Source organism: Microbacterium sp. SD291, assembly GCF_017355365.1.
GTDB lineage: Bacteria > Actinomycetota > Actinomycetes > Actinomycetales > Microbacteriaceae > Microbacterium.
The window spans coordinates 1-55,833 of sequence record NZ_JADIJR010000002.1; the positions used below are offsets into that span (position 1 = coordinate 1).

The 55,833-nt window shown below is 70.4% G+C and carries 53 protein-coding genes, 1 tRNA gene and 1 riboswitch; of the genes, 30 read left to right on the top strand and 24 right to left on the bottom strand.

Translation table 11 applies throughout. The annotated features are described in order from the left end of the window. The 3 genes from ribD to IPV10_RS01425 form a co-directional block, all read right to left on the bottom strand. On the bottom strand, window positions 1-634 hold a 634-nt coding region (gene ribD / locus IPV10_RS01415; protein ID WP_207479656.1), incomplete at its 3' end, for a bifunctional diaminohydroxyphosphoribosylaminopyrimidine deaminase/5-amino-6-(5-phosphoribosylamino)uracil reductase RibD. Between the two features lie 50 nt (window positions 635-684). Beyond that, a riboswitch (FMN riboswitch) is annotated at window positions 685-832 on the bottom strand. 54 nt (window positions 833-886) lie between these two features. Continuing rightward, window positions 887-1,750, bottom strand: a complete 864-nt coding sequence (locus tag IPV10_RS01420; RefSeq protein ID WP_207479658.1) for an Fpg/Nei family DNA glycosylase — start codon at window positions 1,748-1,750, stop codon at window positions 887-889. A 33-nt stretch (window positions 1,751-1,783) separates the two neighbouring features. Next, window positions 1,784-2,347 carry a GNAT family N-acetyltransferase gene (locus IPV10_RS01425; protein WP_207479660.1) on the bottom strand — a complete coding sequence of 188 codons (564 nt, stop codon included), beginning with the start codon at window positions 2,345-2,347 and terminating at the stop codon, window positions 1,784-1,786. Window positions 2,348-2,552: 205 nt separating this feature from the next. Between IPV10_RS01425 and mfd the strand changes: the two genes are divergently transcribed. The 4 genes from mfd (at window position 2,553) to IPV10_RS01445 (ending at window position 8,761) form a co-directional block, all read left to right on the top strand. Then, window positions 2,553-6,128, top strand: a complete 3,576-nt coding sequence (gene mfd, locus IPV10_RS01430; RefSeq protein ID WP_207479662.1) for a transcription-repair coupling factor — start codon at window positions 2,553-2,555, stop codon at window positions 6,126-6,128. Between the two features lie 63 nt (window positions 6,129-6,191). Continuing rightward, a complete protein-coding gene (locus IPV10_RS01435; RefSeq protein WP_207479664.1) occupies window positions 6,192-6,353 on the top strand; it encodes a hypothetical protein in 162 nt (53 codons plus the stop codon). A 61-nt stretch (window positions 6,354-6,414) separates the two neighbouring features. Beyond that, window positions 6,415-8,109, top strand: coding sequence for an MFS transporter (locus IPV10_RS01440; RefSeq protein ID WP_207479666.1), 1,695 nt, complete (start codon window positions 6,415-6,417; stop codon window positions 8,107-8,109). Between the two features lie 49 nt (window positions 8,110-8,158). Further along, window positions 8,159-8,761 (top strand): gamma carbonic anhydrase family protein, encoded by a 603-nt coding sequence (locus IPV10_RS01445; protein ID WP_207479668.1) that lies wholly within the window; start codon window positions 8,159-8,161, stop codon window positions 8,759-8,761. 330 nt (window positions 8,762-9,091) lie between these two features. On the opposite strand, the gene gdhA is transcribed toward IPV10_RS01445, so the two are convergent. Together gdhA and IPV10_RS01455 are read right to left on the bottom strand one after the other, a co-directional pair. Continuing rightward, window positions 9,092-10,462 (bottom strand): NADP-specific glutamate dehydrogenase, encoded by a 1,371-nt coding sequence (gdhA, locus tag IPV10_RS01450; RefSeq protein ID WP_207479670.1) that lies wholly within the window; start codon window positions 10,460-10,462, stop codon window positions 9,092-9,094. 231 nt (window positions 10,463-10,693) lie between these two features. Then, window positions 10,694-13,378: a phosphoenolpyruvate carboxylase gene (locus tag IPV10_RS01455; protein ID WP_207479672.1), complete on the bottom strand. Its 2,685-nt coding sequence runs from the start codon at window positions 13,376-13,378 to the stop codon at window positions 10,694-10,696. Between the two features lie 89 nt (window positions 13,379-13,467). Here IPV10_RS01455 and nhaA point away from each other — a divergent pair, with 89 nt between their 5' ends. From nhaA to IPV10_RS01475, 4 genes are all read left to right on the top strand, one after another. After that, the gene (nhaA, locus tag IPV10_RS01460) at window positions 13,468-14,634 is read left to right on the top strand and encodes a Na+/H+ antiporter NhaA (protein WP_207479674.1); all 1,167 of its coding nucleotides are present in this window, start codon (window positions 13,468-13,470) and stop codon (window positions 14,632-14,634) included. A gap of 85 nt (window positions 14,635-14,719) precedes the next feature. Then, complete coding sequence (locus IPV10_RS01465) at window positions 14,720-15,325, top strand: MazG nucleotide pyrophosphohydrolase domain-containing protein (RefSeq protein ID WP_207480005.1); 606 nt, start codon at window positions 14,720-14,722, stop codon at window positions 15,323-15,325. A gap of 66 nt (window positions 15,326-15,391) precedes the next feature. Continuing rightward, entirely contained in the window at window positions 15,392-16,663 is a 1,272-nt protein-coding gene (gene hisS, locus IPV10_RS01470) for a histidine--tRNA ligase (RefSeq protein ID WP_242684535.1), read from the top strand. Between the two features lie 171 nt (window positions 16,664-16,834). After that, complete coding sequence (locus IPV10_RS01475; RefSeq protein ID WP_207479677.1) at window positions 16,835-17,629, top strand: SGNH/GDSL hydrolase family protein; 795 nt, start codon at window positions 16,835-16,837, stop codon at window positions 17,627-17,629. Here the strand turns inward: IPV10_RS01475 and IPV10_RS01480 are convergent. Beyond that, on the bottom strand, window positions 17,604-18,122 hold the full coding sequence (locus IPV10_RS01480) for a glyoxalase/bleomycin resistance/extradiol dioxygenase family protein (RefSeq protein WP_207479679.1): 519 nt from the start codon (window positions 18,120-18,122) through the stop codon (window positions 17,604-17,606). The genes IPV10_RS01475 and IPV10_RS01480 overlap by 26 nt on opposite strands. Before the next feature lie 93 nt (window positions 18,123-18,215). Between IPV10_RS01480 and IPV10_RS01485 the strand changes: the two genes are divergently transcribed. Next, window positions 18,216-18,995, top strand: coding sequence for a helix-turn-helix domain-containing protein (locus IPV10_RS01485; RefSeq protein WP_207479681.1), 780 nt, complete (start codon window positions 18,216-18,218; stop codon window positions 18,993-18,995). Here IPV10_RS01485 and IPV10_RS01490 read toward each other — a convergent pair whose 3' ends face one another. Continuing rightward, window positions 18,996-20,225: an APC family permease gene (locus IPV10_RS01490; RefSeq protein WP_207479683.1), complete on the bottom strand. Its 1,230-nt coding sequence runs from the start codon at window positions 20,223-20,225 to the stop codon at window positions 18,996-18,998. 39 nt (window positions 20,226-20,264) lie between these two features. Continuing rightward, entirely contained in the window at window positions 20,265-20,738 is a 474-nt protein-coding gene (locus tag IPV10_RS01495) for a PaaI family thioesterase (RefSeq protein WP_207479685.1), read from the bottom strand. A gap of 105 nt (window positions 20,739-20,843) precedes the next feature. On the opposite strand from IPV10_RS01495, the gene IPV10_RS01500 reads away from it, so the two are divergent. From IPV10_RS01500 to IPV10_RS01530, 7 genes are all read left to right on the top strand, one after another. Then, the gene (locus IPV10_RS01500) at window positions 20,844-21,797 is read left to right on the top strand and encodes a CPBP family intramembrane glutamic endopeptidase (RefSeq protein ID WP_207479688.1); all 954 of its coding nucleotides are present in this window, start codon (window positions 20,844-20,846) and stop codon (window positions 21,795-21,797) included. Between the two features lie 42 nt (window positions 21,798-21,839). Then, window positions 21,840-22,499 (top strand): O-methyltransferase, encoded by a 660-nt coding sequence (locus IPV10_RS01505; protein ID WP_207479690.1) that lies wholly within the window; start codon window positions 21,840-21,842, stop codon window positions 22,497-22,499. 90 nt (window positions 22,500-22,589) lie between these two features. Next, complete coding sequence (gene eno / locus IPV10_RS01510) at window positions 22,590-23,870, top strand: phosphopyruvate hydratase (RefSeq protein ID WP_207479692.1); 1,281 nt, start codon at window positions 22,590-22,592, stop codon at window positions 23,868-23,870. 55 nt (window positions 23,871-23,925) lie between these two features. Beyond that, entirely contained in the window at window positions 23,926-24,555 is a 630-nt protein-coding gene (locus tag IPV10_RS17270) for a septum formation initiator family protein (protein ID WP_207479694.1), read from the top strand. A 58-nt stretch (window positions 24,556-24,613) separates the two neighbouring features. Then, window positions 24,614-25,156 (top strand): DUF501 domain-containing protein, encoded by a 543-nt coding sequence (locus IPV10_RS01520; protein ID WP_207479695.1) that lies wholly within the window; start codon window positions 24,614-24,616, stop codon window positions 25,154-25,156. Then, window positions 25,153-26,445 (top strand): S8 family serine peptidase, encoded by a 1,293-nt coding sequence (locus tag IPV10_RS01525; RefSeq protein WP_207479697.1) that lies wholly within the window; start codon window positions 25,153-25,155, stop codon window positions 26,443-26,445. The genes IPV10_RS01520 and IPV10_RS01525 overlap by 4 nt, the downstream gene beginning before the upstream one ends. A gap of 39 nt (window positions 26,446-26,484) precedes the next feature. Beyond that, window positions 26,485-28,083: an FAD-dependent oxidoreductase gene (locus IPV10_RS01530; RefSeq protein ID WP_307861036.1), complete on the top strand. Its 1,599-nt coding sequence runs from the start codon at window positions 26,485-26,487 to the stop codon at window positions 28,081-28,083. Window positions 28,084-28,151: 68 nt separating this feature from the next. On the opposite strand, the gene glmS is transcribed toward IPV10_RS01530, so the two are convergent. The 3 genes from glmS to IPV10_RS01545 all read right to left on the bottom strand — a co-directional run bounded on the left by glmS (window position 28,152) and on the right by IPV10_RS01545 (window position 30,465). Then, window positions 28,152-29,972, bottom strand: coding sequence for a glutamine--fructose-6-phosphate transaminase (isomerizing) (gene glmS / locus IPV10_RS01535; protein WP_207479698.1), 1,821 nt, complete (start codon window positions 29,970-29,972; stop codon window positions 28,152-28,154). A 49-nt stretch (window positions 29,973-30,021) separates the two neighbouring features. Next, a complete protein-coding gene (locus IPV10_RS01540; RefSeq protein ID WP_207479700.1) occupies window positions 30,022-30,282 on the bottom strand; it encodes a hypothetical protein in 261 nt (86 codons plus the stop codon). Between the two features lie 110 nt (window positions 30,283-30,392). After that, a tRNA-Leu gene (locus IPV10_RS01545) sits at window positions 30,393-30,465 on the bottom strand. 87 nt (window positions 30,466-30,552) lie between these two features. Between IPV10_RS01545 and IPV10_RS01550 the strand changes: the two genes are divergently transcribed. The 3 genes from IPV10_RS01550 (at window position 30,553) to IPV10_RS01560 (ending at window position 33,780) form a co-directional block, all read left to right on the top strand. After that, window positions 30,553-31,800 (top strand): alanine racemase, encoded by a 1,248-nt coding sequence (locus IPV10_RS01550; RefSeq protein ID WP_207479702.1) that lies wholly within the window; start codon window positions 30,553-30,555, stop codon window positions 31,798-31,800. Next, window positions 31,797-33,110 (top strand): D-arabinono-1,4-lactone oxidase, encoded by a 1,314-nt coding sequence (locus tag IPV10_RS01555; protein ID WP_207479704.1) that lies wholly within the window; start codon window positions 31,797-31,799, stop codon window positions 33,108-33,110. The genes IPV10_RS01550 and IPV10_RS01555 overlap by 4 nt, the downstream gene beginning before the upstream one ends. Window positions 33,111-33,213: 103 nt before the next feature. Next, window positions 33,214-33,780: a LemA family protein gene (locus tag IPV10_RS01560; protein WP_207479706.1), complete on the top strand. Its 567-nt coding sequence runs from the start codon at window positions 33,214-33,216 to the stop codon at window positions 33,778-33,780. 73 nt (window positions 33,781-33,853) lie between these two features. Here IPV10_RS01560 and IPV10_RS01565 read toward each other — a convergent pair whose 3' ends face one another. After that, window positions 33,854-35,113: a winged helix-turn-helix domain-containing protein gene (locus tag IPV10_RS01565; protein WP_207479708.1), complete on the bottom strand. Its 1,260-nt coding sequence runs from the start codon at window positions 35,111-35,113 to the stop codon at window positions 33,854-33,856. Between the two features lie 91 nt (window positions 35,114-35,204). Between IPV10_RS01565 and IPV10_RS01570 the strand changes: the two genes are divergently transcribed. Next, complete coding sequence (locus IPV10_RS01570) at window positions 35,205-36,401, top strand: AI-2E family transporter (RefSeq protein ID WP_207479710.1); 1,197 nt, start codon at window positions 35,205-35,207, stop codon at window positions 36,399-36,401. Continuing rightward, window positions 36,398-37,627: a threonine ammonia-lyase gene (gene ilvA / locus IPV10_RS01575; RefSeq protein WP_207479712.1), complete on the top strand. Its 1,230-nt coding sequence runs from the start codon at window positions 36,398-36,400 to the stop codon at window positions 37,625-37,627. Before IPV10_RS01570 ends, ilvA begins: the two co-directional genes overlap by 4 nt. A 121-nt stretch (window positions 37,628-37,748) precedes the next feature. On the opposite strand, the gene greA is transcribed toward ilvA, so the two are convergent. Both greA and IPV10_RS01585 read right to left on the bottom strand, forming a co-directional pair. After that, window positions 37,749-38,237, bottom strand: coding sequence for a transcription elongation factor GreA (greA, locus tag IPV10_RS01580; protein ID WP_207479714.1), 489 nt, complete (start codon window positions 38,235-38,237; stop codon window positions 37,749-37,751). 96 nt (window positions 38,238-38,333) lie between these two features. Next, a complete protein-coding gene (locus tag IPV10_RS01585; protein ID WP_207479716.1) occupies window positions 38,334-38,720 on the bottom strand; it encodes a DUF4307 domain-containing protein in 387 nt (128 codons plus the stop codon). 68 nt (window positions 38,721-38,788) lie between these two features. On the opposite strand from IPV10_RS01585, the gene IPV10_RS01590 reads away from it, so the two are divergent. Next, window positions 38,789-39,043, top strand: a complete 255-nt coding sequence (locus IPV10_RS01590; protein WP_207479718.1) for a hypothetical protein — start codon at window positions 38,789-38,791, stop codon at window positions 39,041-39,043. A 4-nt stretch (window positions 39,044-39,047) separates the two neighbouring features. On the opposite strand, the gene IPV10_RS01595 is transcribed toward IPV10_RS01590, so the two are convergent. Beyond that, on the bottom strand, window positions 39,048-39,728 hold the full coding sequence (locus IPV10_RS01595) for a hemolysin III family protein (protein WP_207480007.1): 681 nt from the start codon (window positions 39,726-39,728) through the stop codon (window positions 39,048-39,050). A gap of 145 nt (window positions 39,729-39,873) precedes the next feature. On the opposite strand from IPV10_RS01595, the gene IPV10_RS01600 reads away from it, so the two are divergent. From IPV10_RS01600 to IPV10_RS01610, 3 genes are all read left to right on the top strand, one after another. Continuing rightward, window positions 39,874-40,653, top strand: a complete 780-nt coding sequence (locus IPV10_RS01600; protein ID WP_207480009.1) for an isoprenyl transferase — start codon at window positions 39,874-39,876, stop codon at window positions 40,651-40,653. 66 nt (window positions 40,654-40,719) lie between these two features. Continuing rightward, on the top strand, window positions 40,720-41,850 hold the full coding sequence (locus tag IPV10_RS01605; RefSeq protein ID WP_207479720.1) for an aminotransferase class V-fold PLP-dependent enzyme: 1,131 nt from the start codon (window positions 40,720-40,722) through the stop codon (window positions 41,848-41,850). Between the two features lie 158 nt (window positions 41,851-42,008). Further along, on the top strand, window positions 42,009-43,391 hold the full coding sequence (locus IPV10_RS01610) for a PhoH family protein (RefSeq protein ID WP_207479722.1): 1,383 nt from the start codon (window positions 42,009-42,011) through the stop codon (window positions 43,389-43,391). A gap of 173 nt (window positions 43,392-43,564) precedes the next feature. On the opposite strand, the gene IPV10_RS01615 is transcribed toward IPV10_RS01610, so the two are convergent. From IPV10_RS01615 to xseA, 5 genes are all read right to left on the bottom strand, one after another. Next, window positions 43,565-44,959: an aspartate ammonia-lyase gene (locus tag IPV10_RS01615; protein ID WP_207479724.1), complete on the bottom strand. Its 1,395-nt coding sequence runs from the start codon at window positions 44,957-44,959 to the stop codon at window positions 43,565-43,567. A 64-nt stretch (window positions 44,960-45,023) separates the two neighbouring features. Beyond that, window positions 45,024-45,668, bottom strand: coding sequence for a carbonic anhydrase (locus IPV10_RS01620; RefSeq protein WP_207479726.1), 645 nt, complete (start codon window positions 45,666-45,668; stop codon window positions 45,024-45,026). Beyond that, the gene (locus IPV10_RS01625) at window positions 45,665-46,309 is read right to left on the bottom strand and encodes a DUF4245 family protein (protein ID WP_207479728.1); all 645 of its coding nucleotides are present in this window, start codon (window positions 46,307-46,309) and stop codon (window positions 45,665-45,667) included. The genes IPV10_RS01620 and IPV10_RS01625 overlap by 4 nt, the downstream gene beginning before the upstream one ends. Next, entirely contained in the window at window positions 46,309-46,551 is a 243-nt protein-coding gene (locus tag IPV10_RS01630) for an exodeoxyribonuclease VII small subunit (protein WP_207479730.1), read from the bottom strand. Before IPV10_RS01630 ends, IPV10_RS01625 begins: the two co-directional genes overlap by 1 nt. Before the next feature lie 77 nt (window positions 46,552-46,628). Then, a complete protein-coding gene (xseA, locus tag IPV10_RS01635; protein ID WP_207479732.1) occupies window positions 46,629-47,906 on the bottom strand; it encodes an exodeoxyribonuclease VII large subunit in 1,278 nt (425 codons plus the stop codon). Between the two features lie 86 nt (window positions 47,907-47,992). On the opposite strand from xseA, the gene IPV10_RS01640 reads away from it, so the two are divergent. The 3 genes from IPV10_RS01640 (at window position 47,993) to IPV10_RS01650 (ending at window position 50,407) form a co-directional block, all read left to right on the top strand. Further along, the gene (locus tag IPV10_RS01640) at window positions 47,993-49,030 is read left to right on the top strand and encodes a 4-hydroxy-3-methylbut-2-enyl diphosphate reductase (protein WP_207480011.1); all 1,038 of its coding nucleotides are present in this window, start codon (window positions 47,993-47,995) and stop codon (window positions 49,028-49,030) included. Between the two features lie 289 nt (window positions 49,031-49,319). Further along, a complete protein-coding gene (locus IPV10_RS01645) occupies window positions 49,320-49,862 on the top strand; it encodes a DUF6264 family protein (protein ID WP_207479734.1) in 543 nt (180 codons plus the stop codon). Next, the gene (locus tag IPV10_RS01650) at window positions 49,859-50,407 is read left to right on the top strand and encodes an MOSC domain-containing protein (RefSeq protein ID WP_207479736.1); all 549 of its coding nucleotides are present in this window, start codon (window positions 49,859-49,861) and stop codon (window positions 50,405-50,407) included. Before IPV10_RS01645 ends, IPV10_RS01650 begins: the two co-directional genes overlap by 4 nt. A gap of 88 nt (window positions 50,408-50,495) precedes the next feature. On the opposite strand, the gene fbaA is transcribed toward IPV10_RS01650, so the two are convergent. Beyond that, complete coding sequence (gene fbaA, locus IPV10_RS01655) at window positions 50,496-51,524, bottom strand: class II fructose-bisphosphate aldolase (protein WP_207479738.1); 1,029 nt, start codon at window positions 51,522-51,524, stop codon at window positions 50,496-50,498. Between the two features lie 182 nt (window positions 51,525-51,706). Here fbaA and glpX point away from each other — a divergent pair, with 182 nt between their 5' ends. Both glpX and IPV10_RS01665 read left to right on the top strand, forming a co-directional pair. Next, on the top strand, window positions 51,707-52,693 hold the full coding sequence (gene glpX / locus IPV10_RS01660) for a class II fructose-bisphosphatase (RefSeq protein WP_207479740.1): 987 nt from the start codon (window positions 51,707-51,709) through the stop codon (window positions 52,691-52,693). A 161-nt stretch (window positions 52,694-52,854) separates the two neighbouring features. Continuing rightward, a complete protein-coding gene (locus IPV10_RS01665) occupies window positions 52,855-53,145 on the top strand; it encodes a hypothetical protein (protein ID WP_207479743.1) in 291 nt (96 codons plus the stop codon). Between the two features lie 32 nt (window positions 53,146-53,177). On the opposite strand, the gene IPV10_RS01670 is transcribed toward IPV10_RS01665, so the two are convergent. From IPV10_RS01670 to IPV10_RS01680, 3 genes are all read right to left on the bottom strand, one after another. After that, window positions 53,178-54,410: a DNA recombination protein RmuC gene (locus IPV10_RS01670; RefSeq protein WP_207479744.1), complete on the bottom strand. Its 1,233-nt coding sequence runs from the start codon at window positions 54,408-54,410 to the stop codon at window positions 53,178-53,180. Between the two features lie 72 nt (window positions 54,411-54,482). Continuing rightward, on the bottom strand, window positions 54,483-55,076 hold the full coding sequence (locus IPV10_RS01675; RefSeq protein WP_207479746.1) for a 3'-5' exonuclease: 594 nt from the start codon (window positions 55,074-55,076) through the stop codon (window positions 54,483-54,485). A gap of 81 nt (window positions 55,077-55,157) precedes the next feature. Further along, on the bottom strand, window positions 55,158-55,814 hold the full coding sequence (locus tag IPV10_RS01680; protein ID WP_207479748.1) for a bifunctional 2-polyprenyl-6-hydroxyphenol methylase/3-demethylubiquinol 3-O-methyltransferase UbiG: 657 nt from the start codon (window positions 55,812-55,814) through the stop codon (window positions 55,158-55,160). Window positions 55,815-55,833: the final 19 nt, after the last annotated feature.

Below are 55,833 nucleotides of genomic sequence, written 5' to 3' on the forward strand. Positions count from 1 at the left end.
CGTAGCGCGCGGTGAGGGAGGGGTCGTCGGAGAGCACGGTGCCGGTGCCGACCACGATCGCGTCGGCCTCTGCACGGCGCTCGTGCACGTCGGCGCGCGCAGTGGGGCCGGTGATCCACTGGCTGGAGCCGTCGGAGGCCGCGGCGCGCCCGTCCAGGCTCTGCGCCCACTTCACGGTGATGTGCGGCCGGCCGAGACGCTTGGCGGTGAGCCAGCCGTCGATCAGGGCGTGCGCGGCATCGGCCTGCTCACCGGCGTCCACGCTCACGCCCGCGCCGCGCAGCCGGTCGGCGCCGCCGCCGGAGACGACCCCTGGGTCGTCGAGCGCATACACGACGCGGGCGACGCCCGCCTCGATCAGGGCCACGGCGCACGGCCCTGTGCGGCCGGTGTGATTGCACGGCTCGAGGGTGACGACGGCGGTGGCTCCGCGGGCCTCGCCGGGTGCCAGCTTCGACAGCGCATCGACCTCCGCGTGCGGGGTGCCTGCGCCGTGATGCCAGCCCTCCGCGAGGACGACACCGGCGGGGGAGAGGATGATCGCACCCACTTGCGGATTGACTCCGCGCGGGCCGAGGGCGGCGAGTTCGAGCGCGCGGCCCATCGCGCGGCGCTCCGCCTCGTTCACTGCCATCCGTCGTCCTTCTCTGAGGCTCCGGGGGTTGCAGAACGCGCGCGCAGACGCGTCGTGCTGCCTCCCTTCCGGACTAGCGGGATCTCTCCCACATCACCGTCGGTTCCGGAATTCCACCGGATCGGCATCCCGGAATGACCGAGATGCTCGCGGACTGTCACCGCCGGTTCGGATTCACACCGACCCCGGAGCACGTTTGATGCTCTGAGTGTACTCAACGCATATGAATGCATTTCATTCCGCGTCTCGCTGCTACTTGAGCAGCCGGGACAGCCGGCGGTCGGCGAGCGGCTTCCCGCCGGTCTGGCAGGTGGGGCAGTACTCCATCGAGCGATCGGCGAAGAACACGCTGCGCACGGTGTCGCCGCACACCGGGCAGGCCTCGCCGCGCCGGGCGTGCACCTGCATCCCACGGCGCTTCGCGTCCTTGAGATCCGCAGGCGGCTTCCCCGAGGCCTCGGCCACGGCATCGGTCAGGGTCGCGTGCATGGCCGCGTACAGCCGGCCGATCTCGTCATCGTCGAGCTTCGCCGCGATCGCATACGGTGACATCCGCGCCGCGTGCAGGATCTCATCGGAGTACGCGTTGCCGATGCCGGCGATCACCCCCTGATCGCGCAGCAGCCCCTTGATCTGCGTGCGTCTGCCCTCGAGCAGCCCGGCGAAGGCCTCGCGGGTGAAGGCGGCGTCGAGGGGATCGGGTCCGAGCCGCGCGATGCCAGGGACGTCGTTCGGGTCGCGGGCCACATACACCGCGAGGGACTTCTTGGTGCCGGCCTCGGTGAGGTCGAAGCCGCTTCCGTCGTCGAGGGCCACTCGGAGCGCGATCGGCGACTTCCCCGGCCGGATCAGGGTGGCGGGCAGCGTCTCGTGCCAGCGCAGCCACCCCGCCTTCGCGAGGTGGAACACCAGATGAAGGTCGTCGCCGCAGGAGAGCACGACGAACTTCCCGAGGCGGGCGGATGCCGTGATCTCGGCGTTCTGCAGCGCGTGGATGGGCGGATCGTAGGTCTTCAGCGCCGAGATCGCCGAGACGGCGGCGCGCGTGATCGTGCGACCGACGGCCCGTCCGGCGAGGAAGCTCGTCAGTCCCTGTACTTCCGGCATCTCCGGCATGCACTCATCCTGTCACCGGCATCCGACGTGCGGCTAGAGCACCGGCCAGTCCTGCGGCGTCCGGTCGTCGGTGGCGAGGATCCCGGCGAACCAGCCGTCGTCTCGGCCGCGCGGGCCGGTCAGCGCGAGTCGCTGAAGTCCCTCGTAGCGGAACCCGAGAGAGCGGGCGGTGCGGGCGGAGGGGATGTTCCCGGCGACCGCGCGCCAGCCGAGCCGCACCAGCCCGCGGTCTGCGAACGCCCAGTCGACGACAGCGCGCGCGGCCTCGCCGAGATAGCCCCGGCCGCGGGCTTCGGGCACCATCCAGTAGCCGATCTCCGCGTGTGCTCCGTCGACGTTGGGCGTCACGTCGTGCAGGCCGATCATGCCCACCAGCGTCCCGTCCGCGCGGATCGCCCAGACGTACTCGTGATCCTCGGCCCACCCCTTCGCCACCATCTCGATGAACGACACAGCATGCTCACGCGTGTAGGGGCTCGGCACTGTCGTCCAGCGGGGGATCTCCGGATCCTGGCAGGCCCTCTCGATCGCCTCGACATCCGGATCCGCCGGCGCCCGGAGGACGAGTCGTTCGGTGGTGAGGGTGACCGGTTCCATCACGGCATCCTATTGCGTGCCAGGACGACGGCTGATCGAGGGCGTCGGACCTCTGGCCGGCGAGGAAACAGGGATCAGATGCGTCGAGGTGAGTGTGTCGGCCTGGGGCGCGCCGCGCTGTGAGCGGATGGTCTCCGTTTTCTCAGGCGCTCGGCGACGCGACGCCCCCGGTCCGGTGTCGGAGGCCCAGGACTAAGCTTGTCCGGTGACTGTTCCGGGGATTCTGCGCGCCTTGGAAGAGGCGTCTCTGTATCGTGACGCTCTCCGCTGGGCGCACACCGACGCCGACCTCGGACTGGTCGACGGACTCGACGCGCCCGCACTCGCGGGGCTGCTCACCCAGCGCGCGGCGGCGGGTCACCCTGCGGCCGTCCTCGCGGTCGTCCCCACAGGGCGCCGCGCCGAGAGCCTCGGGCAGGCGCTCGCCGCCTACCTCCCGGATGCCGAGGTGCTGACCTTCCCCGCGTGGGAGACGCTGCCTCACGAGCGGCTGAGCCCGAGCCCCGACACGGTGGGACTGCGTCTGCAGACGCTGCGACGCATCGCCGACTGGACGGGCGCGCACCCGCTGGTCGTCGTCGCCTCCGTACGGGCGGCGCTGCAGCCGATCGCCGGGAACCTCGGCGAGATCACCCCGCTCGAAATGCGCATCGGCAGCCGCGGGCACGACCTCGACACCGTCGCGGAGCAGCTCGTCGAGCGGGCGTACTCCCGCGTCGACATGGTCTCCCGACGCGGCGAGTTCGCGGTGCGCGGCGGCATCCTCGACGTCTTCCCGCCGATCTCCGAGCACCCGTACCGCATCGAGTTCTTCGGCGACGAGATCGACCAGATCCGCGCGTTCTCGGTCGCCGACCAGCGCTCGCTTCCGGGCGACGTCGACGGCGTCGATCTCCCGCCGAGCCGGGAGCTCCTGCTCACGCCCGACGTGCGGGACCGGGCCAGGGCGCTGATCGGCGGCTTCCCCGCGATCGCCGGGATGCTCGAGAAGATGTCGGAGGGGATCCCGGTCGAGGGCATGGAATCCCTGCTCCCCGCGGTGGCCGGCCCGCTGAAGTCGCTCGCCGAGTACCTCCCCGAGGGCAGCGCAACGGCGGTCATCGACCCCGAGCGCTCGAGCGCCCGTGCCATCACGCTCGGGGACACGAACCGTGAGTTCCTCGATGCCGCCTGGAGCGCGGCGACGTCCGGAGCATCCGCGCCCATCGATCTCGGCGCCGGCGACTTCCTCACCATCGCGCAGCTGCGCGAGGTCGTGCGCGATCGCGGCGGGGTGTGGTGGCGGCTCAGCCCGTTCGGGGTCGGACTCGGCGAAGGGGACACCGAGGCCGGCAACCTCGACGCGGCCGTCATCCCGTCGTTCCACGGCAACGTCGACGGCGCGATCTCGTTCGTCGAGGCGAAGCTCGCCGACGGCTGGCGCGTCGTCGTCATCGCGGCAGGGCACGGACTCGTCGATCGCGCGCGCGACGTCCTCGCCGACCGCGGGATCGCCGCGCGCATCGTCGAGCAGCTGCCGGACGCCCCGGAAGCGGGCGTCGCGACGCTCATCACGGGCTCGGTCGAAGCGGGCTTCCAGGTGCCGGAGGCGAAGCTCGCCGTCCTCACCGACAACGAGTTCTACGGCCGGACCATCGGCGGCGATCAGCGCGTCGTGAAGAAGCTCGCATCGCGCCGCAAGAACGTCGTCGATCCGCTGCAGCTGAAGCAGGGTGACCACGTCGTTCATGCGACCCACGGCATCGGCCGCTTCGTCGAGATGACGCAGCGCGAGGTGTCCACAGGCGGACGCAATGCCACCAAGTCGGTGCGCGACTATCTCGTGCTCGAGTACGCGCCGTCCAAGCGCGGATACCCGGGCGACAAGCTGTTCGTTCCCACCGATCAGCTCGACCTGCTCTCCAAGTACGTCGGCGGCGAAGCCCCGACCCTGTCGAAGATGGGCGGCAGCGACTGGTCGCAGGCCAAGGGCAAGGCGCGCAAGGCCGTCCGCGACATCGCCGTCGAGCTCGTGAAGCTGTATTCGGCGCGGATGAGCGCGAAGGGGCACGCCTTCGGCCCTGACACGCCGTGGCAGCGCGAGCTGGAGGAGGCGTTCCCGTTCGCCGAGACGCACGACCAGCTGCAGACGATCGACGAGATCAAGGCCGACATGGAGCGGCCGATCCCGATGGACCGGCTGCTCTCGGGCGACGTGGGCTTCGGCAAGACGGAGGTCGCCGTGCGGGCCGCGTTCAAGGCGATCCAGGACGGCAAGCAGGTCGCCATGCTGGTCCCGACGACCCTGCTCGTCAAGCAGCACCTCGAGACGTTCACCGAGCGGTTCGCCGGATTCCCGGTGAAGGTGCGGCCGCTGTCGCGGTTCCAGTCCGACAAGGAGGCGCGCCTCACGCTGCAGGGTCTCCTGGAGGGATCCGTCGACATGGTCATCGGCACCCACCGCATCCTCACCGACCAGGTGATGTTCAAGGATCTCGGGCTGATGATCATCGACGAGGAGCAGCGTTTCGGCGTCGAGCACAAGGACTCGCTGAAGAAGATGAAGACGAACGTCGACATCCTCGCGATGAGCGCCACCCCGATCCCGCGGACCCTGGAGATGGCGGTCACCGGCATCAGGGAGATGTCGACGCTGCAGACCCCGCCCGAGGACCGGCATCCGATCCTCTCCTTCGTCGGCCCCCGTAGCGACAAGCAGATCGCGGCCGCGATACGGCGCGAGATCCTCCGCGAGGGGCAGATCTTCTTCGTGCACAACCGGGTGCAGTCGATCCAGCGCGTCGCGGCGGAGATCGCCGAGCTGGTGCCCGAGGCGCGCATCGCGGTCGCGCACGGGCAGCTCGGAGAGCATCAGCTGGAGCAGGTCGTCGACGATTTCTGGGAGCGCAAGTTCGACGTGCTCGTGTGCACGACGATCGTCGAGACAGGGCTCGACATCTCCAACGCGAACACCATCATCATCGACCGCGCCGACAAGTACGGCCTCAGCCAGCTGCACCAGCTGCGCGGCCGTGTCGGACGAGGGCGCGAGCGGGCCTACGCGTACTTCCTCTACGACGAGATGAAGCCGCTGTCCGAGACCGCGGCCGACCGGCTGCAGACGATCGCGGTGAACAACGACCTCGGATCGGGCATGCAGGTCGCCCTGAAGGACCTCGAGCTGCGCGGCGCAGGCAACCTGCTCGGCGGCGAGCAGGCCGGTCACATCGCCGGCGTCGGCTTCGACCTGTACCTTCGCATGATCGGGGAGGCCGTGTCGACGTTCCGCGGAGAAGAGGTCGAGACGGGGCAGGAGCTGCGGCTCGAGCTGCCGCTGGACGCCCGGATCCCCGAGGACTACATCGACAGCGAGCGCCTGCGGCTGGAGGCCTACCAGAAGCTGTCGGCGGCATCGGCGGCCACCGCCAAGGACGACTCGATCGATCTCGTGATCGAGGAGCTCACCGACCGCTACGGCAATCCGCCGGCCGAGGTCGAGGGTCTCGTCGCGATCGCGCGGCTTCGCCGCCGCGCCGCGCGCGCCGGACTCACCGACGTGGTGGCGATGGGGTCGAACCTGCGCATCGCGCCGGCACGCTTCGAGGATTCGATCAAGGTGCGGATGCAGCGGCTCTACCCGAAGGCGAAGCTGGTCGCCGGCGGAGAGGCGCTGGTGGTGCCGATGCCGACGATCGCCTCCGCCGTGGGCGTCGGAGTCGAGCCGCTGCCGGGTGCGGAGCTGCTCGCCTGGGTCGGGCAGCTGTTCACGGCGCTGTTCCCCGAGCCGGTCAAGGCCGAGTAGCCCACGTGCGCGGGCTCGTCAACCGGGTGTGAGATCCGTCGCGGCCCGGCGGATGCTGTCGGCATGTGGACACTGCTGATCGTCCTTCTGGTCCTCTGGGCCGCCGTGAGCGTGCTCGGCTTCGTCGTGAAGGGCTTCTTCTGGCTCGCGATCCTCGGGATCCTCCTGTTCGTCGGGACGATCGTGTTCGGGATGCTGCGACGGGGGAGCACGCCGCGGGAGTAGCGGCGGCCGGCTGTGGCATCCGCCCCTGGTGACGGGAGGGGCAGGGGCATAGAGTCGCGGCATGGTCGCTCAGCGTAGCGGGAGCAGGCTCAGCGAGGCAGCGGCGGCGTTCGCGAGCAATTGGCGCAATCCGAACCTGCGCCGTGCGCAGCTGAGCTTCTTCTTCTCATGGACGGCCGAATGCGCCTTCATGGTGGCGCTCAGCATCGTCGCCTACAACGAGGGCGGGGCGCTCGCCGTCGGCATCGTGGGTCTCGTCACGATGCTGCCCTCCGCCGTGCTCACGCCTCTGCTCGCGCCGCTCGCGGACCGCGGGCGGCGCGAGCGCGTGCTCGTCGCCGTGTCGCTGCTGCGCGGCATGGCGATGGCGATCGCCGCGCTGATCGTGGCGGTCTCCGGACCGCTCGTCCTCGTGTTCGCCGTGGCCGCAGCCTCCGCCGTCGCTGCGACGCTCTTCCGCCCCGCGCATTCCGCGCTGCTTCCGACCCTGTGCCGCACCGGCCACGAGCTGGCCAGCGCCAATGTCGTCCGAGGGCTGCTGGACTCGATCGCGAGCCTGATCGGCCCGCTCGTCGCGGCCGTGCTGCTGGCGGTCACCCAGGCATCGGTCGTCCTCGCGGTCAGTGCCGCCTGCGCGTGCTGCGCCGCGCTGCTGGTGACGCGCCTGCGCTACGAGGCCCCGGTCGCCGCCGCTCCGGCACGCAGGCCCGGCCTTCTCGCCGAGGCGGTCGAGGGCGTCAGGGCCGTGGCGGGCAACCGGGATCTGCCGGTCATTCTCGCGCTGATCTCGGCCCAGACCCTCACGCGCGGTGCGCTCACCGTGTTCGCGGTGGTCGTCGCGATCGAACTGCTCGGCATGGGCGATTCGGGCGCCGGCGCGCTGATGGCGGCGCTCGGGGCCGGCGCCGTGTTCGGGTCTCTCGCCGCGTCGATGCTCGTCCGCGTCTGGCGGCTCGGGGCCTGGTTCGCGATCGGCGTCGGACTCTGGGGCGCGCCGATCGCGCTGATCGGGGTGTTCCCGCAGCAGACGGTCGCGCTGCTCCTGCTCGCGATGGTCGGCATCGCCAATGCTCTGATCGACGCCGCGGGTTTCACGCTGATCGGCAGGCTGGCGCCGGATGCCGTGATGGCACGCGTCTTCGGAGTGCTGGAGACGCTGGTCGCGCTCTCGATCGGGCTCGGCTCGATCCTGGCCTCCGCGCTGGTCGAGCTCTTCGGCGTCGACGTCGCGCTGATCTCGATCGGCCTGCTGTGCCCCGTTCTGGCGGTGACGGCGTGGTGGCGGCTGCGCCACATCGACCGCACCGTGGAGGATCTCGATGACGAGATCGCGCTGCTGCAGCGAGTGCCGATGTTCGAGCCGCTTCCGCTGCCCGCGATCGAGCAGCTTGCGAGGGGACTGGAGCGGGTCGAGGTCGGGGCCGGCGTCACGGTGTTCGCACAGGGTGACATCGGCGACCTGTACTACCTGATCGAAACGGGCGAGGCCGAGGTCATCGGCGACGGGCGGGTCGTCGCCACGCTCGGACCGGGGGAGGGATTCGGCGAGATCGCGCTGCTGCGCAGAACGCACCGCACCGCGGGGGTGCGCGCCCGCACGGACCTGCGGCTGTGCGCGCTGACGGGTGAGCGCTTCACCTCTGTCGTGCTCGGCTTCACTCCGAGCGTCGCCGCCGCCGCCGGCGACGTGGACGGGCGTCTCCGCCGGTTCGCCCCGGGTGCGGCGCCGGAGAGCGGAAGCCCGACGACGGGGTGACTTCAGGCGGTGCAGGACGTCACGGCATCCGCGGGTCTAGTCTGGCGTCATGTTGTACGAGCACCTCGGGGCTCGGCCCCGGATCCATGACACCGCCGTCATCGCCCCCACCGCCGTGATCTCCGGCGACGTGGAGATCGGGCCGGGCTGCCAGGTGCTGCACGGCGCCGTGATCACCGCCGAGGGCGGACCGATCACGCTCGGCGAGCACGTCATCGTCATGGAGAACGCGCTGATCCGCGCCACGGCGGCGAACGCCGTGCACATCGGCGCGCACACGCTCGTCGGCACGCTCGCGAGCATCGCCGGCGCGACCGTCGGCGAGGAGGTGTTCTTCGCCTCGGGCGCGCGCATCTTCAACGGCGCGATCGTCGGCGACCGTTGCGAGGTGCGCGTGAACGCGATCGTGCATCGCCGCGCCGTGCTGCCGGAGGGCACCGTCGTGCCGATCGGCTGGGTGGCTGTCGGCGACCCGGTGCAGCTTCTCTCACCTGACCGTGACGACGAGATCGCGGCGGCGCAGCCGGAGCTGGACTTCCCCGGTCACGTATTCGGCGTCGACCGCGACACGCCCGACCTCATGGTCCAGCTGACCGAGCGCTACGGCACCTCGCTCGCGCGGCACGCCGGCGATCACGAGGTGCCGCGCTGACGGCATCCGCTTCTCGCGGGGCTCGGCTCCGGACTCCCGCAGCGGTGAGCGCGGCGCCGTCAGCGTGTCGCGCTGCTGTTCTCCGAGTCGCGCTGCTGTTCCCGCCACGCGCTGCGTGAATATCAGCAGCGCGAACGAGATTCAGCAGCGCGACTCGGGGATGAGCAGCGTCAACCGCCGGATGAGCAGCGTCAACCGCCGGATGAGCAGCGTCAACCGCCGGATGAGCAGCGTCAACCGCCGGAACAGCAGCGTCAACCGCGGGAACAGCAGCGCGAAACCGCCGGAACAGCAGCGCGAAACCGCGGGCAGAGCTCGATCGCCCTGGCGTCAGATGACACCCTGGGCGAGCATGGCGCCGGCGACGCGCTCGAAGCCGGCGATGTTGGCGCCGGCGACGTAGTCACCCGCGACGTCGTACCGCTCGGCGGCGTCGAACGCCGCGCCGTGGATGTCGCCCATGATCTCGCGCAGCTTGTTCTCGCTGTCGCCGAAGCTCCAGCGCTGACGGGAGGCGTTCTGACTCATCTCGAGCGCCGAGGTCGCGACACCGCCGGCGTTCGCTGCCTTGCCGGGGGCGAAGAGCACTCCCGCGCTCTGGAACGCGTCGACCGCTGCCGGCACGCAGGGCATGTTCGCGCCCTCGGACACCGCGCGGACGCCGTTCGCGATCAGCGCCTTCGCTTCGTCGAAGCTCACCTCGTTCTGCGTGGCGGACGGCACGGCGATGTCGACCGGCACGTCCCAGACGCTGCCGCCCTCGACGAACCGGGCGCTCGGCCGGCGGTTGGCGTACTCGACGATGCGGGCGCGCTCGACCTCCTTGAGCTGACGGAGCAGATCGACGTCGATGCCGGCGTCGTCGACGACATAGCCGGAGGAGTCGGATGCCGTGACAGCCGTCGCGCCGAGCTGGGCGGCCTTCTGGATCGCGTAGATGGCGACGTTGCCCGAGCCGGAGACCCCGACGCGCTTGCCGTCGAGCGAGTCGCCGTGCACGCCCAGCATCTCCTGCGCGAAGAACACCGCGCCGTAGCCGGTGGCCTCGGTGCGCACCTCTGCGCCGCCCCAGCCGGTGCCCTTGCCGGTGAACATCCCGGACTCGTGGCGGTTGGTGATCTTGCGGTACTGGCCGAACAGGTAGCCGATCTCGCGGCCGCCGACGCCGATGTCGCCTGCGGGGACGTCGGTGTGCTCGCCGAGGTGGCGGTACAGCTCATTCATGAACGACTGGCAGAAGCGCATGATCTCGGCATCCGAACGTCCGTGCGGATCGAAGTCCGAGCCGCCCTTGCCGCCGCCGATGCCCTGCCCGGTGAGCGCGTTCTTGAAGATCTGCTCGAAGCCGAGGAACTTGATGATCGACAGGTTCACCGACGGGTGGAACCGAAGGCCGCCCTTGTACGGGCCGAGGACCGAGGAGAACTGGATCCGGTAGCCGCGGTTGACCTGCAGGCGCCCGGCGTCATCGACCCACGGCACGCGGAAGAGGATCTGCCGCTCCGGCTCGACCAGGCGATCGAGGATCCCGCCTTCGACGAACTCGGGGTGCCGATCGAGCACCGGGGCGATCGAGTGCAGCACCTCGTGCACCGCCTGCTGGAATTCGGGCTCGTGCGGGCTGCGGGCGAGCACGGTGTCGAAGACGGGCTGCACGGATTCGGCGAGCGGATGGAATTCGGTCAGGGTGGGAGCGGTCACGCGGAAGACTTTCTGAACGGGGGATTTGGGCGCGTGCGATCGTGTCGCGCGAGGCGTCGCCGGATCAGGCGGGAGATTTCACTCTAGCGTCCGCACGAATGTGAGGACTTTCACGTGTCCGCTGCCGCGTGCACCGACTGCTTCTGCATGAACCGCCATGGTCCGCGTGAGACGTCGCACGCCGCGTGGTGTCTCACGCGAAACCGGGCGCCTCACGCAGGAATCGCCGGCTCACCCGGTGTTCTGGAGCCCGGCGGCCACGCCGCTGACGGAGAGCAGGAGCAGCCGCTGCTGCTCGGCGTCGGCGCCGGAGCCGGTGGCATCCGCCCGGAGCGCACGCAGGGCGCGCAGCTGCAGCAGCGACAGCGCGTCGACGTAGGGGGTGCGCAACTGCACGGCACGCTGCAGGATCGGCTTGTTCTCGAGCAGCCGCTCGCCGCCGGTGAGGCGGATCACCCACTCCCTGGTCAGCTCGAGCTCGTCGAGCACCAGCTGGGCGAGATCGTCGCGGTCGCCGAGCGCGAGGTACTGGCGGGCGATGCGCTCGTCGGTCTTCGCGAGGCTCATCGCCACGTTGTCGATCAGTGTGCGCAGCAGCGGCCACTCGCGGTACGCCTCGGACAGCAGCGTCTCGTCGCCGACGGCGTCGAGAGCCGTGCCGAGCCCGAACCAGCCGGCGAGGTTGATGCGCGCCTGGGTCCAGGCGAACACCCACGGGATCGCCCTGAGGTCTTCGAGCGACTCGACCGAGAGTCCGCGCCGTGCGGGCCGCGAGCCGAGCGCGAGCAGGCCGATCTCCTCGAGCGGCGTGACGGTCGCGAACCACGGCGCGAAGCCGTCGGCCTTCACGAGCGAGAAGAAGCGTTCGCGCGACGCGGCATCCATGACGGAGGCGATGTCCGCGAACCGGGCGGCGGCGGCGCTGGTGCGCTGCTCGACCGTGGGAGATGAGGCGAGAAGCGTCGCCGCGGCGACCTGGTCGATGTGGCGCATCGCGATCGCGGGCTCGCCGTAGCGGGCGAAGATGACCTCGCCCTGCTCGGTGAGCTTGAACCGGCCGTCGACCGAGTGCGGCGGCTGGGCGAGGATCGCCGAGTTCGCCGGTCCGCCGCCGCGGCCGAGAGCACCGCCGCGGCCGTGGAACAGTGTCAGCTCGATACCGGATTCCCGAGCCCACAGCGCGATCTTCTCCTGCGCTTCGTAGAGGGCGAGGTTCGCGGCGACGGGCCCGACGTCCTTCGAGGAGTCGGAATAGCCGAGCATGACCTCGAGCCGGTTTCCGGTCGCAGCCATGCGCGCCCGGAACTCCGGGAACGTGACGGCCTCGGCGAGGATGGCCGGCGCCGCCTGCAGGTCGGCGAAGGTCTCGAACAGCGGGACGACGTCGAGCACCGGGGCGGCGTCGCCGAGGGCGTGGCGGGCGAGGCGGTGCACGGCGGCGAGATCGGATGCCGCCTGCGTGAACGACACCACGTAGCGGCCGGCCGCACGAAGACCGCGATCGCGCTGGATGTCGGCGATCGCGCGGAAGACCTCGAGCACCTCCTCCGTCTGCGCGCTCGGCGCCTCGCCGGATTCGAGCTCGCTGAGCGCCTTGGCGTGCACCTGCGAGTGCTGGCGCACCTCGAGCTCGGTCAGGTGGAACCCGTATGTCTCGACCTGCCAGATCAGGTGCTGCACGCCGCCGAACGCGTGACGGTGCGCACCGGCATCCGCGAGCGACGACTGCACGGCGCGCAGGTCTTCGAGGAGGTCGTAGGGGCTCGCATATCGCAGCGACTCCTCGCCGCTCCTGGTCGCCGCGACCCGGCGCGCGAGAGCCAGCAGGAGCCGGCGGTGCGGCTCGCCGGGGGAGCGCTTGTCGAGCTCGGTCGCGAGCCCTGGGTCTGCGGCGGCGAACCGATCCCACAGGGCGTCGACGGCTGCGCTCGGCGGTGTGTCCTCGGCGTCCAGCGTGAGGGTGCGGCCGATGCGCTCAAGGGCGCGCTCGAGGCCTCGGAGCACATGGTCGGAGGCGATCTGCGATGCCTCGCGGGTGACGGATGCCGTGACGAACGGGTTGCCGTCGCGGTCGCCGCCCACCCAGGAGCCGATCCGCACGAAGGCGGGCACGACCGGCGCACTGGCGCCCGACTCGTCGCCGCGCAGCGCGTCGTCGATCCGGCGGTACACGTGCGGGACGGTCGTGAACAGCGTCTCGTCGAACACGCCCATGACCGTGCGCACCTCGTCGGTGGGCGACGGCTTCTGCGAGCGCAGCGGCGCGGTGCGCCACAGGGTGTCGATCTCCTCGAGCATCCGTCGGCGGGCGCGGTGCTCCTCGGCACCGCCTTCGCTCGCGGCGTCGTGCTGGGTGAGCAGCTCGGACAGGCGGCGGATGCTCGACGACACCGCGCGCCGGCGGGCCTCGGTCGGGTGCGCCGTGAAGACGGGGTGGAAGCGCAGTCCCTCGAGCCGCCGCCTCGCCTCCTCGTCGCCGACCTCGGTCTTCAGCAGGGCGTACGCGGTGGCGACGGTGTCGGCGGCGTCCTCACGGCCGGGCTGCCCTGCCCGTTCGCGCAGCACGCGCACGCGCTGGTGCTCCTCGGCGAGGTTGACCAGGTGGAAGTAGCAGGTGAACGCCCTGGCCACCTCGTCGGCCCTGGCGACGCTGAACGACTCCGCGATCGCCGCGGCGCGCTCGAACGCGTCGGAGGTCTCCTCGTCGTAGGCCTGGATGGTGGCGAGGCGCAGTCGCTCGACGTCCTCGAAGAGGTCGTCGCCGCCGGATTCGCGCAGCACCTGGCCGAGCAGCGCGCCCAGCATCCTGACGTCGGCGCGCATCGCCTCGGGAATGCCGCGACCTGCCTCGAAGCGGCCGATGATGCGGATGGCCGAGGTGTCGGTGGGCTCGGGAAAAGACTGTGCGGGGGTCACGGTTCGAGAGTAGCCCGCGTCACGAGCGTGCTCCGAACGCATGACGCCCGATGAACACCCGGCAGCGGCGGCCGCCTACGATGGACGGGATGCGCATCTCGGCGAACCCCCTCCGCGGCCAGCAGTTCCCTGCGGTCCTGCTGCTCGTCGCAGCGGGGCTCGGGCTCCTCCTGGCGAACCTGCCCGCCCACGACGCCCTGGCGGCGATCCTGGACTTCCACATCGCCGTGCCGGGCACGGGGCTGGATCTCTCGATCGCGCACTGGGTCTCCGACGGGCTCCTGGCGGTGTTCTTCCTCGTGGTCGCGATCGAGCTGCGTCACGAGCTCACCCACGGCGAGCTGGACTCCGTGAGCAAGGCGGTGCAGCCGGCGATCGCCGCGGCCGGCGGCGTGCTCGTGCCGATCCTGGTCTACCTGCTGATCGCAGGGGGCGCCGACACGGCGACGGGCTGGCCGATCCCCACTGCGACCGACATCGCGTTCGCGCTCGGTGTGCTCGCGATGTTCGGCCGAGGGCTGCCGCCGGCGGTGCGGGTGTTCCTGCTCGCGCTGGCGATCCTCGACGACATCATCGGCATCATCTTCATCGCGGTGCTGTTCGCCCACGATGTGCAGTGGCTGCTGTTCGGCCTCGCGATCGTGGCGGTCGCGGTGTTCTGGGTGCTCAGCCGGATGCTGCACGCGAAAGGTCACCCCGCGATCGCGGTCGCCATGGCCGTCGTCGGGGTGCTGTGCTGGGGGCTGGTCGCGGCATCCGGCATCCACGCCACCATCGCCGGCGTGATGCTGGGCCTGGTGATGGCTCCGGTACCGGCCGGGCGCACCCGGCACGCCCTGGAGCCGGCGGTCAACGGCGTGATCCTGCCGCTGTTCGCCTTCGTCGCCGCGTTCGTCGTGATCCCGGCGCTGTCTCCCACAGAACTCTCCCCGGCGTTCTGGGGCATCGCCGTCGCCCTCCCGGTGGGCAAGATCATCGGGATCTCGCTGTTCGGCTGGGTTGCGATGCGCATCCGTCCGAAGGGTGCCCCGCCGGCGCTGCCCTTCGCCGACATCCTCGCCGCCGGCGCGCTCGGCGGAATCGGCTTCACCGTCTCGCTGCTGCTCGCCAACCTCGCGTTCGCCGACGACGCCGGCATCCGCGACCAGGCGATCCTCGGCGTGCTCGTCGGCTCGCTCGTCGCGCTCGCGCTCTCCGGCGTCATCGTCTCTCTGCGCGCCGCCTGGTACCGCCGGGTCGCTGTCGCGGCATCCTGAACCGCCTCCGCCGAAGGGACACCCCGTGAGCCCGCATCCCGATCGCGAGCAGGATGCCGACCCGCTGCGCGCGGCCGCAGAGACCATGCGGGCCGTGCGCGAACGCTGCGTCTGGTCGCAGCGGATCACGCACCGCGACCTCGTGCCGTACCTGATCGAGGAGTCGCACGAGGTCATCGACGCCGTGGAGGACGGCTCGCGCGCCGACCTGCGCGAGGAGCTGGGCGACCTGCTCTGGCAGGTGCTCTTCCACTCGGCCATCGCAGCCCAGGACGAAGACGACCCCTTCGACATCGACGACGTGGCCCGGACCCTCACCGAGAAGATGGTCAGGCGGCATCCGCACGTCTTCGCGGATGCCGTCGCCACCACACCCGAGGAGGTGCTGGTGCACTGGAACGCGGCCAAGGCCGCGGAGAAGCGCGCGAGGACCAGCGTGCTCGACGGCGTGCCGCGGGGGATGCCGTCCCTCGCCCTCGCGCAGAAGCTCCTCGGCCGCGCGGCCGGCGCCGGCGTCGGGACCGCGGCGCAGGACGCGGCGCAGGAGCCTTCGTCCGAAGCCGAGCTCGGAGACGCCCTCCTGGCGCTCGTCGCCACGGCCAGGTCTCACGGCTGGGACGCCGAGCGGGCGCTTCGCGAGCGGCTGCGCGTGCTCGAGGACGAGGTGCGCGCGGCCGAGTCTGTCGGCTGACCGCCACGGGCCGCCCCGCCGACCTGGGAAGATGGAGGCGTGGCTACTGTGAACCCGCCGCGCGGCATGCGCGACATCCTCCCCGCCGACAAGGCCCGCCGTGAGCGCGTGCTCTCCGTCATCCGTGATCGCTACCGCGCGCACGGCTTCGACGAGATCGAGACTCCGGCGCTCGAGGAGTACTCCCGCCTGCACGCCGGCATCGGCGGAGACAACGAGAAGCTCGCCTACAACGTGCTCCGGCGCGGTCTCGACGCGGAGGCGATCCGCGACGCCGCGGCCGACCCTGCTGCCCTCGCGGACCTCGGACTGCGATACGACCTGACCGTGCCGCTCGCCCGGTTCTATGCGAGCAACAGAGCGCAGCTCCCTGGCGTCTTCCGGTCGATCCAGATCGGTCCGGTCTGGCGTGCCGAGCGCCCGCAGAAGGGGCGCTATCGCCAGTTCGTGCAGTGCGACATCGACATCATGGGCGACGACTCCGCCCGCGCGGAGGCCGAGCTCATGGTCGCCTCCCTCGACGCCCTCGACGCGCTCGGACTCCAGGGTGCGACCGTGCGCATCAACGACCGCCGGGTGCTCGACTGGATGCTGGAGAGCTTCGGCTTCGCTCTCGAGGAGCGCCCGGGCGTTCTGATCACGATCGACAAGCTCGACAAGGTCGGCCCCGACGGCGTGGCCGCCGAGCTGCGCGAACGGGCCCTTCGACAGGCTCGGGGACCCAGTTCAGAGGCTGCCGTGGACGCGCTCGAGGCGTTCCTGCGCCGGCCGCAGACCCTCGAGCACAACCCCTATGGTGAGCGGCAGATCCGCAAGGCGCTGCCGGAGCACGCGCCGGAGGAGATCGTCGCGCACCTGGTCAGCATCGGCGAGGCGGTCGCCGCCGGGCGGGGCACCGCCGACATCCCGCTCGTGTTCGATCCGTTCCTCGTGCGCGGGATGGGCTACTACACCGGCACGATCTTCGAGCTCGCGCACCCCTCGGTCGACTACTCCCTCGGCGGCGGCGGACGCTACGACGGCATGATCGGCCGGTTCCTCGGCCAGCAGGTGCCTGCCGTCGGCTTCTCGCTCGGCTTCGAGCGGCTCGTCGACCTCGTCACGGCGGGCGCGGATGACGGGACGGATGCCGTCGTGCTGGTCCACGACAGCGACGTGCCCGTCGCCGAGCTCGTCACGCACAAGGCCCGGCTCATCGCCGGCGGCGCGCGGGTGCGCCTGGAGCGCCGCACCAAGAACCTCAAGGCTCTGCTGGAGCGTTCGGCCGCTGACGGGTACACCGCCTTCGCGACCGTCGCGGCCGGCGCAGACGAGCTGGAGCTCAAGCCGCTGTCCTGACCCGGGCCGCTTTCGGTCGTTGAGCGAGCGGAGCGAGACGAAACGCTCGTGTCCTGCCACGGCGTGAGGGGAGTGCGGCGAAGACGCGTTTCGTCTCGTCGCTTCGCTCCTCGCTCGACGACCGGGCGAGTCGTTCACCGGCGGTTCACGGCGATCGGGTCGAATCGGCTCATGAGCCGGATCGGTGTCCTCGTCGCGATCGGGGCCGGCGCGGTCGCGTCGGCCGGCGGTGTCCGGATTCTGCTGCGCCGTCAGGCCGCGATCGCCAGGCTCCGGATCGGCAAGCCGCTCGGCGAGGAATCCATCGACGCCGATCGCGTCTGGCGTCGGCAACTGGAAGGGCCGCCGATCGAGCTGCTCCTGCTCGGCGACTCCCTTGCCGCGGGACTCGGCGCCCAGCGACGCAAGGAGACGCTCGGCGGCCGGCTCGCGAAGGGCATGGCGCGGCGGCTGCATCGCCCCGTGCGGCTGCGCACTGCGGCGGTCGTCGGCTCCGAGTCGCCCGATCTCGCGGCGCAGCTCGATGCTCTGCCGGACGACTACGCGCCGCACGTCGCCGTGATCGTCGTCGGCGGCAACGACGTGACCCACCGCATCCCCGTTCCGGCATCCGTGCAGCACCTGGAGGAGGCGATCGGCCGCCTCCGCGACCGGGGCGCGCAGGTCGTCGTCGGCACCTGCCCCGATCTCGGAGCGCTCCGCCCGGTCCCGCAGCCGCTGCGGCGGCTGATCTCGAGCATGTCGCGCCGGCTCGGCGACGCCCAGGCGGAGGCCGCGAGGCGGGCGGGCGCCCACCCCGTCGACCTCCGCCGCGCCGTCGGGCCGATGTTCTTCGACGACCCGGAGGCGATGTTCAGCCTCGACCGGTTCCACCCGAGCCCGCTGGGCTACCGGCGCACCGCCGAGGCGCTGCTGCCGGCCGTCTGCCGGGCCGTCGCCTCTACGCCTCAGCGGGTGCCGCGCTGAAAGAAGCCGCCCACTCGGCCACCCGGCGTGCGCTCTCCTTCTCGGTGATGTCCTCGATGCGCGTCATGACCGACCACCGCACCCCGAACGGGTCGCGGATGCTCGCGAACCGGTCGCCGGAGACGAAGTCGCTCGGCGCTTCGCGCACTGTCGCTCCGGCGGCGACAGCGCGTTCCACGACGGCGTCGACGTCCGAGACGTAGACGCCCATCGAGTAGCAGTCGTCGTCACCGGGCGGTGCGGGTACGAGGCGGTACTCCGGGGTCGGCTCGCCGAGCTGGAGATGTCCGAGCCCGAAGTCCAGGTCGGCGTGGGCGACCACCCCTCCGAACTCGGTGACGTCGATCACCCGGGCGCCGAAGACATCGCGGTAGAAGTCGATCGCGTCCTTCGCGTGGGGGATCGCCAGGAACGGGGTGAGCGAGGTCGCGCCGTTCGGGCGTCCGTCGGTCATGTGCATGCCGGTCGGCCCGGTCGTGTTGTGGTCTGTCATGCCGCCAGAGTAGGAACCAGCGGATGCCGGATGCTTGAAGATCCGCGACAGCCTCGGAGCTTCGCCGTCGGAGGCCGGTCGTACGCTGGGGCGATGGTGAGACCGACGCGCGGAGTGCTGTACCCGGCGCGGCTGCCGCAGTTCCATCGCCTCCCGGCGGCGGGAGCCGCGGCCGACCTCGTGGTGTGGTTCTGGATCCCCGAATGGGATGTCGAGCCCGGGCGCACCTCGCGCCAGGAGATCGTCGGCTACCCGGCGGTGAACCTCGTGGTCGAGCCGGAGGCCGTGATCCTCTCGGGGGCGACCACGCGGGCATCGCACCGCGACCTGCGGGGCAGCGGATGGGCCGTCGGCGCGCTGCTCCGGCCGGCGGCGGTCGCGGCCCTCCTCAGCGACCCCGCGGCCCTCGTCGACGCCGAGCGCGTCATCCTGGAGCCCGAGCTGCACCACGCCGTGGTGGCGGCGATGGCGAGCGGCGATGGGCACCGCGAGCGGGCAGTCTCGGTGTTCTCCGCGTGGCTCGCCGATCGCGCCGGACCGCTCGGCGAGGCCGGGCGCCACGCGAACGCCCTCGTCGACGTGCTGATGGGCGACGGTGCGGCGGCGACGCCGGAGGAGGCCGCGGCACGCCTCGCCGTCTCGGTGCGCACCCTGCAGCGCCTGTGCCACAGGCATGTCGGCATGTCGCCGGCCGCGATGATCCGCCGTCGCCGCCTCCAGGAGGCTGCGGAGCGGCTGCGCGCCGACCCCACGGCAGACCTCGCGACGCTCGCCGCCGAGATCGGCTATGCGGATCACGCTCACCTGACGAGGGATTTCCGTACCGTGCTCGGCATCACGCCCCGCAGCTACCGTGCGGACGCCGCGACCTGATCAGCCGCGGGCGAGGCGGAGCCGGAGCATCCGGTACCCGATGCCGATGAGCACCACGCCCGTTCCGACGGCCGCCGCGAGCACCGGCAGCGTGTTGACGAGCACGAGGCAGCCGAGCGCTCCGACCACCTGGAGGACGCGCGGGAACCGGCGCACATCCGCCTCCTGCCGGAACGCCGCCGCGTTCGCGATCAGGTAGTACAGCAGGACGCCGAACGAGGAGAAGCCGATCGCACCGCGCAGGTCTGCCACGAGGACGATGCCGATCACGATCACCGCGATCAGGATCTCGGCGCGCCGCGGCACCTTCCACCGCTCGTCGACCTTCGACAGGAACCGCGGCAGATCCGACTCGCGCGCCATCGCCAGGGTCGTCCGGCCGATGCCGGTGAGCAGCGCCAGCAGGGCGCCGAGGGATGCCGTGGCCGCGGCGACGCGCACCACGGGTCCGAGGGCGGTCCAGCCCGCCTGGGTGACGACGTCGGCGAGCGGAGCCGTGCCGGTCGCGGCATCCGCTCCGAGAGTCGTCAGCACAGTGACCGCGACCAGCGCGTACACGACGACCGCACCGCCGAGCGCGAGCACGATCGCGCGGGGGATGGTCCTGGCCGGGTCGACGACCTCCTCGCCCATGGTCGCGATGCGCGCATATCCGGCGAAGGCGAAGAACAGCAGCCCGGCGCCCTGCAGCACGCCGTAGGCGGTCGCGTCGGGCAGGGGAGCGGGGGCTGCGGCGGAGGCGGCCGTGAACCCTGCGGACACCACCACCGCGAGGCCGATCAGCGAGACCACGACCAGGACGCGGGTGAGGAGTGCCGTGCGGGTGACTCCGAAGCAGTTGACGGCCGCCAGCGCGGCGACCGCGAGCACCGCGACGGGCACCTGCCAGCCGTCGGGGGCCGCGTATGCGGCGAACGTCATCGCCATCGCGGCGCAGCTCGCGATCTTGCCGATCACGAAGCACCACCCCGCGATGAAGCCCCACCACGGGCCGATCTCCGCCCGCGCGTAGGCGTACGTGCCGCCGGCGACGGGATGCACGGCGGCGAGCTGGGCCGAGGACGTCGCGTTGCAGTAGGCGACGAGCGCGGCGATCGCGAGGGCGACCAGCAGGCCGCTCCCGGCTGCGTCGAGGGCGGGACCCCACACGGAGAAGACGCCGGCGCCGATCATCGACCCGAGGCCGATCGCGACGGCGTCACGGAGGGTCAGTCTGCGAGCGAGGGGCATCCCGTCATCGTCGCACGCGTCGGTGAACGGCGGGTGGCCTCACGCGCCGCGAGTCGCCGTGACGCGCTTCTTCTCGCGGATGTACACCTCGCGGCGCACCCTTGCGACGACGTCGCCGGATCGATCGGTGATCACCGTCTCGAACCACTCGAGCACTTTCGTGCCGCCGTGGGCGCGTTCGCGGATCTCCGCAGCCCGCTCCTTCGACACCTCGAACTCGGCGGTGAGGACCCCGCGACCCGGCTTCAGGAACTCGATCTCGCCCCTGGTGTCCCAGACGACATAGTCGCGGCCGAGCTGGTGCATCACGAGCATGAAGAAGTACGGGTCGGTCATCGCCGACATCGAGCCGCCGAAGGCGGTCTTGACATAGTTGCGGGTGAGGACGTTGACATGCAGCTCGACGGTCGCGTGAGTCCAGTCCTCGCTGAAACGGCGGATGCGGATGCCGCTGAAGAGGTTCGGGATCCACAGGCTCATGCCGATCGCGAGGCGGCGGGGAGTGATGCGCATGACGTCAGTGTGCGCGAGACGAGTGCGAGGGCAAAGCCGTGTGGAGGAGAACTACAGTGGGAGGTGCCGTGGCTCCGGCACGAGTTGAAGGATGACAGGAATCCGATGATCGATGCACTGAACGCCGGCCGTCCCGGAGTGCGGTGGCCGGCCGTGATCCTGTTCAGCGTGACAGCCTGCGCCCTCGCCTGGCTGGTCTCCCTGCCGCTCTGGCTCGGTGACGGACTCGCCGAGCCGTCGTCGGGGCTGCTCCTCCCGGTGATGATGTTCACCCCGGCCGTGGCCGCGATCATCGTGACGTTCGCCCTCGGCGCGCCCGCGAAGGGCGAGCGCGCCCGGTTCCTCGGCCTGTGGCCGCTTCGCCCGGCCAGGCGCGTGGTCTGGCTGATGGTCGCCGGCTGGCTCGCGCCTGCGCTGCTCGTCGCGGTCAGCATCCTGCTCTCCGCCGCTCTCGGCTTCGTGCAGCTCGATCCGACCTTCGCGGGATTCGCCGCGGAGCTCGAGAAGGCCCTCCCGCCTGGCACCCCGCTTCCCCCGGTGGGCGTCGTCGTCGCCGCGCAGATCGCCACCATCCCGATCGCCGCGCTCTTCAACAGCCTCTTCGCGTTCGGGGAGGAGCTGGGCTGGCGGGGCTGGCTGCTGCCGGCGCTGCGCCCACTGGGCACCTGGCCCGCGCTGCTGATCAGCGGAGCGATCTGGGGGCTCTGGCACAGCCCGGTCATCCTGCTCGGGTACAACTTCGGCCGCACCGACATCACCGGCGTGCTGTTCATGGTCGTGGGCTGCATCGCCTGGGGGATCCTGCTCGGCTGGCTGCGGCTGCGCTCGGCATCCGTCTGGCCCGCCGTGATCGCGCACGGTGCACTCAACGCGGCGGGCGGCATGATCGTCCTGTTCGCCGCGGCCAAGCCGGACCTCGCTCTCGCGGGGCCGCTCGGAGTCGCAGGCTGGATCGTGACGGCCGTGGTGATCGCGGTGCTCGTCGTCACCGGGCAGTTCCGCAGTCAGCCGGAGCTGGCGGGTGCTCCCGGGCGGCTGCTGTCGGCACCGCGGGACTGACGCGCTCTTGACGCCCCTCAGCGCGCGGGGTTGGCTGAGGGCATGGACTCCACACCCGCGGCATGGGCCGAAACCGACACCTTCCTGGCAGCGACGCTCGTCGGTCACGACCCCGCCCTCGAGGCGGCGCTCGCGGCGCAGCGGGACGCCGGGCTCCCCGAGATCGAGGTCGCACCCGTCGCCGGCAAGCTGCTGAACCTGCTCGCCCGGATGAGCGGCGCTCGCCGCGTGCTCGAGATCGGCACCCTCGGCGGCTACTCCACGATCTGGCTGGCGAGGGCCGTGGGCGAGGGGGGACGCGTGGTCACCGTCGAGGCGGAGGCGGACAACGCGGCGGTCGCCCGTGCCAGCATCGACGCCGCAGGCGTCGGCGACCGCGTCGACATCCGCATCGGACGCGGAGCCGACGTGCTGCCGACGCTCGTCGGCGGGTTCGATCTGGTCTTCATCGACGCCGACAAGGAGTCGAACACGGTCTACCTCGACTGGGCGGCGAAGCTCGGCCAGCCCGGTACCGTGATCGTGCTCGACAACATCGGCCGCGAGGGGGAGATCATCCGCGACGACACCACGGATCCGATGGTCATCGGAACGCGCGACGGCCTGCAGATGCTGGGGGAGGACCCCCGCTTCGACGCGACCGCGCTGCAGACCGTCGGCATCAAGGGATGGGACGGAGTCGCACTGGCCCTCGTCGTGTGACGTCTCATGGGCCGACGGCGAGGGCGGGCTAGACTGGGCGCGGATCGACGTCGCTCCACCACACCCTTTCCCTGAGCAAGGAGCACATCTGTGGCACTGATCGAGGCTGTAGGCGCACGCGAGATTCTGGACTCGCGAGGTAACCCGACCGTCGAGGTGGAGGTGCTCCTCGATGACGGTGTCGTCCAGCGCGCGGCCGTCCCGTCCGGTGCGTCCACCGGTGCGTTCGAGGCGTACGAGCTGCGCGACGGCGACAAGAGCCGCTACGGCGGCAAGGGCGTCCTGAAGGCGGTCGACGCCGTCATCGACGAGCTCGGCCCCGCGCTCGAGGGCGTCGAGGCGAGCGAGCAGCGCATCGTCGACGAGATCCTCATCGAGACCGACGGCACCGAGAACAAGCAGCGCACCGGCGCGAACGCGATCCTCGGCGTCAGCCTCGCGGTGGCCAAGGCAGCCGCCGACTCGGCCGATCTGCCGCTGTTCCGCTACCTGGGCGGGCCGAACGCGCACGTCCTGCCCGTGCCGCTCTTCAACGTCATCAACGGCGGCGAGCACGCCGACAACGGCATCGACATGCAGGAGTTCTTCCTCGCGCCGATCGGCGCCGAGACCTACTCCGAGGCTCTGCGCTGGGGCGTCGAGACGTACCACGTGCTGCGCAGCGAGCTGAAGGCCGCCGGCTACGCGACCGGTCTCGGCGACGAGGGCGGTTTCGCGCCCGACCTGCCCAGCAACCGCGAGGGCCTGGACTTCCTGGTGAAGGCGATCGAGAAGGCCGGCTTCAAGCCGGGCACCGAGATCGCGCTCGGCCTGGACGTCGCGGCGACCGAGTTCTTCAAGGACGGCGTGTACCGTCTCGACGACAAGGACTGGAGCGGCCCCGAGCTGATCGAGTACTACCAGGGCCTGGTCAACGACTTCCCGATCGTCACGATCGAGGACGCCCTCGCCGAGGACGACTGGGACAACTGGAAGATCCTCACCGAGGCGCTCGGCTCCAAGGTCCAGCTCGTCGGCGACGACCTGTTCGTCACGAACCCGGCCCGTCTCGCCGACGGCATCAAGCGCGGCGTGGCGAACTCGCTGCTCGTCAAGGTCAACCAGATCGGCACGCTCACCGAGACGTTCGACGCGGTCAGCCTGGCACAGCGCTCCGGCTACACAGCGATGCTCTCGCACCGCTCGGGCGAGACCGAGGACACCACGATCGCCGACCTCGTCGTCGCGACGAACGCCGGTCAGATCAAGGCGGGTGCGCCTGCTCGCAGCGAGCGCGTCGCGAAGTACAATCAGCTTCTGCGCATCGAGGAGGAGCTGGGCGATGCCGCGGTCTTCGCCGGCCGTTCCGCCTTCCCGCGCTACCAGGGCTGAATGCAGCTGAGACAGACACGCGCCGCCCGCTGAGCGGCACGACGGAGGAGGAGCCGTGGCACGACGACCGGCTCCTCCTTCGGCGTCTGCGGGCGCGCGCCCGAACCAGACCGGCTCGACGAAATCCGGCACCGCGAAATCCGGCACCGCGAAATCCGGCACCGCGAAGCCGAAGGCTCGCCAGGCGGCTCCGTCCCGGCAGGCGGCACCCCGCGGATCACGCGGCGCTGCGGGCCCCGCATCCGAGCCGCATCGCGTCGATGTGCGCGAGTGGGCCTCCGGCATCCGCCTCTCCGCGTTCTCCGTGATCATGCTGTCGCTGGTGGTCCTCGGTGCCTGGGTGCTGGTGCCGACGCTCGGCACGTTCATCGACCAGCGGCAGAAGATCGCGGCTCTCGAGGCGTCGATCCTGGTCTCCGAAGACGAGATCACCGCACTCGAGCAGGAGCGCGAGCGCTGGCAGGATCCCGCGTACATCACCACGCAGGCCCGTGAGCGCCTGTACTACGTCCTGCCCGGCGAGGTCGTCTACCTGATCGACAACGATCTCGACCCGGCGGCCCTCCCGCGCGAGCAGGAGCCGGTGAGCGACACGCTCGCGGAGAAGCCGGCGGACTGGATGCCGCAGCTGCTGCGCACGCTGACATCCTCGGGTCTGAGCGACACGGCCGCCGTCACGCGCTGACGCCGCGCGGACAGGTGTCTCTGAGCATCCTCCCCGCCGCCTCCCGTACGCTGGACGGGTGACCACGCCGCCATTCCCCGCCCCCACCACCGCCGAGCTCGCCGTGGTGTCCGCACAGCTGGGGCGGCCCGCACGCGGCGTCGTCGGGATCGCGGCACGCTGCACCTGCGGCAACCCCACGGTGGTCGCGACCACGCCGCGCCTTCCGGACGGCACCCCGTTCCCGACGTTCTACTACCTGACGCACCCCGTGGCGACCGCGGCGATGTCGACGCTCGAAGCCACCCAGACGATGCCAGAGCTCGCGGCGCTCCTCGCCGAAGACGAGGACGTCGCCGTCGCCTACCGCAGCGCGCACGAGGCCTACCTCGCCGATCGCGCGCAGTTCGGCGATGTCAGCGAGATCGACGGCATCTCGGCCGGCGGCATGCCCACCCGGGTGAAATGCCTGCACGCGCTCGCCGGGCATGCGCTCGCCGCGGGCCCCGGTGTGAACCCGATCGGCGACGCGGCCCTCGTTCGCTCCTCGTGGTCGCCAGAGCGCTGCCGCTGCGAAGAGCCGGGTGCGGCGCTGCGCGAGACCGGGACATCGACGGCATGAGCCCCCGTCGGATGCTGCGAGACGCCGTCGCGGTCGCGATGGTCGTGGCATCCGTTCTGCTCCTGGGAGCCGCGGCCACACCCGCGCCGGTGCCCGACGACCCCAAGGATCCGGTGCGCGCCTCGGAGTACTGGCTCGACGGCGCTCGCATCCGCGAGGCGTGGCAGACGACCCGCGGCAAGGGCGTGACGATCGCCGTGATCGACACCGGCATCGGCAAGGTGCCCGGCACCTTCGACGACGCGGTGGTCGGCGGGACGGACGTGTCCGGCGCGGGATCGGCGGACGGGCGGACGCCGCTCGGCGCGGTCGACGGCAACCACGGATCCTGGGTGGCCTCGCTCGCCGCCGGCCGCGGCGCCCCTGACGGCACCGGCATGATCGGCGTCGCGCCAGAGGCGAACCTGCTGTCGGTCTCGGTCGGGTTCGGCGCCGCCGCCGCGGTGCCGTTCACCGAGCAGGTCGCGAAGGCGATGCGCTGGGCCGTCGACAACGGCGCCGACGTGATCAACCTGTCCTTCACGACGAACACCCTGGACTGGGACAAGAGCTGGGACGACGCGTTCCTCTACGCGTTCGAGCACGATGTCGTGGTCGTGGTCGCCGCCGGCAACCGGGGGAGCGGCACGAGCATCATCGGCGCCCCCGCGACGATCCCCGGCGTGCTCACGGTCGGCGGCGTGGACCAGACCGGAACCGCGAGCGTCGAGGCGTCGACGCAGGGCATCACGATCGGCATCTCCGCACCGAGCGAGGGACTGCTCGGGGTGTCTGCGGACGGCTCGCTCGCATCCTGGAGCGGCACCAGCGGTGCCGCGCCGATCGTCGCCGGCATCGCGGCGCTGGTGCGCTCCGCGCACCCCGACCTGGATGCGGCGAACGTGATCAACCGGATCATCCAGACCGCCATCCCGGTCGACGGGGCCAAGAAGCCGCGCGATCCGCTGTACGGGTACGGCCTGGTCGACGCGATGGCGGCCGTGAAGTCCGATGTGCCCGAGGTCGACCAGAACCCGATGGGCGATCTTGCCGAGTGGATCAGGCTCTACCGCAAGGCGGAGACGGTCCCGCAGTCGGAGCCCACGCTGACGCCGGTGGCGGTGCCGCCGCTGCCTGACGCGGATGCGCCGACGGATGCCGGTTCCCCGCTGCTGCCCAGCGCCGATTCACTGCGCTACGGTACCCTTCCGCTCATCGCCCTCACAGTCCCTGGTATCCTGGTAGCGCTTGGCGTCACCGCAGCTGCCCGGCGCATCCGATCGGCGCGCGCTCGCACGCCACTTTCCTGACTCCCGAGGAGCTGTCCCCCTGTGCCTCAGAACAGCACTGTGCCCAAGATCCTGATCGTCGGAGGTGGCTACGCGGGCTTCTACACCGCGTGGAAGCTCGAGAAGCACCTTCGCAAGGGCGAAGCGGAGGTGACCATGGTCGACCCGCTGCCGTACATGACGTACCAGCCGTTCCTCCCCGAGGTCGCCGCCGGATCGATCGAGGCGCGTCACTCCGTCGTCGCGCACCGTCGTCACCTGAAGCGCACGAACGTGATCACGGCCAAGATCACGGGCATCGACCACGCGAACAAGGTCGCCACGATCACGCCCCCGCTCGGCGAGCCGTACGAGTTCGCGTACGACCAGATCGTCGTCACCGCGGGCGCCGTGTCGCGCACCTTCCCGATCCCCGGCATCGCCGACAACGCGATCGGCCTGAAGACGATCGAAGAGGCTGTGGCGATCCGCGATCGCCTGATGTCGAACTTCGACAAGGCCGCCTCCGTGCCCGCGGGCCCCGAGCGCGACCGCCTGCTCTCCGTCGTCGTGGTCGGCGGCGGCTTCGCCGGCATCGAGGTGTTCGCCGAGCTGCGCTCGCTCGCGTCCTCCCTCGTCGGCAAGTACCCGCAGCTGACGTTCGACGACACGCACTTCCACCTGATCGAGGCGATGGGCCGCATCATGCCCGAGGTCTCGCTCAAGACCAGCGAGTGGGTGCTGAAGGACCTCGCCAAGCGCGGCGCCAACGTGCACCTCGACACGCAGGTCACCGGTGCGATCGGCGGCAACGTCGAGCTCTCCACCGGAGAGGTCATCCCGACCGACCTCATCGTCTGGACGGCCGGAGTGATGGCCAACCCGACGGTCGTCCGCGGCGGCGACCTGCCCGTCGAGGAGCGCGGTCGCATCCGCACCCGCGCCGACCTGCGTGTCGGCACGCCCGAGGAGTTCGTCGATGGCGCCTGGGCCGCCGGTGACGTCTCGGCCGTTCCGGACCTGTCCGGCGGCGGCGTCGGCGGCTACTGCGTGCCGAACGCGCAGCACGCCGTGCGTCAGGCGAAGCTGCTCGCCAAGAACCTCGTCGCGGTCCTGCGCGGTGAGGACCCCAAGGAGTACTTCCACAAGAACCTCGGCGCCGTCGCCGGCCTCGGTCTCTACAACGGCGTGTTCCAGTCCGGGAACATCGCGCTCAAGGGCTTCGTCGCCTGGGTCGCTCACCGCGGCTACCACGGCCTCGCGATGCCGACGTGGGAGCGCAAGCTCCGCGTCGTCTGGGGCTGGGTGAACAACCTCTTCCTGGGTCGCGACCTGGTGAACCTGCAGACCGTGCAGAACCCGCGCTACGTGTTCGAGGAGTTCGCCTCCCGCCCGCGTCCGGCAGCGGATGCGGCACCCGCAGCTCCGGCCAAGGCCGCGCCCGCGAAGGCGGCACCCGCGAAGGCCGCGCCCGCGAAGGCCGCTCCGGCCAAGGCCGCGCCCGCGAAGGCCGCGCCCGCGAAGGCGGCACCGGCGAAGGCGGAGACCGCCGAGGCCGAGCCTGCCAAGGTCGAGCCCGAGGCTGCGGCGAACGCCGAGACCGCCAAGGCCGAGGCCGTCAAGAAGGCCCCGGTGAAGAAGACGCCAGTGAAGCGGACCGCGACCGCTGCCGCGAAGTAGAGCTCACGTGCGAATGCCCCGTCTCCTCGGAGACGGGGCATTCGTCGTTTCGGGCGCGGACTCGGAGCTCACTCCACGGTGACGGACTTCGCGAGGTTCCGCGGCTTGTCGACGTCGTGCCCGAGAAGCACTGCGACCTGGTAGGCCAGGAGCTGAGTCGGGATCGTCAGCAGGATCGGATCGAGCTCGGGCTCGTTCTTGGGCACGAGGATCGTGCGGGCGTCCAGATGCCCCAGCCCGACGGAGGCGTGCGTGATCGCGACGAGCGGCCCGCGGCGGGCGAGCACCTGCTCGGCCGCGGCGAGGTTGCGTTCGGCCAGCTCGTCGTCGGGGATGATCGCGATGGTCGGCATCTCCTCGTCGATCAGGGCGAGCGGGCCGTGCTTGAGCTCGCTGGTCGGGTATGCCTCGGCGTGGATGTAGCTGATCTCCTTGAGCTTCTGCGCGCCCTCGCGCGCCACCGGGTACCCGTGCACCCGGCCGATGTAGAAGGCACTCCGAGCCTTGGCGATCTCCCGGGCGAGCGGCTCGATCTCAGCCGCGCGCGAGAGCATCTCCTCCAACTGCTCCGGGATGCGCTGCAGGCCGCGCAGGATGCGGTCGCCGTCTGCGTGGGAGAGGTCGTGCAGTCGGCCCAGGTGCAGCGCGAGCAGCGCGAAAGCGAGCGACATGTTCGTGAGGGCCTTGGTGGACGCCACCGAGATCTCCGGACCAGCGTGCAGGTAGACGCCGCCGTCGACCGTGCGGGCGATGGTCGAGCCCACGACGTTGACCAGTCCGATCACGCGCCCGCCCTTGCGCTTGATCTCTTCGACGGCGAACGCCGTGTCGGCCGTCTCGCCGCTCTGGCTCACGGCGACGTACAGCGTGTCCGGCTCGATGATCGGCTTGCGGTAGCGGAACTCCGAGGCCGCTTCCGCGTCGGCGGGGATCCTCGCGAGGTCCTCGATCAGCTGCGCGCCGAGCTGGCCGACGTAGTAGGCGGAGCCGCAGCCGAGGATCTTCACGCGGCGGAATCCGCGCAGCTCCCGAGGTTCGAGACCGAGCCCGTCCAGCCGGGCGGTCGCGAATCGCTCGTCCAGCCGTCCGCGCAGCACCATCGCCGCAGCCTCCGGCTGTTCGTGGATCTCCTTGAGCATGTAGTGCGGGTAGCCGCTGAGCTCGAGGTCCTCCGCGGCGACGCTGATCTCCACCGGCTCGCGGGTGGTCGGGCTGTTGCCGCGATCGAAGGTTCGGTATCCGGCCGGGGTCACGGTCGCCAGCTCGCCGTCGTCCAGATGCACGACCTGGTTCGTGTGACGCACGAGGGCGGCGACGTCGCTGGCGACCAGCATCTCCTTGTCGCCGATGCCGATGATCAGGGGCGATCCGCTGCGCGCCAGCACGATCCGATCGGGATGCCGCTCGTCGAGCACGGCCAGGGCGTACGTCCCGGTGATGCGGGAGAGGGCGTCCAGGACGGCCTCCTCGAGCGTCTCCGCCTCCGAGCGGGCGATGAGGTGCGCGATGACCTCTGTGTCGGTGTCGCTGAGCAGGGTGACGCCGTCCTGAGCGAGCTGGGTGCGCAGGGTGGCTGCGTTGTCGATGATGCCGTTGTGCACGACGCTGATGCGGCCATCGCCGCTGCGGTGCGGATGAGCGTTCTGCTCCACGGCGGGGCCGTGGGTGGCCCATCGGGTGTGGCCGATCCCGACCTTGCCGGTGAGGCGGCTCGGCAGTGCCGCCTGCAGCTCGCGGACCCTGCCGACTCGGCGCACGGCGGTCGTGCCGCGGCTGCCGAGCACGGCCAGTCCGGCGGAGTCGTACCCGCGGTACTCGAGGCGGGTCAGGCCCTCGACGAGGATGGGGGCAGCGGGCTGATGGCCGATGTAGCCGACGATTCCGCACATGGTGACCTCCTGGGTCGGTTCGATTCGATGGAAAGGCGCTCGGGCGGATTCAGCCGTAGACGATGCGTCGCAGCTGGCGCTCGGAGAGTTCCGGGGCGGCGAACGGACGCTCCCGCAGCTCGACGGCAATCCGTGCGAACGCCGCCGCATTCCGCGTGCCGTGCACCTGCAGCTCCGCGTGGCGCCGGCGCACGTAGGCCTCGACCGGCTCGGAGTGGAACGCGAGGACGTCGTCGATGACCCGAGCCGCGACGGCCGCCGGCAGGCCGGTGGACGTCGCGATCCGCTGGACGAGTTCGCGATCGGGCATTCATCGAGTGTGCATGCCGGAGCCGTCGACTGGCAAGAATCTGCCCGAATTCGGGCAGATTCTCCGGGTTGAGGGAAATGCGGCGGATAGTCGAGGGTGTTCGCGAGTCGTACCCCCGGTCGGACTCGAACCGACACTGAAGCGATTTTAAGTCGCCTGCCTCTGCCATTGGGCTACGGGGGCCCGTCCGCCAGCCTAACGTCGGATGCCGGCTGCGACCGGGTTCCGCGAATCCCGAATCCCGGTCCTGCTAGGCCTTAGGGTGGGGGAGTGCTCGACCTCATCGCCGATCTGAGCCCCGATCCTGGACGTCCCGCAGTCGCCCCGGAGTGGGCGGACCCCGCTCGCTACTGGCCCCGCCTGAGCGCGGCCACCGGGCATCTGCCCGCTCCCGTCGCGGTGATCGACCGCGAAGCGCTCCGGCACAACGCCATGGACCTGCTCGTGCGCGCGGGCGGGCTGCCGATCCGGGTCGCCTCCAAATCGGTGCGGGTGCGCGCCGTTCTCGACGCCGTGCTGAAGCTGCCGGGGTTCCGCGGCATCCTGGCCTTCACTCTCGCTGAGGCCCTCTGGCTCGCCGAGGAGCACGACGATGTGGTGGTCGGATATCCGACCGTCGACAGGACGAGCCTGGAGCGGCTTCTCGCCGACGAGGAGGCGGCACGGCGCATCACCCTCATGGTCGACGACATGACCCACCTCGATCTGATCGACAGCGTCTCGCCGCCGCAGAGCCGCCCGCAGGTCCGCGTCGCGATCGATGTCGACGCCTCACTCCGCTCGGCGGTCCTCGGGCACATCGGCGTCCGGCGTTCGACCCTCTTCACGGCGGGTGAGGTCGCCGCGTTCGCGAGGAGGATCGCGCGACGCCCCGGCTTCCGGCTCGTGGGTCTGCAGATGTACGAGGCGCAGATCGCCGGGCAGGGGGATGCCGCTGGTCCGGGTGCACCGGTGATCCGCCTCGTCCAGGCGCGCTCGCGCGACGAGCTCCGCGAGCGCCGCGCCGCGATCGCCTCCGCGCTGACGGATGTCGCCCCGCTCGAGTTCCTCAACGGCGGCGGCACCGGCTCGTTGGAGTTCACCGGCAGCGACGAGTCGCTCACCGAGGCGAGCGCGGGCAGCGGCCTGCTCGGCGGTCACCTGTTCGACGGCTACCGGTCGTTCCGGCCTGCACCGGCATCCGCCTTCGCCTTCGACGTCGTGCGGCGACCCGCGGCGGACATCGCGACCGTCCTCGGCGGCGGCTGGATCGCCTCCGGTCCTGCGCTCGCGTCCCGGCAGCCGCTCCCGGTCTGGCCGGCGGGGCTGCGCACGCTTCCCCGCGAGGCGGCAGGAGAGGTGCAGACGCCGTTGCGGGGCGCCTCGGCACGCGGGCTCGGCCTCGGCGACCGCGTATGGTTCCGCCACGCCAAGAGCGGCGAGCCGGCCGAGCGCATCGACAGCTACCACGTCGTCTCCGGCGACGAGGTCATCGATGAGCTCCCCACGTATCGCGGCGAGGGAAAGGCGTTCCTGTGACGAGAATCGGCGGCACCTGGGAGAACTGGGCGCGGACGGCCCGGATGCGTCCGGTCCGCGTCGAGCGCCCGCGGACCCCCGAAGGCGTCCACCGCGCGGTGAGAGCGGCGGTCACGCACGGGCTGCCCGTGAAGGCGGTCGGGGCGGGCCACAGCTTCAGCGGGATCGCCGTCGCACCGGGAGTCCTCCTCGAGCTCGACGACCTGCAGGGCCTGGTGTCGGCCGACACGGCGACCGGCCGGGTCACGCTCCTCGCCGGCACCCGGCTGCATCGGGTCCCCGCGCTGCTCGCGCCCTACGGCCTCGCCATGCAGAACCTCGGCGACATCGATCGTCAGTCGATCTCCGGCGCGATCTCCACGGGCACCCATGGCACCGGCGCCGGCTTCGGCGGTCTCGCCACCCAGGTGACCGGCATCACGATGATCACGGCGGACGGCGAGTTCCTCCGCATCGACGAGCACCAGAACGCTGAGCTGCTGCCCGCCGCCGCCCTCGGCCTCGGTGCGCTCGGGATCATCGTCGAGGTGACCCTGCAGTGCGTTCCCGCGTTCGTGCTGCAGGCGGTCGACGAGCCCGCGCCGCTGGAGGATGTGCTCGTGACGCTCGCAGACCGCGTCGCGGCATCCGATCACTTCGAGTTCTACTGGTTCCCGCACACCGAGGTCGCTCTGACCAAGCGCCAGACGCGTCTGCCCGAGTCGACCCGCCGGGAGCCTCTCCCGCTCCTGGGCAGATGGGTCGATGAGACCCTGCTGGCGAACGGCGTCTACCGGGCCGTGTGTGCCGCTGGGCGGGTCGTTCCGGCGATCACGCCGCCGTTCAGCAGGATCGCCGTGAAGCTCACCGGCGATCGCCGTTACACCGATCTGTCTCATCGCGTGCTGACCCAGAGCAGGACGGTGCGTTTCCGCGAGATGGAGTACGCGCTCCCAGCCGAGAACGTCGTTCCGGCGTTCCGCGAGGTGCAGGCTCTGATCGCGGCGCGCGGGTGGCGGGTCGAGTTCCCGATCGAGGTCCGCTTCGCCGCGGAGGACGACAGGTGGCTGTCCACCGCCTACGGGCGGGCGAGCGGCTACATCGCGGTGCATCGCTACTGGAGAGCGAACCCCACCGCCTACTTCGAAGCCGTCGAGCGGATCATGCTCGAGCATGGCGGGCGTCCGCACTGGGGCAAGATGCACACTCTCGGTGCGGCGCAGCTGCGCACGCGCTACCCGCGCTTCGACGACTTCACGGCCCTTCGCGACCGCCTGGACCCGGAGCGCCGGTTCACGAACCGGCACCTCGATCGCGTGCTCGGTGAGTGACCGGGTCGGCGCCGGATGGGCGCCTTCGGGGGCGCGGCGTACCCAGTCGACGCGCAGACTGCGCCGATAGGATGAGACAAACACGAGGAAGGGTGGGCCTCTGATGGAATGGCTCGTGCCGGTACTGATCGTCGTCGGAGTGATTCTGCTCGTCGGCATCTACCTGTGGGCGACGTACAACTCGCTGGTGCAGCTGAACGTCCGCGTCGACGAGGCGTGGAGCGGCATCACGGTGCAGCTCAAGAGACGGGCCGACCTCATCCCGAATCTCATAGAGACCGTGAAGGGCTACGCGTCCCACGAGAAGGCCGTCTTCGAGAACGTCACCCGTGCACGCGCCGAGACGCTCTCCGCGAGCGGTCCCGGTGAAGCGGGTATCGCCGAGGGGCACCTGCAGCAGGCGCTGCGCAGTCTCTTCGCGGTCGCCGAGGCGTACCCCCAGCTGCAGGCGAGCCAGAACTTCCTGCAGATCCAGCACGCGCTCGTCGACACCGAAGACAAGATCCAGGCCGCGCGCCGGTTCTACAACGGGGGAGTGCGCGAGCTGAACACCAAGATCAAGGTGTTCCCGAACAACCTCTTCGCGAAGGGCCTCGGCTTCACCGAACGCGAGTTCTTCGAGGTGGCCGACAGCGGCGCGATCTCCGAGCCGCCCCGCGTGCAGTTCTGACGCGTTCCCGTCTCTGACACGAAGGCCCGATGCCCAGCATCGGGCCTTCTGCGTGTCGTGAGCTCTCGGGTGCTCAGGCCGCATTCTCCCTGGTGTGCACATGGCGTCCGACCGGGATGTCGGGCTGGGCGCGCAGCGCCGAATGCACCGCATCCGCCGCAGTGCCCCACCCGGAGACGGAGATGTTCTCGAGGCCCTGCCACGACGCGGCGCGCGCCAGCTCGGCGGCGACCCGCTCGGCGTCCTCGGGCTTCGCCTGCGGCTCCCACCATGCCGACTGCACACGCAGCGTGGACTCCTGCCGGTCGGCTTTCAGATCGACGCGGGCGACGATCCGGTCTCCCACCAGCACCGGCAGCGAGTAGTACCCGTAGAGCCGCTTCTCGGCGGGGACGTAGATCTCGATGCGGTAGTCGAGCTCGAACGCCCGCAGGGCTCGGTCCCGGAACCAGACCACCGGATCGAACGGCGTGAGCAGCGCCGCGGCATCCACCTTTCTCGGCAGCACGGCGTCGCGATGCCGCCAGGCGGGCAGCGGCCGCCCGCCGCGCTCCCAGCCCCGCACCCGCACGGGCAGCAGCTCGCCCTCGTCCTCCAGCTCGGAGATCGCGTGAGCGATCGCACCGCGATCGCGGATGCGGTAGTAGTCGGCGAGGTCCGACTGCGTGGCGACGCCCGAGGATCTCGCTGCGCGACGGATCAGCTCACGGATGGCATCGGGAGTCGGGATCTCCTGAGAGCGGATGGCGTCGGGGATGACGTGCTCGGCGAGCGCATACGTGCGCTCGAAGCCCTTCCGGCCGCTGATGGCGACGTCGCCGATGCGCCACATGTGCTCGAGGGCGACCTTCACGTCGTCCCAGTCCCACCAGGTGCCGCGCTCGCGTGGCGCATCCGCCCTGATGTCGGCGGGGCGCAGAGGGCCGCGGGTGCGGAGTTCATCCTGCACCCACTGCAAGGTGCGGGCGTTGCTCGCGGCCCAGGAGCCGGGGGCGGTGTACCGGTCGCGGAAGTACTCCATCCGGAACCGCCACAGCGGCCAGTCCTCGATGGGGATGAAAGTGGCCTCATGCGCGAGATACTCGACGTAGTGCGTGGTCCGGGAGAGGAAGACCCGGTCGAGCAGCGACGGATCGTAGGCGCCGAGCCGGGAGAACAGCGGCATGTAGTGCGAACGTGCGAACACGTTGACCGAGTCGATCTGCAGCACTCCGAGCCGATCCATCACCCGGTGCACGTGACGGGCCGAGACGGATGCCGGGCGGGCGCGCGTGAAGCCCTGTGCGGCCAGCGCGAGCCGGCGGGCGCGAGCGGAGCTGAGGGTGTCGGTCACCGTGTCAGCGTATCCGCGGGCTCGGACATCGCGTCCGCGATCGTTCGTCACCTGTTCATGCCCGCTCCCGCGCGCCGCTTAGACTGAGGCGATGAGTGAAGAGCAGCGACCACGGCTGAGGGATCTCTTCCGCCCGCGCCCCATCTCGCCCGACCGGACCGTGACCACGGAAGCCGACGAGGCAGTCCCATTCGGCCTTCGGGTCGCCGCGGCCTATGCCTGGCGTGCTCTCCTGATCGCCGCGGTCGTCGCCGGCTTCATCTGGATCGTCATCCAGCTCAAGCTCCTGGTGATCCCGCTGATGGTCGGCATCCTGATCGCGGCCCTCCTCTGGCCCGCCTTCGAATGGATGCTCCGGCGCAGGTTCCCGCGCTGGCTGGCGGTCGCGATCTCCGTGGTCGGCACGCTCGCCATCGTCTCCGTCCTGCTCTGGCTGGTGATCTGGCAGGTGCGCGCCCAGCTGCCCGAGGTCCAGGCGCGCACGGCCGGCGCCGTGGAGCAGTTCCGCCAGTTCCTGCTCGACGGCCCGCTCAACCTCAGCGAGGACCAGATCCAGGGCTACCTCGACCAGGGCTTCGAGCTGATCAACGAGCAGGCGCAGCTGCTCTGGAACGGTGCGCTCGCGGTCGGCTCGACGGCCGCCCACGTGGTCACCGGTGCCGTGCTCGCCCTGTTCATCCTGATCTGCCTGCTCGCCGACGGCGCGGGTATCTGGCGCTGGACGCTCCGTCTGTTCCCGCGTGCCGCGCGTCCGGCCGCCGACGGCGCCGCCCGCAACGGCTGGGCCACCCTCACCAACTACGCCCGGACGCAGCTGCTGGTCGCGGCGATCGACGCCATCGGCATCGGCGTCGGCGCGGCGCTGCTCGGCGTTCCGCTCGCGATCCCGGTGGCGGTCCTGGTCTTCCTCGGCTCGTTCGTCCCGATCGTCGGCGCCGTCGTCACCGGTGCGTTCGCCGTGCTGCTCGCACTCGTCTACAACGGCCCGCTGATCGCTCTCGCGATGCTCGCCGTCGTGCTCGGCGTGCAGCAGCTCGAGGGGCACATCCTGCAGCCGATCCTGATGGGCTCGGCCGTGAAGGTGCACCCGCTCGCCGTCGTGCTCGTCGTCGCCGGCGGGTCCATGGTCGGCGGCATCCCCGGCGCGCTGTTCGCGGTGCCTCTGGCCGCGTTCATCAACGTCGCGGCGGTCACCGTCAGCACCGGGTCATGGCGCACCGGCGACCAGCCCGACGCAGACCTTATCTGGAGCACAGTTCCGCGGCAGCGGGTACGGAGGAATCGATGAGCGCAATCCCCAGCCTGGACGAGTTCGAGCAAGCGGCTCAGAGTCTGGCTGAGGTGATCGAGCACACGCCGACCCTGCCGTCGCGAGCGCTCTCCAGCATCCTCGGCGCCCCCGTCCTCCTCAAGATGGAGAACCTGCAGCGCACCGGGTCGTTCAAGATCCGCGGCGCCGCGTACCGCCTCTCGCGGCTGAGCCAGGAGGAGCGCGCGCGGGGCGTCGTCGCGGCATCCGCTGGCAACCACGCGCAGGGCGTCGCCCTGGCAGCGCAGGCGCTCGGCATCTCGGCGACGATCTTCATGCCGCTCGGCGTGCCGGTCCCGAAGCTGCTGGCGACCCGCGGCTACGGCGCCGACGTCGTGCTCGAGGGGGAGACGGTGGCCACCTCGCTCCGGCTCGCTGCCGAGTTCGCCGAGCGCACCGGCGCGGTGCTCATCCATCCCTTCGACCACCGCGACGTCGTGATCGGGCAGGGGACCCTCGGGCTCGAACTGCTCGACGACGCCCCCGAGGTCGACACGATCCTGCTCGGCATCGGCGGCGGCGGACTCATCGCCGGCGTGGCCGCGGCAGTCAAAGCCCGTGCGAAGGAACTCGGCCGGTCCGTCCGCATCATCGGCGTCCAGGCCGAGAACGCCGCCGCGGTTCCGCCCTCGCTCGACGCGGGGCGTCCGGTCGAGATCGAGACGAAGCCGACCATCGCCGACGGCATCCTGGTCGCGCGCCCGGGCGAGATCCCGTTCGACATCATCAAGGAACTCGTCGACGAGGTCGTCACGGTCTCCGACGACGATCTGGCTCGCGCCATCCTGATCCTGCTCGAGCAGGCGAAGGTCGTCGCCGAGCCCGCCGGCGCCGCGGGCGTCGCCGCGATCCTCTCGGGCAAGATCAAGGCCACGGGCACCACGATGGCGGTGATCTCCGGCGGCAACATCGACCCGCTGCTGCTGCAGCGCGTGGTCTCCCACGGCCTCGCAGCCTCTGGCAGGTACCTCACGATCCGCATCCCGCTGCCCGACCGCCCCGGTCAGCTCGCGCGCGTGTCCGAGCTCATCGCCGAGGCGGGTGCGAACGTCATCGAGGCGATGCACACCCGGCACGGTCACGGACTCCAGATCACCGAGGTCATCCTCGAGCTCAGCGTGGAGACGCGCGGAGCGGAGCACTCCGAGCACACGCTCGACACGCTCCGCCGCGCCGGCTTCGCGCCGATCGTCGTCCCGGACTGACCCTTCGACGGGCTCAGGGACCCTTCGACGGGCTCAGGGACCCAGCGACGGGCTCGGGGACCCAGCGCATACGAGAAAGCCCCGTCCGGCCGGACGGGGCTTTCTCGCGTGAACGCGGCGGTCAGCCGGTGTAGGTCTCGACGTTCACGATCTCGACCGAGATCGAGCGGCCGTTCGGGGCCTCGTACGACGACTTCTCGCCGACCTTGAGGCCGAGGATCGCCTGTCCGAGCGGGCTGGCCTCGCTGTACACGTCGAGTTCGCTGCCGACGGCGATCTCGCGGCTGCCGAGGAGGAAGACCTCCTCGCCGCCGGCGACCACAGCGGTGACGACGGTGCCGGGTTCGACGATGCCGCGGCTCGCGGGCGCCTCGCCGACCTTGGCGGTCTTCAGCAGGCCCTCGAGGGTGCGGATGCGCGCCTCCTGTTTGCCCTGCTCGTCCTTCGCGGCGTGGTAGCCGCCGTTCTCCTTGAGGTCCCCCTCTTCGCGGGCGGCCTCGATGCGCTTGGCGATCTCGTCGCGACCGGTCGTGGACAGGTGCTCCAGCTCGGCGACGAGCCGGTCATATGCTTCCTGCGTGAGGAAGGGAACCTGAGCGTCAGTAGACATGACGAAGCTCCTTCGTTAGGTACCCGCCGACGTACTGCGGGGGATATGCCAAGACGCCCTGGCACGGTGCCAGGGCGTCGTCTGTCTGCCAGAAGTCTAAGCGACCCAGCAGGTGTTCACCAAACCTGTGGTGGCCTCGGAGACGGTCGGAACCGTGGTCGAGAGCGCCTGCGAGTGGCTGTCTCCCGGCGGGATCTCGACGACCTTCCAGCCCACGACGCCGAACTCCTCGTCCAGGGCCTCGATGACGCAGACGACATTCTTCCCCTGGACGCCGGTGACCTGGAAACGCACGTCGACCGTGTGCTCGTCGACGAGTTCGAAGCCCAGATCGTCGGCATCCACCGAGTTCATCTGGCCGGCGACGGTCATCCAGCTGAACGCGCCGACGACCAGCACCGCCGCCGCGATCGTGATGACCCAGGGTCCTCGCCGTCGCCGGGTGCGGCCATAGCGTTCATCGAGCTCTTGTGCGGTCGTCACGGCGTGGGTCTTCCGGTCGTTAGGCTGGTGACTCCAGGTTATGCGACCTGCGCACGAAAGGCCGACTCATGCTCGCTCTGACCGAGACCCCGATGCCGACGCCCACGATGCCCGTGGCACCGGAGCTCGTCACGCCCGGCTTCGTCGGGTTCGCGGCCGTCGTGGTCCTCCTGATCGCCGTCATCCTGCTGATCCTCGACATGAACCGGCGAATCCGGCGCGTCCGCTACCGCGAAGAGGTCAGGGAAGAGCTGGATGCCGAGGAGGCTGCGCGCGCGGCAGAGGAAGCGGCCGACGGCTACAAGGGCGACGACAAGGACTGACCGGTCAGGCCCCGAGCGAGGGGGACAGCGGCGCCAGCGCGATCAGCAGGCACGCCGTCCAGTGGCACAGGAACGCCAGCACGGTGCAGGCGTGGAAGATCTCGTGGAACCCGAAGCGGCCCGGCCACGGATTCGGCTTCTTCAGGGCGTACACGATCGCACCCGCCGTGTAGAGCAGGCCGCCGACGATGACCAGCACCATCATCGCGAAGTTCGCGTTCATCAGGTCGACGATGTACATCACCGCAGCCCAGCCGAGCAGCAGGTAGAGCGCCACGTAGAGCCAGCGCGGCGCGTTGATCCAGAAGACGCGGAACAGGATGCCGAGAAGCGCGCCGCTCCACACCAGGACGAGCAGGAGTGCGCCCTTCTCCGGGGGCAGCGCGAGGGTCGCGAGCGGCGTGTAGGTGCCGGCGATCAGGAGCAGGATGTTCGCGTGGTCGATCCGCTTCAGGATCACCTTCACCTTCGGGCTCCAGTCGAACCGGTGATACAGCGCGGAATTGCCGAACAGGAGCAGAGAGCTCGCCATGAAGACCACGGCGGACCACTTCGCCGCTGCGCCCTCGGCGAGGACGATCAGGACGACGCCCGCGACGATCGCGACCGGGAAGGTCACGGCGTGCAGCCAGCCCCGCCAGGTCGGTTTGATCTCGGCGCCCGCATCGTGCTGCGCCTCGGCCATGAGCGGCAGCTCGGGGACGACGGGGGGCGAAGACTCGGGTGTGCTCACGTGCTCACCTTAGGCCGACCCGCATGCCGCAGGCCGTACATATCCTCAGCATCCGCACACGGTACCCGGGGAGGGAGCACGATAGCGTAGGGAGGTGATGTCACGCGATGGTCAGGGGCGAGGGCCGCTGTACCGGCTCTACAGCAGCCGGCTGCGTCGGCACCTCGACCCCGCATCCGTGCCGCACCACGTCGCGATGATGATCGACGGGAACCGACGCTGGGCGCGTCAGCTCGGCTACTCCACGCCTGCCGAGGGTCACCGCGCCGGTGCCTCGAAGATGCGCGAGTTCCTCGGCTGGTGCGACGAGCTCGGCATCCGCGTCGTCTCCCTGTACCTGCTCTCCAGCGACAACCTGCGAAAGCGCGATTCGGCTGAACTCGCCGACCTGATCGAGATCATCGCCGAGCTCGCCGAGGCGCTCTCACGGGAGGGCAACTGGCGGGTGCAGCATGTCGGACGCTCGGACATCCTCGCTCCCGAGCTCGCGCGCGTGCTCGCGGATGCCGAGGAGCGAACACGGGATCACACGGGGCTCCACGTCAACCTCGCCGTCGGGTATGGCGGCCGCAACGAGATCGTCGACGCCGTCCGCAGCATCATCACCGCGCACCAGGCCTCGGGCGGGACGATCGAGGACCTCGCGGCGCACCTCACCCCCGAGATGATCGGCGAGCACCTCTACACCGGAGGCCAGCCCGACCCCGACCTCGTGATCCGCACCAGCGGAGAGCAGCGGCTCAGCGACTTCCTGCTCTGGCAGAGCGCGCACAGCGAGTTCTACTTCGTGGAGGCGCTCGGGCCCGACCTCCGTCAGGTCGATTTCCTCCGCGCGATCAGGGACTACGCCGACCGCGACCGGCGCTTCGGGCGCTGAGCTCGCTGGACCTGGCTGCGGGGACTCGGTCCGCGAGCCGTCCGAAGGGCATGCCAGAATGACGCCGTGAGCACTTTCGACGACTACCTCGCCACTTTCGACAGCGAGCCGGGCTACCTGAACTGGGCCGCGTTCGGGCCGCTGTCGCCGTCGGTGCGCGAAGAGGTGTTCGCGGACGCCGACCTCCTCGGCAGCGGCAGGCCCTCATCGCTCGCGCTGGTGGGCGAGCGCATCGGCCAGGCGCAGGAGCTCGTCGCGGAGCTCCTGGGCTCCGAGGCCGCGGACGTCACGATCCAGCCATCGTCCACGCACGGCCTCATGCAGGCGCTGTACGGGCTGAGCGGTGCGGTGATCGCGGGCACGGGCGAGTTCCCGAGCGTGAGCCTCACGCTCGACCGCGCGGCCGCAGCCTCGCACGGTGCGCTCACCGCGCGATGGATCACGCCGGACGACGGCCGGGTGACGCCGGATGCCGTCGCCGAGGCCCTCGACGACGAGGTGACCGCGCTCGTGGTGAGTCACGTCGACTTCCGCACCGGGTACCGCGTCGACCTGGCGGCGCTGCGCGAGCTGCTGGGACCCGATCGTCTGCTGATCGTCGACGCCGTGCAGTCCTTCGGCATCCTGGAGGAGGACTGGACGGCCGCGGACGTGGTGGCCGGTCACGGGTACAAGTGGCTCCGAGCGGGGCGCGGCAGCGCGTTCGCCTCGTTCTCGGCACGGGCGCGGGAGCGCATCGCGCCGGTGCTCAGCGGCATCACCGGCACGACCGCCAGCGGGCTCTTCATGGACGAGTTGCCGGCGCCGACGGCATCCGCCCAGGCCTACACCGTGAGCATGCCGGACACGCTCGCCGCAGGGCGGCTCGCCATCGGGGTGCGCGACATGCGAGACGCCGGGGTGGCCGCGATCGAATCGCGCCTCGCGGAGAACGTCGACGCCGTCCTGGAGATCGCCGATCGCCGCGGCATCGCCGTGATCTCGCCGCGCGAGCGATCCGAGCGGGCGGGGATCGTCGCGCTCGCACCGGAGGAGCCGGCGCGGCTCGCCGCGGCGCTCGCCAATGCCGGGCTCGTCGTCACCGCGCGCGGGTCGTCGGTGCGCGTGGCGCCGCACGCGGGGACGGACTCCGGGACGCTGCAGCTCCTCGACGACGCGCTCACGGCGTTCGGCTACGAGACGTTCACCATCGCGTAACAAGATCGTGGCGTGTCGAGTCGCGGCAATGTCCGCCGCTGGTCGTACGTTCTAGGCATCGGGCAAGGAGCCCGGTCGGGTCGGCCTCAGGTTGACGACTCGTGACCCCCTGGTCGACTCGTTCGAATAGCCGGGATTCCCCGGGTCGGGAGTGGGTCGTGACCACACGTACAGCGCAGCAGGCCACCAGCACCGCGCAGCAGTCAACCCGTAAGACGCCGAGGCGAGCATCGTCCGGAGGCCCTGATCAGGACCTCCGCACGTACGTGCTCGACACCTCTGTCCTGCTGAGCGATCCGCAGGCGTTCTTCCGATTCGCCGAGCACTCCGTCGTGCTCCCGGTGGTCGTCATCACCGAGCTCGAGGGCAAGCGCCACGACCCCGAGATCGGCTACTTCGCGCGGCAGGCGCTGCGTCACCTCGACGACCTCCGCGTCGAACACGGCAGGCTGGATTTCCCGGTCGAGGTCGGCGAGGGCGGCACTCTGCGCGTCGAGCTCGCGAACACCGACGCCTCGGTGCTGCCTGCGGGTCTGCGCCTCAGCGACAACGACACCCGCATACTCTCCATCGCCATGCACCTCGCGCAGAACGGTCAGGACGTCACGATCGTCTCGAAGGACCTCCCGATGCGCGTGAAGGCGGCGTCCCTGGGCCTGCGGGCCGAGGAGTACCTCGCCGAGCAGGCGGTCGACTCTGGCTGGACGGGCATCACGACGCTCGATCTCTCCGGCGACGAGATCAGCGACCTGTACGAGAGCGAGGTCGGGATCAGCGAGGATGCCCGCGGACTGCCGGTGAACACGGGGCTGATCATCCACTCCGAGCGGGGCTCGGCACTCGGACGCGTGACCGGGGACGGCGAGTACAAGCTGGTGCGCGGAGACCGTGAAGCCTTCGGCATGCACGGCCGATCCGCCGAGCAGCGCATCGCGATCGACCTGCTGCTCGACCCCGACATCGGCATCGTCTCGCTCGGCGGGCGCGCCGGCACCGGCAAGTCGGCCCTCGCCCTCTGCGCGGGTCTCGAGGCGGTGCTCGAACGGCAGCAGCAGAAGAAGATCATCGTCTTCCGGCCGCTGTTCGCGGTCGGCGGGCAGGAGCTCGGATACCTTCCCGGTGACCAGGGCGAGAAGATGAGCCCCTGGGGGCAGGCGGTCTTCGACACGCTCGGCTCCGTGGTCTCCGGCAACGTCCTGGAGGAGGTCGTGGAGCGCGGGATCCTCGAGGTGCTCCCGCTCACGCACATCCGCGGCCGCTCGCTGCACGACGCGTTCGTGATCGTCGACGAGGCGCAGTCGCTCGAGCGCAACGTGCTGCTCACGGTGCTGAGCCGGATGGGACAGAACTCCCGCGTCATCCTCACCCACGATGTCGGACAGCGCGACAACCTGCGGGTCGGCCGCCACGACGGCGTCGCCAGCGTGATCGAGACGCTCAAGGGTCACGACCTGTTCGCCCATGTCACGCTGATGCGCTCCGAGCGCTCCGCGATCGCCGCGCTCGTCACGGAGCTCCTGGAGGGTGCAGAGCTCAGCTGAGAGCGGGGGAGGACGGCGGATGCCGCGGCATCCGCTGTCCTCGTCTTTCTCCACGTGCGCCGGGTCGTACCGCTCCGGGGGCGCGCGGCGCGACGCCCGCGTCCGACCCGGGGAAAGACGGATGCCACGACCCGTGAGGGCCGTGGCATCCGTCGTCTGAGCGTGGCCGGGGCTCAGCCCGGGTGGGTCATCGAGAGCAGGTCGAGCTTCTCGTCCAGCTGCTCGATCGTGAGCTCGCCGCGCTCGACGTAGCCGAGCTCGATCACGGCGTCGCGCACCGTGATGCCGTTGGCGACCGAGTGCTTGGCGATCTTCGCCGCGGCCTCGTAGCCGATGAGCTTGTTCAGCGGGGTGACGATCGAGGGGCTCATGCCGGCGAAAGCGGCGGAGCGCTCGAGGTTGGCCTGCAGCCCGTCGACGGTCTTGTCCGCCAGGACGCGCGAGGCGTTCGAGAGGAGCCGGATCGACTCGAGCAGCGCCGTGCCCATCACCGGGATGGCGACGTTCAGCTCGAACGAGCCGGATGCTCCGGCCCAGGCGACCGTCGCGTCGTTGCCGATCACGCGTGCGCAGACCATTAGCACGGCCTCAGGGACGACCGGGTTGACCTTGCCGGGCATGATCGAGGAGCCGGGCTGCAGGTCCGGGATGTGCAGCTCGCCGAGGCCGGTGTTGGGGCCGGAGCCCATCCAGCGCAGGTCGTTGTTGATCTTCGTCAGGGAGACGGCGATCGTCCGGAGGGCGCCGGACGCCTCGACGAGTCCGTCGCGGTTCGCCTGCGCCTCGAAGTGGTCCTTCGCCTCGGTGATCGGGAGCTCGGTCTCGGCCGCGAGCAGCTCGATGACCTTCTGCGGGAAGCCGAGCGGCGTGTTGATGCCGGTGCCGACGGCGGTGCCGCCGAGCGGGACCTCCGCGACGCGGGGGAGAGCCGACTGCACGCGCTCGATGCCGAGACGCATCTGGCGGGCGTAGCCGCCGAACTCCTGGCCGAGGGTGACCGGAGTCGCGTCCATGAGGTGGGTGCGGCCGGACTTGACGGCGTTCTTCCAGAGTTCGGCCTTCGCCTCGAGCGCCACGGCGAGGTGGTCGAGCGAGGGGATGAGCGTGTCGATGAGCGCCTGCGTGACCGCGATGTGCACCGAGGTCGGGAACACGTCGTTCGAGGACTGCGAGGCGTTCACATGGTCGTTGGGGTGCACGTTCGCGCCGAGGATGCGGGTCGCGAGCGTTGCGAGCACCTCGTTCATGTTCATGTTCGACGAGGTGCCGGAGCCGGTCTGGTACGTGTCGACCGGGAATTCTCCGTCGTGGTCGCCGGCGGCCACGGCATCCGCGGCCTGGGCGATCGCGTCGGCGATCGCGCCGTCGAGGGTGCCGAGCTCCTTGTTCGCCAGCGCCGCGGCCTTCTTGATGCGGGCGAGGGCGGCGATCTGCGTCGACTCCAGCCCCTTGCCCGAGATCGGGAAGTTCTCGACGGCGCGCTGCGTCTGCGCGCCGTACAGCGCGTTCACGGGCACCCGCACCTCACCCATGGTGTCGTGCTCGATGCGGAACTCGGTATCGGTCATTCCGAACCCTCCTCGGTTGCGGGGTCGATCCCCCGGATATGCGTGTCTGGTGGTGCTGTCGGGGTCAGTGGGCGGCGTCGAGGCCGACGGTGATGACGGGCACGGCGGTGCCCTCGGCGAGACGGTAGTTGGCGCCGACGATTCCCAGCCGGCCCTGGGCGACGGCGTCGCTGATCAGCTCCGACGACTGCAGCAGGTCGCCGACGGTGTTGCGCAGGTGCTCACGGCCGACGAGCTCGGCGTCGATGTCGGCGACGGTGGTGCCGCCGTTCTCGACCAGCACCTTGCGCGCGGCGGGCACGATCGGGGCGATGAGCTTCCAGATGTGCGGCGGCAGCGGCGTCGCATCGATCGCGGTGCCGTCGATGGCGGCCTTCACCGCGCCGCAGGAGTCGTGCGCGAGGACGACGATCAGCGGCACGTGCAACACGGCCACCGCGTATTCGAGGCTCGCCACGATCGACTCGCCGATGACCTGCCCGGCGTTGCGCACGACGAACAGGTCGCCGAGGCCGAGGTCGAAGATGATCTCCGCGGCGAGGCGGGAGTCCGAGCAGCCGAACAGGGTCGCCACCGGGTTCTGCGCCTCGGCGATGCGGTGCCGTCGGGCGACATCCTGGTTCGGATGCGCCGGCTCGTCGTTCACGAACCGGCGATTGCCGTCCTGCATCTTCTGCCAGGCGGCTGCGGGGGTCAGCGCGTGGGTCATGGGGCCTCCGACATGGTGCGGATCTGGGGGACGAGGGATTCTGCGAGCTCTGCCGTGGAGTCGGCCGTGCGGGAGCCGTAGAGCAGCAGGTAGTCGTCGCCGGCCTGCGTGCCGATCGCGTAGGTCACGTTCTGCTTCGCTCCGGCGTTGCCGACCTCGAAGACGTCCCACTCCAGGCCGCCGATCGAGACCGAATCCGTCGGCGCGATGCCGTTCAGGCGCTGCGGCGCCCAGGCGGAGTCGGCGTCGAACGCCTGCGCGAGCCGGATGAAGCCGCGCTCGTCCTCTGCCTCAGGCGCCAGTGTGACATCCCAGACGACGGTCGCGCCGCCCGACAGCTCTGCGACGTTGACGCGCCAGAAATCGCCGAGCTCGGGCACGATCACCGGGCTCTCCATCGTGGACTCGACGTCGGCGGCGATGCCGGCGAGATCGATGCTCGGTGCGGATGCCGGCTCGCCGCGGGGCACCGCGAAGACGATGACGGCGACGATCGCGAGGGTCACCACAAGCGCGGCGATCAGGTTGCGCACGTTCTGGCTCGACCGGTAGGCGCTGCTGAACGCCGCCTTGCGTGCGGCGGTCTCCTCAGGAGTCTCCGGCCGGCCGAGCTCCGCGACGACGGGGGCGGGCTTGTCCATCACTTTGCGCCGTCCGAGGGATCGGAATCGGATGCCGCCGCACGAGCCGCCTCGAGCCGGCGCTTCGCGCCCAGCAGCCACTCCTCGCAGCGGGCCGCGAGTGCCTCGCCGCGCTCCCAGAGGGCGAGCGACTGCTCCAGGGTCGGTGCGCCCTGCTCCAGCTCGGACACGACGCGGACGAGCTCGTCACGAGCGGCCTCGAAGGACAGCGTCTCAACGGGGGTGTCGTTCTGCGCGCTCACCCCTCCATCCTACGCGCTGAGCGGAGCGGCCCTGCCCTCGTGCGGGTGCGCAAGAACGCCTCCCGCACGCACGCACGTCAAGAGCCCTCGGGGATCTCGCCCTCGGATCGAGCGGCCACCGAGCCGCGGTCGACGGTGATCGTCAGGCTGCTGCCGGCCGGAGCATCCGCCGCGTCGCGCAGGATGACGCCGCCCTCCAGATGGGCGATCGCATAGCCGCGCGCCAGCGTGGCGGCAGGCGAGAGGGCTCGCAGCGAAGCCCGGAGCTCGGTGGTCTTGCGGCCGGCGACGTCCATCTGCCTCGTCACCGTGTCGCGTCCGCGGGAGAGCAGCAGCCAGAGCTCCTGCGCCCGCGACTCGATGATCGGATCGGGTGAGCGGAGCACAGGGCGGGAGCGCAGCTGCTCCAGCTGCGCGATGTCGTGCGAGAGCCGCTGGGTCAGCCGGGTGGTCGCGCGCGAGCGCAGCTGGGCGACCAGTGCTCGCTGCTCGCTGACGTCGGGGACGACGCGCTTCGCGGCATCCGTCGGCGTCGAGGCACGGAGGTCGGCGACGTCGTCGAGAAGAGGATGGTCGTTCTCGTGCCCGATCGCGCTGACGACCGGGGTGGATGCCGCGGCCACCGCGCGCACGAGACGCTCGTCGCTGAACCCGAGCAGGGTCTGCGGGTCACCGCCGCCGCGGGCGATGATGATGACGTCGACCTCGGGGTCCGCGTCGAGCCGGGCCAGGGCGGCGAGCGTGTCCGGGACGCACCGGTCGCCCTGGACGGCCGCATACTCCGTGCGGAAGCGCACCTGCGGCCATCGGAGCTCGGCATTGCGATGGACGTCCTTCTCGGCATCCGATCGCTCACCCGTGATGAGCCCGATCACGTGCGGCAGGAACGGCAGCCTCTTCTTGCGTGCCGGATCGAAGAGCCCCTCCTGGCGGAGCTGCGCCCGCAGCTTCTCGAGCCGCTCCAGCTGGTCGCCGAGCCCGACGTGCTTCATCGCGGACACGGCGAAGCTGAAGTCGCCCGCCTTGACGAAGTAGTCGGCCTTCACCGCGGCGACGACGTGGTCGCCGACGCCGAGGTCGCCCGGGATGCGCGCGCGCACGCTCGACCAGATCCGGATCGAGATCTGCGCGTCGGAGCGGGTGTCCTTGAGACGGGCGAAGATGTTGCCTGCGCGCACGTTCCACGACGTGATCTCGCCCTCGACCCAGACCGTGTTCCACCGCGCGATGAAGTCGCGGATGGTCGCGTTCAGGCGCGCGACGGAGGTCGGGGCGTCGGCGGTGGAGTCGCGAGGCGCCACGGCATCCGCCGGCGGAGCCTCCCCCGGCGCGGTCGCGGCTTCGAAGACTGTCATTGCTCGGTCCTTCCCGGTCCTGCCCAGGTTCGCGGCGGTAGAATCCAGAGGTGACTTCAACTGCCGTTCATCTGCCTGTTCCGCGTATGCCTCGAGTGCGTGCGGCGGCAGGACGGCTTCAGGATAACCCGGTGGACGGACACAAGCGGGTTCTGCTCGCCGCTCCGCGCGGATACTGCGCGGGTGTCGACCGTGCGGTCGTGGCGGTCGAGAAGGCGCTGGAGCGCTACGGTGCGCCGGTGTACGTGCGCAAGCAGATCGTCCACAACATCCACGTCGTCACCGAGCTCGAGGAGAAGGGCGCGATCTTCGTCGAGGAGGTCGACGAGGTCCCCGAGGGCGCGCACGTCGTGTTCAGCGCCCACGGCGTCTCCCCGGCAGTCGTCGACGCGGCATCCGACCGCGGTCTGCACGCGATCGACGCGACGTGCCCGCTGGTGACGAAGGTGCACCGCGAGGCGGTGCGCTTCGCGCGGGACGACTTCGAGATCCTGCTGATCGGCCATGAGGGGCACGAGGAGGTCGAGGGCACAGCAGGCGAGGCGCCCGACCACGTCACGATCGTGAACTCGCCCGCCGAAGCCGACACCGTGCAGGTGAAGGACCCGTCGAAGGTCGTCTGGCTCTCGCAGACCACCCTCTCCGTCGACGAGACCATGGAGACCGTCAACCGTCTCCGCCTGCGCTTCCCCGACCTGCAGAACCCGCCATCCGACGACATCTGCTATGCGACGCAGAACCGTCAGGTCGCGATCAAGAAGGTCGCAGCCGGAGCCGATCTCGTGATCGTCGTCGGCTCGTCGAACTCCTCGAACTCGGTCCGCCTGGTCGAAGTCGCGCTCGAGTACGGCGCGAAGGCCGCCTACCGCGTCGACTACGCGGAGGAGGTCAAGCAGGAGTGGCTCGACGGCGTCGAGACCGTCGGCGTGACCAGCGGGGCATCCGTCCCCGAGGTGCTCGTCCGGGAGGTGCTCGAGGCCCTCGACGGCGCCGGGTACCACGACGTCGAAGAGGTGCGCACGGCGGAGGAGGACCTCATGTTCTCGCTCCCCAAGGAGCTGCGCCAGGATGCCGCGGGCCAGCGCGATGCGCGCGCCCTCGGCGGACGGGCCGCGGGCGCCTGAGTCGGAGAGCATCCGATATCTGGATCAGATCCAGTATTTCTCGCGCAAGGCCCTGGCGCTTCGGCAGGCGCTTTCCTATGATCGGGATCAGTAGTCGTGCGTGCAGATGGACTACCGGCCGGAGGTGTGTCCCCAGCACTCCGCTGACCGGCTGGATGACGAGCGCTTCCGATGCTCCGAATCCGCGGCCCCGAGGACTCCCCAGACCTCCGGGGCCGCCATCGCGTCGGGCCGCTGTCATCGTGCGGGGCTGGGAACGGCTCCTAAGCGGGGCCGTTAGCATGGCGGGATGACCGATCAGCGGCCCCAGTACGGCGAACTCGCGACACCCGAGGAACAGCGCAGGGCCGCGGGGCTGCCTCCGCTCGACGAGGTGCAGCCGCTGCCGGAGCAGGCGACGCCGGCTCAATCCGTCGCGCCGGCCGCCGCAGTCCCGGAAGCCCCCGTCTCCTCCGGCTCGCGTCCCGTCGACCGCCTGGTGACGATCGCGCTCCTCGCCTACGGCCTCGTGAACGTCGTGATCACCGGCCTGTCGTACCTCGACTTCTCGACCGTGATGGACCAGGCCATGAACACGCTCGGGATCGAAGGGGAGTTCACCAACTTCGCGCAGGGCAGGACCTGGGGCACGATCGCCGCCGTCGTCCTCGTGATCGGCTGGTCGCTCACCGCCATGCTCGCGATCCGCCGGCTGCGCCGCGGACGACGCAGCTGGTGGGTGCCCCTGGTCGGCGCGGCGGCGACGCTGCTCCTCACCTCGATCTGCGTCGCCGTGCCCATGCTCGGCGACCCCGCCTTCCTGGACTACGTCTCGAAGGCGTCAGGCAGTTGAGTCGTCTCGTCGCGGTCTGCGCGGTGCATGAGCTGCGCCCGGACTCCGGCACCGTGGGCACGACGGCGATCGACAAGCGTCAGGTCGACGGCGCGGTGCGTGTCGGATCGTACGGCGTCTACGCCGACGTGCAGGCGGATCGCAAGCACCACGGCGGGCTGGACAAGGCGCTGTACGCCTACGCGCAGGAGGATGCGCTGTTCTGGTCGGACGAGCTCGGTCGCGAGCTGCCACCCGGTTGGTTCGGCGAGAACCTGCGAGTCGAGGGCATCGACGTCAACGCGGCGCTGGTCGGCGAGCAGTGGCAGATCGGATCGAGCCTGATCGTCGAGGTCACGATGCCGCGCACACCGTGCCAGACCTTCGCCCGCTGGGTCGGTGGCGACGACGAACGCGGCTGGGTGAAGCGGTTCTCGCAGGCCCGTCGGCTCGGGCCCTACCTGCGGGTCGTCAAAAGCGGCAGAGTGCAGGCCGGCGACGAGATCGTCGTGCTGCATCGTCCGGAGGGTGCGCCGACCATTCTGGACATCTACCGGGGACCCTGAGCCGCGGCCGGACCCGGCGAGGCGTCGGTGCACATGAGAACGCCCCGGCCGATCGGCCGGGGCGTGCTCATGCGATCGTCGCCGACCGTCAGCTCTTGGACTGGCCGTGCGAGCCGAGCTGGCGGGTCGACTCGACGACGCGAGCGGCCATCGCGGACTCCGCGACCTTGCCCCACGCGCGCGGGTCGTAGAGCTTCTTGTTGCCGACCTCGCCGTCGACCTTCAGGACGCCGTCGTAGTTCTTGAACATGTAGTCGGCGATCGCGCGGGTGTACGCGTACTGCGTGTCGGTGTCGATGTTCATCTTGATGACGCCGTTCGCGACCGCGAGCGCGATCTCCTCGTCGGTCGAGCCGGAGCCGCCGTGGAAGACGAGGTCGAGCGGCTTCGCACCCGTGCTGTACTTCGCGGCGACCTCGGCCTGGATCTCGCCGAGGAGCTCGGGACGCAGCTTCACGCCACCCGGCTTGTACACGCCGTGCACGTTGCCGAAGGTGAGAGCGGCGATGTAGCGGCCCTGCTCACCGAGACCCAGCGCCTGCACGGCCTGGTCGACGTCGGCGAACGTGGTGTAGAGGGCCTCGTTCGAGCCCTCGTGCTGGACGCCGTCCTCTTCGCCGCCGACGACGCCGATCTCGACCTCGAGGATGGCGTTGATGCTCTTCATACGGGGGAGGAGCTCCTTCGCGATCTCGATGTTCTCCGCGAGGGGAACGGCCGAGCCGTCCCACATGTGCGACTGGAAGATCGGGTTGCGACCGGCCTTGACCTCTTCCTCGGAAGCGGCGATCAGCGGCTCGACGAAGCCCGCCAGCGCGTCCTTCGGGCAGTGGTCGGTGTGCAGCGCCACGGTGACGGGATAGTTCTTGGCGACCTCGGTCGCGTAGCGGGCGAAGGCGAGTGCGCCGGTGGCGCGGGCCTTCACGGTGTGGCCCGCGAAGTAGTCGGCGCCACCGGTCGTGACCTGGATGATGCCGTCGGAGCCGGCCTCGGTGAGGCCCTGCAGGACGGAGTTGATCGTCTGCGAGCTGGAGACGTTGAAAGCGGGGTACGCGAAGCCGCCGGCCTTCGCGCGGTCGAGCATTTCTGCGTACTGGTCCGGGGTGGCGACGGGCATGAGAACTCCTGCGGTAGGGGAAGCCGGGACAGCAGTCACTCTATCGGGGAGCGCCGCCGGATGCCTTCGGCGTGACGCCGCGGCACCGGTGCTCCTGCACCTGCGTTAAGAAACGTGATTCCTTCGGCGGAATCATCCCGTAAACCGGCGAGATCGCGCACGTCGCTGGATAGGCTGGCCGCATGGTGAGTCTGACAGCCGATCTGAGTCCTCTTCGTCCCGACCGCAACCTCGCAATGGAGCTGGTGCGTGCGACCGAGGCGGCATCGATCCGCGCGGTGCCCTTCATCGGCCGCGGCGCCAAGGAGGCCGCCGACGGTGCGGCCGTCGACGCCATGCGCGCCTTCCTCGGCACCGTCGCCTTCCAGGGCCGTGTCGTGATCGGCGAGGGGGAGAAGGACAACGCCCCGATGCTCTTCAACGGCGAGGTCGTCGGCACCGGCACCGGTCCGCTGTGCGATATCGCCGTCGACCCGATCGACGGGACGTCGCTGACCGCTGCCGGCCGCCAGAACGCGCTGTCGGTGATCGCCGTGTCGGATCGCGGAACCATGCTCGACGCGTCCAGCGTGTTCTACATGGACAAGCTCGTCACGGGCCCTGCAGGGGTCGGCGTCGTCGACATCCGCCTGCCCGTCGGCGAGAACATCCGACGCCTCGCGGGTGCACTCGGCAAGCCGGTCGACGAGATCGTCGTCTCGGTGCTGAACCGGCCCCGCCACGAGAAGCTCATCCAGGAGATCCGCGACGCGGGCGCCGGAACGCGTCTCATGAGCGACGGCGACGTCGCCGGCGGCATCAACGCCGCGCGTCACGGTGCGCGCACCGACATGTGCGTGGGCGTCGGCGGCAGCCCCGAGGGCATCGTCACGGCGTGCGCGATCAAGGCGCTCGGCGGCCACATCCAGGGTCGCCTCTGGCCTCGTGACGACGACGAGCGCCAGCGCGGCATCGACGCGGGCCTCGACATGGACAAGGTGTACGAGGCGGACGACCTCGTCCGGGGCGACAACACGATCTTCGTCGCCACCGGTGTCACCGATGGACAGCTCGTCGCGGGTGTGCGTCGTGAGGCGGGCTACATCTACACCGAGAGCGTCGTGCTGCGCGGTGCCTCCGGCACGCTGCGTCGCATCGCCTCGGAGCACCTCGTCTCGAAGTGGCTCTGACGCTCCTCCCGCACGGCTGATTCACGGTTCATCGTTACCGACTCGGTACGCCGCGTTCGCGCGCGTGCCGGGGTCTTCCCGAGGCGACGTGTCACAATTGTGAGTGGATTTGTCGCCGTCGACGGAGCCGCCAGGCACCGCACGGACAGGAAGGCGAGCAGATGACATCGCAGCACGCGAACGGCTCGAAGGCCGCACCCGCGAAGATCGTGACGACGAACACCGGCCGCATCCTCCGGGTGAACCCGGGCGACACGGTTGCGCCTGCCCCGCCCGCTCCGGCACCCGGCGCCCACCCCGTGGTCATCGACCCTGCTCGCCGCACGGACGTGCTCTTCCGGGTGCGACGTGACGAGGGACACGAGCCGAGCGCGTGGTGGATGATCGGTGCATTCCTGGTGACGAGCGCGCTCGTCATCCTGCTGCTCAGCGGCGTTCCCGGCGTGGCCTGACCGCCCCAGGTCGCACTCGCGCGCTGCCCCGGTCACACCCGGTCGCGCACGTCTCCGACGTCGGCGCGGAGCGCTGCGGCATCCGCCGGTTCATCGCCGACGAGTTCGGATGCGGTGAACTTCCGCGTCTGCGCCGTGATCGCCGGAGGAGCCCCTTCCAGTGCAGAGACGTCGATGCCGGGGAACTGCCTCGCCGTGACCAGCACGCGGCTCTCCAGCGAGCCCGCGAACTTGTTGTAGCTGTCGACCGTGCGCTCCAGCGCCCGCCGCAGGTCGTCAGCGTGCCCCGCGAGCACTCCGAGACGGTCGTAGAGCTGCGTGCCCAGGTTCAGCAGGGCTCGCGCCTCGGTCGAGACCTCCTGCTGCGTCCAGGTGTACGCGACGGTCTTCAGCACCGCCCAGAGGTTGACGGGCGAGGCGAGTGCCACGCGCCGGCTGAATGCGTAGTCGAGAAGAGTGGGATCCTCGTCGATCGCGGCGGCGAGCAGCGATTCGCTGGGAAGGAAGCAGATCACGAACTCCGGGCTCGCGTCGAGGCCCGACCAGTACGCCTTCTTCGCCAGGGCGTCGATGTGCGCACGAACCGCCTTGACGTGCTTCTGCATGTGCGCGCGGCGCTGCGCCTCGTGCGCGTCACCGCCGGGCAGCGCAGAGGCCTCGAGATAGGCATCGAGCGGAACCTTCGCATCGACGGCGATCGACGTGCCGCCGGCGAGACGGATGACCATGTCCGGCCGCCCCTGGCCGCGGTCGGATGAGATCGTGGCCTGCAGGTCGAAGTCGACGTGCCGGGTGAGCCCCGCCGCCTCCACGACGCGCCGCAGCTGCGTCTCGCCCCAGACGCCCCGCGTGGCCGTGGAGCGGAGGGCGCCGGCCAGCGACTCGGTGGTCGCGCGCAGCGCCTCATCGGACTCCTGCGCCCGTCGGAGCTGCTCGGCCAGCGAGCCGAACTGGGCATGCCGCTCCTGTTCGATGGCCGTGACCTTCTGCTGCATCTGCTGAAGGCTCTCGCGCACGGGCGCGAGGGCCGTGAGCACTGCGTTCTGCTGCTGCACGCGAAGCGCCTCGGCGCGCTGCTCCTCGCGCGTGTGCTCCACCGCGTCGCGGTACAGGTCGTACTGCCGATCGCGATCGTCCCGCGCGGCGGCGAGCTCGGCCTGCGCGCGGGCGAGATCGGCGGCCCCGCGCGCCGAGCGCAGGAACCAGCCCGCGGCGGTCCCGGCGGCGAGGGCCAGGAGGAGCAGCACGATCATCAGAGCATCCATGACTCCATGGTGCGCCCAGCCTCCGACATTCGTCCGACGGCGCGGTGCGCGTCGCGCACCGGCCGGGGAAAGTCAGGCGACGGCGCGCTCGGGCGTCGCGACCGCGGGCTCAGTGATGCGCAGGCTCAGCGCTCCGGCAAGGGTGAAGACGTCGGATGCTCCGGCGCGATGGGCCGCGTCGATCACGATCTGCGCGCAGGCGCGTGCGTCGGCGAGGGCGTCGTGGTGCGAGAACTCGGCGAATCCCGCCGCAGCTGCCGCCTTCGGCAGCCGGTACGAATCGAGGTCATAGGTCTTGCGGGCGACCTGCAGGCTGCACAGCGAGCGATACGGCGGGCAGATGTCGCCGGTCGCCTCGGAGGCGCGGCGCAGCACGTTCAGATCGAAGCCGGCGTTGTGCGCGACCAGCACGTCGGCGCCGGCGAAATCGCAGAGCCGGTCGAACTGCTCCGACCAGGTCGCGGCATCCCGGACATCCTGCGGGCGGATGCCGTGGATCCTGACGTTCCACTCCTGGAACTCGTCGTGCCCTGCGGGCGGCTGGATCAGCCAGCCGGCGGTGGCGACGACCTGCCCGCCGCGCACGCGGACGAGTCCGACGGAGCAGGCGGAGGCGGGGCTGGAGTTCGCCGTCTCGAAGTCGATCGCGGTGAAGTCCAGTGGCACATCCCCACTTTCTCCCGGTGTCCCATCCTCGCCGGCCAGGCGCGCCGATCTCGGGGCGAGCCGCTGCGGAGCGGTCCGCAGTCAGCGACGCTCGGCGCCGACGATGCGCCAGGCGCGCTCGGAGTGTCGGTAGCGCGGCGCGAATCCATGGCTCTCGAGCACCTCGACCATCGACTCGGGGGAGTGCACGAATCCGCGATACTCATGACCGAGAACGCGGCACCACGTGTTCACCGCGGCCACACCGGCGCGGGTGGTCCAGGTCCGCGGAGGATGGCTGAAGACGATCGCGCGCCGCGCGTGTTCAGCAGCGGCGCTGAGCAGTCTGGCGTAGTCGGGATAGCAGCAGACGACGCGATGGAGCACGACGAAGTCTGCGCGGCCCACGGCGCCGGGGGCGGCGGCGATATCGACGCCGAGCATCCGCTCCGCCCGTGCGCCGAGACCGGCCTCGTCCAGCAGCCGTCTCGCCTCGCGCTCGTACGCGCCGGACAGCTCGAGATTCGTCGTCTTCGCGGCACCCCGCTTCAGGAGTTCCAGCTGGATGTCGCCGATGCCGCCGCCGATCTCCAGGATCGACGCGCCCTCGACGCCGGCGGCCGAAGCGAACTCCACCATGCGCTGCGCCGTCGGAGTGAGACCCCGGCGACGGTATTCACGCGCGAGCCGCCGGGCGAATCGGTCGTCGAACTCGCGATCGTAACCGCCTGGCGTGCGCGAGGCGCAGCAGTCGTCCATCACTCCAGTATGCGACGTA

Excerpts from the sequence above, each read along its gene's own strand:
- xseA (WP_207479732.1), bottom strand. The coding sequence starts at position 47,906 with ATGACAGTCTTCGAAGCCGCGACCGCGCCGGGGGAGGCTCCGCCGGCG.
- IPV10_RS01670 (WP_207479744.1), bottom strand. The coding sequence starts at position 54,410 with ATGGATGCTCTGATGATCGTGCTGCTCCTCCTGGCCCTCGCCGCCGGG.
- IPV10_RS01440 (WP_207479666.1), top strand. The coding sequence starts at position 6,415 with ATGGTCGCTCAGCGTAGCGGGAGCAGGCTCAGCGAGGCAGCGGCGGCG.
- IPV10_RS01485 (WP_207479681.1), top strand. The coding sequence starts at position 18,216 with ATGGTGAGACCGACGCGCGGAGTGCTGTACCCGGCGCGGCTGCCGCAG.
- IPV10_RS01665 (WP_207479743.1), top strand. The coding sequence starts at position 52,855 with ATGACATCGCAGCACGCGAACGGCTCGAAGGCCGCACCCGCGAAGATC.
- IPV10_RS01560 (WP_207479706.1), top strand. The coding sequence starts at position 33,214 with ATGGAATGGCTCGTGCCGGTACTGATCGTCGTCGGAGTGATTCTGCTC.
- fbaA (WP_207479738.1), bottom strand. The coding sequence starts at position 51,524 with ATGCCCGTCGCCACCCCGGACCAGTACGCAGAAATGCTCGACCGCGCG.
- IPV10_RS01680 (WP_207479748.1), bottom strand. The coding sequence starts at position 55,814 with ATGGACGACTGCTGCGCCTCGCGCACGCCAGGCGGTTACGATCGCGAG.
- IPV10_RS01540 (WP_207479700.1), bottom strand. The coding sequence starts at position 30,282 with ATGCCCGATCGCGAACTCGTCCAGCGGATCGCGACGTCCACCGGCCTG.
- IPV10_RS01425 (WP_207479660.1), bottom strand. The coding sequence starts at position 2,347 with ATGGAACCGGTCACCCTCACCACCGAACGACTCGTCCTCCGGGCGCCG.
- IPV10_RS01645 (WP_207479734.1), top strand. The coding sequence starts at position 49,320 with ATGACCGATCAGCGGCCCCAGTACGGCGAACTCGCGACACCCGAGGAA.
- ilvA (WP_207479712.1), top strand. The coding sequence starts at position 36,398 with ATGAGCGCAATCCCCAGCCTGGACGAGTTCGAGCAAGCGGCTCAGAGT.
- IPV10_RS01505 (WP_207479690.1), top strand. The coding sequence starts at position 21,840 with ATGGACTCCACACCCGCGGCATGGGCCGAAACCGACACCTTCCTGGCA.
- IPV10_RS01625 (WP_207479728.1), bottom strand. The coding sequence starts at position 46,309 with ATGGACAAGCCCGCCCCCGTCGTCGCGGAGCTCGGCCGGCCGGAGACT.
- greA (WP_207479714.1), bottom strand. The coding sequence starts at position 38,237 with ATGTCTACTGACGCTCAGGTTCCCTTCCTCACGCAGGAAGCATATGAC.
- IPV10_RS01640 (WP_207480011.1), top strand. The coding sequence starts at position 47,993 with ATGCCTCGAGTGCGTGCGGCGGCAGGACGGCTTCAGGATAACCCGGTG.
- glpX (WP_207479740.1), top strand. The coding sequence starts at position 51,707 with ATGGTGAGTCTGACAGCCGATCTGAGTCCTCTTCGTCCCGACCGCAAC.
- IPV10_RS01480 (WP_207479679.1), bottom strand. The coding sequence starts at position 18,122 with ATGACAGACCACAACACGACCGGGCCGACCGGCATGCACATGACCGAC.
- glmS (WP_207479698.1), bottom strand. The coding sequence starts at position 29,972 with ATGTGCGGAATCGTCGGCTACATCGGCCATCAGCCCGCTGCCCCCATC.
- IPV10_RS01570 (WP_207479710.1), top strand. The coding sequence starts at position 35,205 with ATGAGTGAAGAGCAGCGACCACGGCTGAGGGATCTCTTCCGCCCGCGC.
- IPV10_RS01490 (WP_207479683.1), bottom strand. The coding sequence starts at position 20,225 with ATGCCCCTCGCTCGCAGACTGACCCTCCGTGACGCCGTCGCGATCGGC.
- hisS (WP_242684535.1), top strand. The coding sequence starts at position 15,392 with ATGCGCGACATCCTCCCCGCCGACAAGGCCCGCCGTGAGCGCGTGCTC.
- IPV10_RS01495 (WP_207479685.1), bottom strand. The coding sequence starts at position 20,738 with ATGCGCATCACTCCCCGCCGCCTCGCGATCGGCATGAGCCTGTGGATC.
- IPV10_RS01500 (WP_207479688.1), top strand. The coding sequence starts at position 20,844 with ATGATCGATGCACTGAACGCCGGCCGTCCCGGAGTGCGGTGGCCGGCC.
- IPV10_RS01615 (WP_207479724.1), bottom strand. The coding sequence starts at position 44,959 with ATGACCGATACCGAGTTCCGCATCGAGCACGACACCATGGGTGAGGTG.
- IPV10_RS01420 (WP_207479658.1), bottom strand. The coding sequence starts at position 1,750 with ATGCCGGAGATGCCGGAAGTACAGGGACTGACGAGCTTCCTCGCCGGA.
- IPV10_RS01620 (WP_207479726.1), bottom strand. The coding sequence starts at position 45,668 with ATGACCCACGCGCTGACCCCCGCAGCCGCCTGGCAGAAGATGCAGGAC.
- IPV10_RS01435 (WP_207479664.1), top strand. The coding sequence starts at position 6,192 with ATGTGGACACTGCTGATCGTCCTTCTGGTCCTCTGGGCCGCCGTGAGC.
- IPV10_RS01465 (WP_207480005.1), top strand. The coding sequence starts at position 14,720 with ATGCGGGCCGTGCGCGAACGCTGCGTCTGGTCGCAGCGGATCACGCAC.
- IPV10_RS01445 (WP_207479668.1), top strand. The coding sequence starts at position 8,159 with ATGTTGTACGAGCACCTCGGGGCTCGGCCCCGGATCCATGACACCGCC.
- IPV10_RS01525 (WP_207479697.1), top strand. The coding sequence starts at position 25,153 with ATGAGCCCCCGTCGGATGCTGCGAGACGCCGTCGCGGTCGCGATGGTC.
- nhaA (WP_207479674.1), top strand. The coding sequence starts at position 13,468 with ATGCGCATCTCGGCGAACCCCCTCCGCGGCCAGCAGTTCCCTGCGGTC.
- IPV10_RS01590 (WP_207479718.1), top strand. The coding sequence starts at position 38,789 with ATGCTCGCTCTGACCGAGACCCCGATGCCGACGCCCACGATGCCCGTG.
- IPV10_RS01475 (WP_207479677.1), top strand. The coding sequence starts at position 16,835 with ATGAGCCGGATCGGTGTCCTCGTCGCGATCGGGGCCGGCGCGGTCGCG.
- IPV10_RS01595 (WP_207480007.1), bottom strand. The coding sequence starts at position 39,728 with ATGGCCGAGGCGCAGCACGATGCGGGCGCCGAGATCAAACCGACCTGG.
- IPV10_RS01600 (WP_207480009.1), top strand. The coding sequence starts at position 39,874 with ATGTCACGCGATGGTCAGGGGCGAGGGCCGCTGTACCGGCTCTACAGC.